The 56531-nt window shown below is 56.7% G+C and carries 59 protein-coding genes and 2 pseudogenes (1 of these 61 running past the window's edge); 29 read left to right on the top strand and 32 right to left on the bottom strand.

The window, feature by feature from the left end; all coding sequences use genetic code 11:
• Positions 1-879, bottom strand: an 879-nt coding sequence (locus tag AC2FLZ_RS08130; protein ID WP_496882051.1) for an aldehyde dehydrogenase family protein, incomplete at its 3' end; no start/stop codon positions are given.
• Positions 880-882: 3 nt separating this feature from the next.
• Positions 883-1281, bottom strand: a complete 399-nt coding sequence (locus AC2FLZ_RS08135; RefSeq protein ID WP_267365252.1) for a 5-carboxymethyl-2-hydroxymuconate Delta-isomerase — start codon at positions 1279-1281, stop codon at positions 883-885.
• A 107-nt stretch (positions 1282-1388) separates the two neighbouring features.
• Here AC2FLZ_RS08135 and hpaR point away from each other — a divergent pair, with 107 nt between their 5' ends.
• The 14 genes from hpaR (at position 1389) to AC2FLZ_RS08205 (ending at position 16585) form a co-directional block, all read left to right on the top strand.
• Complete coding sequence (gene hpaR, locus AC2FLZ_RS08140; protein ID WP_480521553.1) at positions 1389-1829, top strand: homoprotocatechuate degradation operon regulator HpaR; 441 nt, start codon at positions 1389-1391, stop codon at positions 1827-1829.
• 384 nt (positions 1830-2213) lie between these two features.
• Complete coding sequence (locus AC2FLZ_RS08145; protein ID WP_480520573.1) at positions 2214-3014, top strand: transporter substrate-binding domain-containing protein; 801 nt, start codon at positions 2214-2216, stop codon at positions 3012-3014.
• 72 nt (positions 3015-3086) lie between these two features.
• Positions 3087-3749, top strand: a complete 663-nt coding sequence (locus AC2FLZ_RS08150; protein ID WP_496716254.1) for an amino acid ABC transporter permease — start codon at positions 3087-3089, stop codon at positions 3747-3749.
• Positions 3750-3760: 11 nt separating this feature from the next.
• The gene (locus AC2FLZ_RS08155; protein ID WP_480520577.1) at positions 3761-4423 is read left to right on the top strand and encodes an amino acid ABC transporter permease; all 663 of its coding nucleotides are present in this window, start codon (positions 3761-3763) and stop codon (positions 4421-4423) included.
• A complete protein-coding gene (locus tag AC2FLZ_RS08160) occupies positions 4420-5142 on the top strand; it encodes an amino acid ABC transporter ATP-binding protein (protein ID WP_496716253.1) in 723 nt (240 codons plus the stop codon). The genes AC2FLZ_RS08155 and AC2FLZ_RS08160 overlap by 4 nt, the downstream gene beginning before the upstream one ends.
• Before the next feature lie 37 nt (positions 5143-5179).
• Positions 5180-6139, top strand: a complete 960-nt coding sequence (locus AC2FLZ_RS08165) for a dihydrodipicolinate synthase family protein (RefSeq protein WP_480478142.1) — start codon at positions 5180-5182, stop codon at positions 6137-6139.
• Entirely contained in the window at positions 6130-7062 is a 933-nt protein-coding gene (locus tag AC2FLZ_RS08170; protein WP_480478140.1) for a 4-hydroxyproline epimerase, read from the top strand. The genes AC2FLZ_RS08165 and AC2FLZ_RS08170 overlap by 10 nt, the downstream gene beginning before the upstream one ends.
• Positions 7063-7128: 66 nt before the next feature.
• Entirely contained in the window at positions 7129-8379 is a 1251-nt protein-coding gene (locus AC2FLZ_RS08175; protein ID WP_496809289.1) for an NAD(P)/FAD-dependent oxidoreductase, read from the top strand.
• A 15-nt stretch (positions 8380-8394) separates the two neighbouring features.
• Positions 8395-9495, top strand: coding sequence for a cis-3-hydroxy-L-proline dehydratase (locus AC2FLZ_RS08180; protein WP_480520581.1), 1101 nt, complete (start codon positions 8395-8397; stop codon positions 9493-9495).
• Between the two features lie 8 nt (positions 9496-9503).
• Positions 9504-10529 carry a trans-3-hydroxy-L-proline dehydratase gene (locus AC2FLZ_RS08185; protein WP_480555189.1) on the top strand — a complete coding sequence of 342 codons (1026 nt, stop codon included), beginning with the start codon at positions 9504-9506 and terminating at the stop codon, positions 10527-10529.
• A 227-nt stretch (positions 10530-10756) separates the two neighbouring features.
• Positions 10757-11437 carry a GntR family transcriptional regulator gene (locus AC2FLZ_RS08190; protein ID WP_480478132.1) on the top strand — a complete coding sequence of 227 codons (681 nt, stop codon included), beginning with the start codon at positions 10757-10759 and terminating at the stop codon, positions 11435-11437.
• Between the two features lie 71 nt (positions 11438-11508).
• Positions 11509-13023: an aldehyde dehydrogenase (NADP(+)) gene (locus AC2FLZ_RS08195; RefSeq protein ID WP_496882052.1), complete on the top strand. Its 1515-nt coding sequence runs from the start codon at positions 11509-11511 to the stop codon at positions 13021-13023.
• Positions 13024-13420: 397 nt separating this feature from the next.
• Complete coding sequence (locus tag AC2FLZ_RS08200) at positions 13421-14320, top strand: FecR family protein (protein WP_496882053.1); 900 nt, start codon at positions 13421-13423, stop codon at positions 14318-14320.
• A gap of 45 nt (positions 14321-14365) precedes the next feature.
• Complete coding sequence (locus AC2FLZ_RS08205) at positions 14366-16585, top strand: CHASE2 domain-containing protein (RefSeq protein WP_480555192.1); 2220 nt, start codon at positions 14366-14368, stop codon at positions 16583-16585.
• An 83-nt stretch (positions 16586-16668) separates the two neighbouring features.
• Here AC2FLZ_RS08205 and AC2FLZ_RS08210 read toward each other — a convergent pair whose 3' ends face one another.
• The 6 genes from AC2FLZ_RS08210 to AC2FLZ_RS08235 form a co-directional block, all read right to left on the bottom strand.
• Positions 16669-17664 carry an ABC transporter ATP-binding protein gene (locus AC2FLZ_RS08210; RefSeq protein ID WP_480606977.1) on the bottom strand — a complete coding sequence of 332 codons (996 nt, stop codon included), beginning with the start codon at positions 17662-17664 and terminating at the stop codon, positions 16669-16671.
• On the bottom strand, positions 17661-18695 hold the full coding sequence (locus AC2FLZ_RS08215; protein ID WP_480520593.1) for a Gfo/Idh/MocA family protein: 1035 nt from the start codon (positions 18693-18695) through the stop codon (positions 17661-17663). The genes AC2FLZ_RS08210 and AC2FLZ_RS08215 overlap by 4 nt, the downstream gene beginning before the upstream one ends.
• A complete protein-coding gene (locus tag AC2FLZ_RS08220) occupies positions 18692-19531 on the bottom strand; it encodes a carbohydrate ABC transporter permease (protein ID WP_267366204.1) in 840 nt (279 codons plus the stop codon). Before AC2FLZ_RS08220 ends, AC2FLZ_RS08215 begins: the two co-directional genes overlap by 4 nt.
• 12 nt (positions 19532-19543) lie before the next feature.
• Positions 19544-20458: a carbohydrate ABC transporter permease gene (locus AC2FLZ_RS08225; RefSeq protein WP_496882054.1), complete on the bottom strand. Its 915-nt coding sequence runs from the start codon at positions 20456-20458 to the stop codon at positions 19544-19546.
• A 66-nt stretch (positions 20459-20524) separates the two neighbouring features.
• Entirely contained in the window at positions 20525-21778 is a 1254-nt protein-coding gene (locus AC2FLZ_RS08230; protein ID WP_480520597.1) for an ABC transporter substrate-binding protein, read from the bottom strand.
• A 24-nt stretch (positions 21779-21802) separates the two neighbouring features.
• Positions 21803-22690, bottom strand: coding sequence for an N-acetylmuramic acid 6-phosphate etherase (locus tag AC2FLZ_RS08235; RefSeq protein WP_480555194.1), 888 nt, complete (start codon positions 22688-22690; stop codon positions 21803-21805).
• Positions 22691-22856: 166 nt separating this feature from the next.
• Between AC2FLZ_RS08235 and AC2FLZ_RS08240 the strand changes: the two genes are divergently transcribed.
• From AC2FLZ_RS08240 to nagA, 4 genes are read left to right on the top strand one after another with little or no spacing between them, the layout of a single operon-like run.
• Complete coding sequence (locus tag AC2FLZ_RS08240) at positions 22857-23735, top strand: glucosamine kinase nucleotide-binding domain-containing protein (RefSeq protein ID WP_480520599.1); 879 nt, start codon at positions 22857-22859, stop codon at positions 23733-23735.
• Positions 23732-24487 carry a GntR family transcriptional regulator gene (locus tag AC2FLZ_RS08245; RefSeq protein ID WP_496882055.1) on the top strand — a complete coding sequence of 252 codons (756 nt, stop codon included), beginning with the start codon at positions 23732-23734 and terminating at the stop codon, positions 24485-24487. The genes AC2FLZ_RS08240 and AC2FLZ_RS08245 overlap by 4 nt, the downstream gene beginning before the upstream one ends.
• A 29-nt stretch (positions 24488-24516) precedes the next feature.
• Positions 24517-25545, top strand: a complete 1029-nt coding sequence (locus AC2FLZ_RS08250; RefSeq protein ID WP_496715937.1) for an SIS domain-containing protein — start codon at positions 24517-24519, stop codon at positions 25543-25545.
• Positions 25542-26675, top strand: coding sequence for an N-acetylglucosamine-6-phosphate deacetylase (nagA, locus tag AC2FLZ_RS08255; protein ID WP_496715936.1), 1134 nt, complete (start codon positions 25542-25544; stop codon positions 26673-26675). The genes AC2FLZ_RS08250 and nagA overlap by 4 nt, the downstream gene beginning before the upstream one ends.
• Positions 26676-26767: 92 nt before the next feature.
• Here the strand turns inward: nagA and AC2FLZ_RS08260 are convergent, their stop codons facing one another.
• Both AC2FLZ_RS08260 and AC2FLZ_RS08265 read right to left on the bottom strand, forming a co-directional pair.
• Entirely contained in the window at positions 26768-27655 is an 888-nt protein-coding gene (locus AC2FLZ_RS08260; protein WP_496882056.1) for a c-type cytochrome, read from the bottom strand.
• Positions 27656-27669: 14 nt separating this feature from the next.
• Complete coding sequence (locus tag AC2FLZ_RS08265) at positions 27670-28137, bottom strand: c-type cytochrome (protein ID WP_480478107.1); 468 nt, start codon at positions 28135-28137, stop codon at positions 27670-27672.
• A gap of 86 nt (positions 28138-28223) precedes the next feature.
• On the opposite strand from AC2FLZ_RS08265, the gene AC2FLZ_RS08270 reads away from it, so the two are divergent.
• The 3 genes from AC2FLZ_RS08270 to AC2FLZ_RS08280 all read left to right on the top strand — a co-directional run bounded on the left by AC2FLZ_RS08270 (position 28224) and on the right by AC2FLZ_RS08280 (position 31237).
• The gene (locus AC2FLZ_RS08270; RefSeq protein WP_496882057.1) at positions 28224-29069 is read left to right on the top strand and encodes a LysR family transcriptional regulator; all 846 of its coding nucleotides are present in this window, start codon (positions 28224-28226) and stop codon (positions 29067-29069) included.
• 300 nt (positions 29070-29369) lie between these two features.
• Complete coding sequence (locus AC2FLZ_RS08275; RefSeq protein WP_480495932.1) at positions 29370-30296, top strand: MBL fold metallo-hydrolase; 927 nt, start codon at positions 29370-29372, stop codon at positions 30294-30296.
• On the top strand, positions 30293-31237 hold the full coding sequence (locus AC2FLZ_RS08280; RefSeq protein WP_480555199.1) for an MBL fold metallo-hydrolase: 945 nt from the start codon (positions 30293-30295) through the stop codon (positions 31235-31237). Before AC2FLZ_RS08275 ends, AC2FLZ_RS08280 begins: the two co-directional genes overlap by 4 nt.
• A gap of 1 nt (position 31238) precedes the next feature.
• Here the strand turns inward: AC2FLZ_RS08280 and AC2FLZ_RS08285 are convergent, their stop codons facing one another.
• The 14 genes from AC2FLZ_RS08285 to AC2FLZ_RS08350 form a co-directional block, all read right to left on the bottom strand.
• The gene (locus AC2FLZ_RS08285) at positions 31239-32297 is read right to left on the bottom strand and encodes a YeeE/YedE family protein (protein ID WP_496715928.1); all 1059 of its coding nucleotides are present in this window, start codon (positions 32295-32297) and stop codon (positions 31239-31241) included.
• 51 nt (positions 32298-32348) lie between these two features.
• Positions 32349-33572, bottom strand: coding sequence for a 5-aminolevulinate synthase (hemA, locus tag AC2FLZ_RS08290; protein WP_480555201.1), 1224 nt, complete (start codon positions 33570-33572; stop codon positions 32349-32351).
• A gap of 1 nt (position 33573) precedes the next feature.
• Positions 33574-34008 (bottom strand): DUF302 domain-containing protein, encoded by a 435-nt coding sequence (locus AC2FLZ_RS08295; protein WP_480520613.1) that lies wholly within the window; start codon positions 34006-34008, stop codon positions 33574-33576.
• An 80-nt stretch (positions 34009-34088) separates the two neighbouring features.
• On the bottom strand, positions 34089-35351 hold the full coding sequence (locus tag AC2FLZ_RS08300; protein WP_480555202.1) for an FCSD flavin-binding domain-containing protein: 1263 nt from the start codon (positions 35349-35351) through the stop codon (positions 34089-34091).
• A gap of 24 nt (positions 35352-35375) precedes the next feature.
• A complete protein-coding gene (locus AC2FLZ_RS08305) occupies positions 35376-36056 on the bottom strand; it encodes a c-type cytochrome (protein ID WP_480478212.1) in 681 nt (226 codons plus the stop codon).
• A gap of 29 nt (positions 36057-36085) precedes the next feature.
• Positions 36086-37126, bottom strand: coding sequence for a c-type cytochrome (locus AC2FLZ_RS08310; protein ID WP_480555203.1), 1041 nt, complete (start codon positions 37124-37126; stop codon positions 36086-36088).
• The gene (soxC, locus tag AC2FLZ_RS08315) at positions 37110-38381 is read right to left on the bottom strand and encodes a sulfite dehydrogenase (RefSeq protein WP_496882058.1); all 1272 of its coding nucleotides are present in this window, start codon (positions 38379-38381) and stop codon (positions 37110-37112) included. Before soxC ends, AC2FLZ_RS08310 begins: the two co-directional genes overlap by 17 nt.
• A gap of 65 nt (positions 38382-38446) precedes the next feature.
• The gene (soxB, locus tag AC2FLZ_RS08320) at positions 38447-40144 is read right to left on the bottom strand and encodes a thiosulfohydrolase SoxB (RefSeq protein WP_496882059.1); all 1698 of its coding nucleotides are present in this window, start codon (positions 40142-40144) and stop codon (positions 38447-38449) included.
• An 87-nt stretch (positions 40145-40231) separates the two neighbouring features.
• The gene (soxA, locus tag AC2FLZ_RS08325; protein WP_480495916.1) at positions 40232-41077 is read right to left on the bottom strand and encodes a sulfur oxidation c-type cytochrome SoxA; all 846 of its coding nucleotides are present in this window, start codon (positions 41075-41077) and stop codon (positions 40232-40234) included.
• 69 nt (positions 41078-41146) lie between these two features.
• Entirely contained in the window at positions 41147-41476 is a 330-nt protein-coding gene (gene soxZ / locus AC2FLZ_RS08330) for a thiosulfate oxidation carrier complex protein SoxZ (RefSeq protein ID WP_480495914.1), read from the bottom strand.
• Positions 41477-41510: 34 nt separating this feature from the next.
• A complete protein-coding gene (soxY, locus tag AC2FLZ_RS08335) occupies positions 41511-41927 on the bottom strand; it encodes a thiosulfate oxidation carrier protein SoxY (protein WP_480520617.1) in 417 nt (138 codons plus the stop codon).
• A 46-nt stretch (positions 41928-41973) separates the two neighbouring features.
• A complete protein-coding gene (soxX, locus tag AC2FLZ_RS08340) occupies positions 41974-42450 on the bottom strand; it encodes a sulfur oxidation c-type cytochrome SoxX (protein WP_480555208.1) in 477 nt (158 codons plus the stop codon).
• Positions 42451-42581: 131 nt separating this feature from the next.
• On the bottom strand, positions 42582-43160 hold the full coding sequence (locus AC2FLZ_RS08345) for a thioredoxin family protein (protein WP_480520688.1): 579 nt from the start codon (positions 43158-43160) through the stop codon (positions 42582-42584).
• Positions 43161-43174: 14 nt separating this feature from the next.
• Entirely contained in the window at positions 43175-43915 is a 741-nt protein-coding gene (locus tag AC2FLZ_RS08350) for a cytochrome c biogenesis CcdA family protein (protein WP_496882074.1), read from the bottom strand.
• Between the two features lie 80 nt (positions 43916-43995).
• On the opposite strand from AC2FLZ_RS08350, the gene AC2FLZ_RS08355 reads away from it, so the two are divergent.
• The 3 genes from AC2FLZ_RS08355 (at position 43996) to AC2FLZ_RS08365 (ending at position 45883) form a co-directional block, all read left to right on the top strand.
• Complete coding sequence (locus AC2FLZ_RS08355; RefSeq protein ID WP_480520623.1) at positions 43996-44370, top strand: hypothetical protein; 375 nt, start codon at positions 43996-43998, stop codon at positions 44368-44370.
• A 100-nt stretch (positions 44371-44470) separates the two neighbouring features.
• Entirely contained in the window at positions 44471-44779 is a 309-nt protein-coding gene (locus AC2FLZ_RS08360) for a metalloregulator ArsR/SmtB family transcription factor (protein ID WP_480520690.1), read from the top strand.
• A 42-nt stretch (positions 44780-44821) separates the two neighbouring features.
• Positions 44822-45883: a YeeE/YedE family protein gene (locus tag AC2FLZ_RS08365; RefSeq protein WP_496882060.1), complete on the top strand. Its 1062-nt coding sequence runs from the start codon at positions 44822-44824 to the stop codon at positions 45881-45883.
• A 92-nt stretch (positions 45884-45975) separates the two neighbouring features.
• On the opposite strand, the gene AC2FLZ_RS08370 is transcribed toward AC2FLZ_RS08365, so the two are convergent.
• The 5 genes and pseudogenes from AC2FLZ_RS08370 to AC2FLZ_RS08390 form a co-directional block, all read right to left on the bottom strand.
• Positions 45976-47781 carry an ABC transporter ATP-binding protein gene (locus AC2FLZ_RS08370; RefSeq protein WP_480520627.1) on the bottom strand — a complete coding sequence of 602 codons (1806 nt, stop codon included), beginning with the start codon at positions 47779-47781 and terminating at the stop codon, positions 45976-45978.
• A gap of 1 nt (position 47782) precedes the next feature.
• Positions 47783-48712, bottom strand: a complete 930-nt coding sequence (locus AC2FLZ_RS08375; protein WP_480478073.1) for an ABC transporter permease subunit — start codon at positions 48710-48712, stop codon at positions 47783-47785.
• 10 nt (positions 48713-48722) lie between these two features.
• Positions 48723-49646 (bottom strand): oligopeptide ABC transporter permease OppB, encoded by a 924-nt coding sequence (oppB, locus tag AC2FLZ_RS08380; protein WP_209507493.1) that lies wholly within the window; start codon positions 49644-49646, stop codon positions 48723-48725.
• Positions 49647-49712: 66 nt separating this feature from the next.
• On the bottom strand, positions 49713-51341 hold the full coding sequence (locus AC2FLZ_RS08385) for a peptide ABC transporter substrate-binding protein (protein ID WP_496882061.1): 1629 nt from the start codon (positions 51339-51341) through the stop codon (positions 49713-49715).
• A 616-nt stretch (positions 51342-51957) separates the two neighbouring features.
• A pseudogene (locus AC2FLZ_RS08390) lies at positions 51958-52142 on the bottom strand (DDE-type integrase/transposase/recombinase); the annotation flags it as partial.
• 106 nt (positions 52143-52248) lie between these two features.
• Between AC2FLZ_RS08390 and AC2FLZ_RS08395 the strand changes: the two are divergent.
• From AC2FLZ_RS08395 to AC2FLZ_RS08415, 5 genes and pseudogenes are all read left to right on the top strand, one after another.
• Positions 52249-52431 (top strand): annotated as a pseudogene (locus AC2FLZ_RS08395) (DDE-type integrase/transposase/recombinase); the annotation flags it as partial.
• Positions 52432-52472: 41 nt separating this feature from the next.
• On the top strand, positions 52473-52754 hold the full coding sequence (locus tag AC2FLZ_RS08400; RefSeq protein WP_496882062.1) for a formylglycine-generating enzyme family protein: 282 nt from the start codon (positions 52473-52475) through the stop codon (positions 52752-52754).
• Positions 52754-53212, top strand: coding sequence for a formylglycine-generating enzyme family protein (locus tag AC2FLZ_RS08405; protein ID WP_496882063.1), 459 nt, complete (start codon positions 52754-52756; stop codon positions 53210-53212). The genes AC2FLZ_RS08400 and AC2FLZ_RS08405 overlap by 1 nt, the downstream gene beginning before the upstream one ends.
• Before the next feature lie 412 nt (positions 53213-53624).
• Complete coding sequence (locus tag AC2FLZ_RS08410) at positions 53625-54203, top strand: helix-turn-helix domain-containing protein (RefSeq protein ID WP_496882064.1); 579 nt, start codon at positions 53625-53627, stop codon at positions 54201-54203.
• Positions 54204-54322: 119 nt separating this feature from the next.
• A complete protein-coding gene (locus AC2FLZ_RS08415) occupies positions 54323-55213 on the top strand; it encodes a LysR substrate-binding domain-containing protein (protein ID WP_480520636.1) in 891 nt (296 codons plus the stop codon).
• Here the strand turns inward: AC2FLZ_RS08415 and AC2FLZ_RS08420 are convergent.
• The 3 genes in view from AC2FLZ_RS08420 to AC2FLZ_RS08430 are tightly spaced (each overlapping or abutting the next) and all read right to left on the bottom strand, a layout consistent with a single transcriptional unit that may run on beyond the window.
• A complete protein-coding gene (locus AC2FLZ_RS08420; protein ID WP_496882065.1) occupies positions 55200-55772 on the bottom strand; it encodes a thiamine pyrophosphate-dependent enzyme in 573 nt (190 codons plus the stop codon). The genes AC2FLZ_RS08415 and AC2FLZ_RS08420 overlap by 14 nt on opposite strands.
• Positions 55769-56317, bottom strand: a complete 549-nt coding sequence (locus AC2FLZ_RS08425) for a decarboxylase (protein ID WP_480477985.1) — start codon at positions 56315-56317, stop codon at positions 55769-55771. The genes AC2FLZ_RS08420 and AC2FLZ_RS08425 overlap by 4 nt, the downstream gene beginning before the upstream one ends.
• Positions 56317-56531 carry the final stretch of a pyridoxal phosphate-dependent aminotransferase gene (locus AC2FLZ_RS08430; protein WP_496715894.1) on the bottom strand. 880 nt of this gene lie beyond the right edge of the window, so the window shows 215 of its 1095 coding nt (coding positions 881-1095); the start codon falls outside the window, past its right edge; it ends in the stop codon at positions 56317-56319. The genes AC2FLZ_RS08425 and AC2FLZ_RS08430 overlap by 1 nt, the downstream gene beginning before the upstream one ends.

The following is a 56531-nucleotide window of genomic DNA, read 5'->3' on the forward strand; positions in this document are numbered from 1 at the left end:
CGAGTAGATCATGAAGATCACCGCATCCAGCGCCCGGTCGAGATCGGCGTCGTCGAACACGACAACCGGGTTCTTGCCGCCCAGCTCCAGATGCATCCGCTTGAGCGTATCGGCACCTTGTTTGGTGATGCTGCTGCCGGTGCGGCTTTCACCGACAAAGGCAATCGCCTTGATCAACGGATGTTCCGTCAACGCCTTACCCGCATCGGGGCCGAACCCGTTCACGGTGTTCAGCACCCCCTTGGGCAGCCCGGCCTCTTCGGCGATCTCCACCAGCAGGCGAGCGGACAGCGGAGAATCTTCGGCCGGTTTGTGAACCACGGTGCACCCGGCGGCCAAAGCAGGCGCGATCTTCCATGTCGACAGCATGAACGGCGTGTTCCACGGCGTGATCACCCCCACCGGACCAATCGGAACGCGCGTGGTGATGTTCATCAGGGTCTGCGACTTAAGATGCTGACCGTCCCGCGCCTGTATCACCTGATCCGCGAAATACCGGAAGTTCTCGGCCCCCCGCAGCGCGGCCTTGGACATAAAGCGCAGGGTCTGGCCTGTGTCCCAGCATTCACACAGCGCAATTTCCTCGGCACGGGCCTCGATCGCATCGGCAACGTTCAGCAAGATGCGGCGCCGCTCGGTGGCAGGCATGTCGCGCCAATCGGCAAATGCGACATGAGCGGCATTGGCGGCAGCGTCGATATCATCGGCAGTGCCATGGGCGACATCGCAGATCACCGACCTGTCAACCGGAGATGTGGATTGGAACACCCCTGCGGAACCGTCGCGATCTTCGCCCGCGATCCGGTTCTTGATGCCGGTCTCCTTAAACCGCGCCAGAAAGCCCGCCAGCTTCTCGATGTTCGTATCCAGTGCGCTCATGGATCAGGTCTCCTGGTTGGTCGCGCCCAAATGGTCCCGGATCGTGCCGGTCTTGGGCGAAAGGTCTGGGTCAATGTCACGCATCTCAAGCGAGAGCGCGATGGAATGTCCGGCGAAGGCGGGGGACAGATAGGCCTCAACCGCCTCGAAAATGCGCTGCGTGGCGTCCCGTTTGACATCCGCAGCCCGGCCAGCGCGCAGGCGGATCGAGATATCGATAAACCCATGCGCCGGATTGCCGTCCGCGATGGCATAGTGATCGACCCGCGTGGCCCGGACACGAATACCGGGCAGGGGGAATGTCTTGATCCCGGCAGCCGTGGCCCGGATGCATTCGCACAAGCCACTCATATCGATCCTGTCTTCCAGATTGCCGGAATATTCGACGTGAAAATGTGGCATGTGCTCCCCTCAAATGGTAAACATGTTTAGTAAATTGGAACCCCCACTGTCAAGAACTTGCTTTGTTAATCTTTGCATCTTTTGACTCCGCGAATTACAAGACTGCCATGAGTGAACAAAGCCACACCAAGAACACCTCGCGCGCCCTACCGATTGCCTTGCTGCGCGCACGCGAAACCGTCATGGCCCCCATCCGGGACATGCTGCAGGGGATACAACTGACCGAGCAGAAATGGCGCATCCTGCGCGTGCTGGACGAGCTGGGTGAAGTGGAGCAAAGCTCAATCGCCAAAGAGGCCTGCCTGTTGTTGCCAAGCCTCACCCGCATCCTGCGCACGATGGAAGCCGAAGGCCAAATATCACGCCGCCAGGACAGCCATGACAAACGACGCACAATGGTGAAGATCACAAACGAAGGACGAAACATCCTCGCCGAAAACCTCGGAACCTCTCTGCAGATCTACCAAAGTATCGAAAAACAAATGGGACAAGAAAAACTCAATCAACTCCTCGACCTGCTCGAAGAACTCCAAGCCGTCAAAGTCTGACCGAACGCACATTTGGTCGCGCGGGCCAGCATTGCCGGTTTTCTTTAAGAGACGCAGGTTGGAGTTGCCTAGGCGTCACACACTCCCATCACAAAACGTTTTCCGTCTCAAGCTGAAAGCACCCCGGCTTCTGAGCACAATGCACCTTCACGTTTGACGACGGACCACTTTCGGCCAAAACCTCCAACTCAGTAATACCTGGTGCCAATTCCATTTGGCCACCGTCGAATGACGGCCTTCCACGCGGGCCAAGTCAGTCATTTCAATCGCACCCAAGAGCCATGACACCCTTTGAAAGCAGGCTTTCCCTGCTCAACAAAATACTGGATGTTGGATACAATATCCTCTATAGCTGCGCGTATCGATTGATTCAGGGAGGATCACATGCTCAAGAAACTCGCCGCACTGGCGGCCCTCACCACCATCACCACGGTTCCTGCGATGGCGGACACGCTGGACGATGTCGTAGATCGCGGGACATTGCGCTGCGGTGTTGTGTTGGATTTTCCGCCAATTGGGTATCGCGACGCGAATAACGAACCGGCAGGCTTTGATGTCGAATACTGCAATGATCTGGCCGCCGCTCTTGAAGTTGAGGCCGAAATCCTGCCGCTGACCTGGGCGGAACGCCTGCCAGTGATCGTCACCGGACGCGCAGACGTTGTGTTCGGAGCAACCTCGGACAGCCTTGAACGGGCGCGGACGGTGGGCTTTACCATTCCTTACGCCATCTATTATGCGCAGGGTGTGGTGAATGCCGAAAGTGGCATTGAAACCTTCGAGGATATCCGTGGCAAGCGCGTGGCTGCCGCGATCGGCACCGTGCCCGAGCAGGAATGGCTGAAGATCGCCGCCGAATGGGGTGAAGAAGGCAATTATCAGGGCTATCAATCCGAGAATGAAGTGTTCCTGGCGGTGGCTCAGGGCAAGGCCGATATCGGCATTACCACAAACACTGCCGTGCTGCCGATTACCCAGCAATATGACACTGTTGTTGCCGGTCCTCGCATGCCATGGACCACCGACTACACTTCGGTTGTCGGCAAGCGCGAAGATGTCACCTGGCTGAACTTCCTGAACCTGTTCGTGACCCACCAGGTGCGTTCGGGCCGCTATCAGGAGCATTGGGGAAATTATGTCGGTGGCGAAGCCCCCGAACTTCGCATTCCCGGCGTAATGTACTGATCCTTTACCGTACCAACCTTTCGCCCGGTTCTCTTCGGGCGAAAGGACTGGTAAATTGCGCGAGGAACACCCGTGTTCGACTATAACTTCCATTGGCGGCCGGTGATGAAAAGCCTGCCAGACCTGCTTGAAGCATCGCTGCTGACGATACAGGTTGCCGTGCTGGCAATGGTCCTTGGCATCATCATCGGGCTTTGTCTGGCACTGACGCGGCTGCACCTGAAAGGACTGCCTTACTGGTTCGCCTCAGCCTGGGTCGAACTGGCGCGCAATACTCCGGCACTGTTCCAGCTGTTCTTTTTCGGCTTCGGGCTTGGTGCCTTTGGCCTGCATCTGTCGCCGTACTTCATCGTGCTGGCCGGACTGACATTCAATTGCGCCGGTTATCTGGCTGAAAACTTCCGTGGCGGCTTTCAGGCCGTCCCCGAGACACAGTTACGTGCGTCGCGATCGCTGGGCATGAACGCGTGGCAGGCTTACACACGCGTCGTGATCCCGCAGGTGTTTCGCATTGTCTATCATCCGATCACGAACCAGATGGTCTGGGCTGTTTTGATGTCGTCACTGGGTATGCTGGTCGGCTTCCGGGAACTGTCGGGCGAGACGCAGTTCTTTGCCTCGCGCACTTTCCGAATCTTTGAATATTTCGCCGTCACCGCGGTCATCTACTACGTGATCGTCAAAATCATCCTTTTTGCCTCGCGCCTGCTGGCGTCCCGGCTTTTCCGCTACTGAAGGAGGCACAGATGCAACCCACTGTCAGCTTTTTCAGCGGCTTCAACATCAACGATCTGTGGTTTCTGGGCGAAGCCGCGCTGCGAACGCTCTGGATCTCAATGCTTTCGATTTCCATTGGAACGGTTTTTGGCGTGGTGTGCGGTTGGCTTCTGTACGAGGGCAAACTGGCAGCGACCCTGACGTTGGCTCCGGTTTTGGATATCTTCCGTTCGGTCCCTCTGATCATCCAACTGGTGCTGTTTTACAACTTTGCACCTATTGTCGGACTCAATCTGGACCCGTTCGCCTCGGGCGTGGTGATCCTATCCATCTACACAGCAGCACTGGTTGCGAATGTGGCGCGCGGCGGGATTGAGGCCGTCGGCGATCCGATGCGCCGCGCGGCGCGCAGTCTGGGCATGACCTATTGGCAGGATCTGCGCTATGTCGTCTTCCCGATCGGTGGGCGCGCGGTGTTCCCGGCATGGGTCGGGGTCGCGTTGGGTGTGATGAAAGACAGCGCACTGGTCTCAGTTCTGGGCTATGTCGAGCTGCTCAAGGCCAGCCAGATCCTGATCACCCGCACGCAGGAACCGTTCCTGATCCTGACAATCGCTGGCGCGTTCTATTTCGCGCTCAGCTATCCGATTTCGCGGTATTCCGCGTCACTAGAAAAAAGGTGGGCCCAATGATCGAAATTCGCGACCTGCACAAATATTTCGGATCGCTGCATGTGCTGAAAGGCATCGATCTGGATGTGCAGAAAGGAGAAGTTCTGTCGGTGATCGGTGCGTCAGGCTCCGGTAAATCGACCCTTCTCTATTGCATCAACGGGCTGGAACCGATCCAGCAAGGATCGGTCAGGGTTGATGGCATTGATGTTCATGCTAAAGGCACCGACATCAACAAGCTGCGCACAAAGCTGGGGATGGTGTTCCAGCAATGGAACAGCTTTCCGCACCTGACAGCACTGGAAAACGTTGCGTTGGCCCCGAAGATTGTCAAAGGCAAGTCGAGGGACGAGGCGTGTGACATTGCCGCAAAGCAGTTGACCCATGTAGGGTTGGGCGAGAAGCTGAACGTCTTTCCCTCGGCCTTATCGGGCGGTCAGCAGCAGCGACTTGCCATTGCCCGCGCGCTGGCGATGGAGCCGGAATACATGCTGTTTGACGAAGCAACCTCGGCGCTGGATCCTGAACTGGTGGGCGAGGTTCTCGACACGATGCGGTTATTGGCCGAAGAAGGGATGACGATGATTTGTGTCACGCATGAGATGGGTTTCGCTCGTGATGTATCAGACCGGGTTGCTTTTTTTCATCAGGGCGTGATGGAAGAGATCGGTCCGCCCGCGCAGATTTTTAGCGAAGCCCAATCCGAACATACCCGCAAATTCCTGTCGAATGTGCGATAAAAGCCCCCGCCCCAATACAATTAGGAAGGTTACCTTCATGTCCCAGAATATCTTCACCGGCACCATGCCAGCCCTGATGACCCCCTGCAAGCCGGACCGGACACCGGATTTCGACGCGCTGGTGAAAAAGGGCAAGGAAATGATCGAAGCAGGCATGTCCGCCGTGGTCTATTGCGGCTCGATGGGCGATTGGCCTCTCTTGTCGGATGCCGAACGGATGGAAGGTGTCGAACGTCTGATCGCAGCCGGACTGCCCGTTGTCGTCGGCACCGGTGCGATAAATTCGAAATCCGCCGTAGCGCTTGCCGCACATGCGCAAAAAGTTGGTGCGGCAGGGCTTATGGTGATCCCGCGTGTATTGTCGCGTGGATCGTCCATCGCGGCGCAGCGCAACCATTTCAAAGCGATCCTGTCGGCTGCACCTGATATTCCGGCAATCATCTATAACAGCCCGGTTTACGGCTTTGCGACGCGCGCCGATCTGTTCCTGGAACTGCGCGCAGATCATCCCAACCTGGTTGGGTTCAAGGAATTCGGTGGCAAAAGCGATCTGCGCTATGCGGCGGAACACATTACCTCGAAAGATGATCAGGTCACACTGATGGTTGGTGTAGACACCGAAGTCTACCATGGCTTCGTCAATTGCGGCGCCACCGGCTCGATCACAGGGATTGGCACTGCCCTGCCAAAAGAGGCACTTCTGCTTGCGGCCCTGTGTCAGAAAGCGGCAGCCGGTCATGCCGAAGCCCGCCTTCGCGCGCGGGAACTGGAAGAAGCCTTTGGCGTGCTGGCCAGCTTTGACGAAGGCACCGATCTGGTACTGTATTACAAACACCTGCTGGTCCTGAACGGCGAAGAAGAGTACCGCTTGCACTTCAACGAAACCGACGAGTTGACGGATGCCCAGCGCAACTATTGCGAACAGCAATACGACCTGTTCCGCACTTGGTTTACTGATTGGTCCGACCAGGGCGGGGTCATTGCTGAATGCATGTGATTGACAGTCACACCGGGGGAATGCCTACGCGGGTAATCCTCGACGGTGGCCCCGATCTGGGGTCCGGCCCACTGGCCGAGCGTGCACGACGCTTGGCCACCGAGCATGAGGTGTTCTACAAATCCATCTTACTGGAACCGCGCGGACAGCCCGGAATGGTGGGCGCGCTTCTGGTCGCGCCCGAAGATTCAAGATGCGAGACCGGCGTGATCTATTTCGATGCGGATGCCGTTCTGGGCATGTGCGGGCATGGCACCATCGGTTTGGGTGTCACTCTGGCCCATATGGGTCGGATCCGGCCGGGCACGCACCGGGTGGAAACCCCGGTCGGGGTCATCTCGGTGGAGTTGCTGGACGCCAATACCGTGCGCGTCACAAATGTCGAGAGCCGCCGCGTGCGGGCAGCTGTGCAAATTGAGGTCGGCAGCCATGGGTCGATAACCGGCGATCTTGCCTATGGCGGAAATTGGTTCTTCATTGTTGATCCCAGCCCGATCCCGGTGAATCCGGGAAATTTTCGTGCGTTGACAGATCTGACCATCGCCATACGTGAAGCCTGCATCGCACAGGGCGTGCGTGGTGAAAACGGAGAACTGGTCGATCACGTGATCCTACAGGATCAATCCCCCAACAAGGATGTTCACAGCCGCAACTTTGTACTGTGCCCGGACAATCAATATGACCGATCGCCCTGCGGTACGGGCAGTTCGGCGCGCCTCGCCTGTCTGGCGGAAAACGGGGCGCTGGCCGCCGGGGAAGAGATTGTGCAGGAAAGCGTGATCGGCAGCCCCTATGTGCTGAGCTACCAACCCGGCCCAAACGGGGGTGTCATTCCCACCCTAACCGGGCAGGCGCATATCATGTCGGAAGGCAGGTTGGTTTTCGCGCCGAATGATCCGTTCCGTGATGGTATCGCGCTTTGAAATCAAGTCCGGGGACAGACACTGTCCGGTCCCCGACCCCGCACCACGATTTGAGAACCTGTAACCATGCAGCATGACACCAAAACGGACATAGTTGTGATCGGTGCTGGCATCATTGGCATCAGCGCTGCGCTGGAATTGCAAAAGCGTGGAAGGCAGGTGCTGGTGCTGGACCGTGAAGGCGTTGCAGCCGGAGCGTCAAAGGGCAATGCCGGGGCCTTTGCCTTTACAGATATCGTGCCGCTTGCAACCCCAGGGATCATGCGCAAAGCACCAAAATGGCTGCTTGATCCGCTGGGGCCTTTGTCGATTCCACCCGCTTATGCGCTGAGTATTGCACCGTGGATGCTCCGGTTCTGGCGGGCCAGTTGGCGGGATCGTTATGCTGCCTCACTGTCCGCACAAGCCGCGCTGATGAACCACAGCCGCGCCGCGCTGGAGCGCCAGATCGCGTATGTTGACGGCGAGGCGCTGATGCAGCGCGAAGGCCAGTTGCAGTTGTTCGAGAATGAGAGCGAATTCCGTGCCAGCCTGCCCACCTGGGACCTGCGCAAGGACCATGGCATTCCGTTTGATCTTTTGGACAGTCCGGATGCAATTGCCGAGATTCAACCCGGACTGAACCGGCGATTCACCCATGCGGGTTTTACCCCGACATGGATGAATACCGTCGATCCGGCCCGCTGGACCAAGCATCTGGCGGAACAGTTCATCGCGCGCGGTGGGCAGGTTAAGATCGCAGGGATCACGGCACTGATACCAACCGATGACGGCGTGCGTCTCGTCACCGTCAACGGTGACATTTCGGCAGGTCAGGTGATTGTCGCCGCCGGAGCCTGGTCACACCAACTGGCCAAATCCCTAGGGGATCATATCCCGCTAGAGACCGAGCGGGGTTATAACACGACCCTGCCCGAAGGCGCTTTTGACCTGCGCACGCATCTGACCTTTGGGGGGCAAGGGTTTGTGGTGACCCGGATCAACGGCGGTGTGCGCATCGGTGGCGCGGTCGAACTGGGTGGATTGAAGCTGGCCCCGAATTACCGGCGTGCTGACACGTTGCTGGCCAAGGCCGGGCGCTTCATGCCAGACCTTAACCTAGAGGGCGGCACGCAATGGATGGGCTTTCGCCCGTCACTGCCCGACAGCCTGCCAGTGATTGACCGATCTTCGCGCGCACCAAAGGTGATTTATGCCTTTGGCCATGGTCATCTGGGGCTGACCCAATCCGCAGGCACGGCCGAACTGGTGGCCGATCTGGTCACTGACGCCAAGCCGGTGCTCGATATGTCACCTTTCGCATCCACACGCTTCTAATCTGGAGAACACCTTATGAAAATCACCGGGCTGAACGTATATCAGGTGAATCTGCCGCTGAAAGAAGGCCGCTATAGCTGGTCCAACGGCAATTTTGTCGAAGTGTTTGACAGCACCGTTTTGGAAATCATCACGGATGAGGGGTTGAAAGGCTATGCCGAATGCTGCCCGCTTGGCTCGGCCTATCTGCCGTCTTTCGCGCTCGGCGTCCGGGCCGGGCTGGCAGAGCTGGCCCCGCATTTGATCGGGCAGGACCCACTGAATATCGGTCAGATCAACCGCACGATGGATGCGGCCTTGCGGGGTCATCCTTATGCCAAGGCCCCGGTGGATATTGCCTGCTGGGATCTGCTGGGCAAGGCCACGGAACAGCCGCTTTACACCTTGCTGGGGGGCGCGGCGCAGGACGATGTGGTGCTTTATCGCGCGATCAGTCAGGAAGCACCCGAGATCATGGCCAAAAAGATCGAAGGCTATGCCGCCGAAGGCTACACCAAGTTTCAGCTCAAGGTGGGTGGCGAGGCCAATGACGACATTGACCGTATCCACGCCACCCGCGCCGTTCTGAAAAAGACGGACCTGCTGGTAGCGGACGCCAATACCGGCTGGACCCGGCACGAGGCCGCCCGCGTGGTGGGAGCGATTTCGGGTCTGGATGTCTATGTGGAACAGCCTTGCCTGACGTATGAGGAATGCGTGTCGATCCGCCGCCGCACCGCGTTGCCTTTCGTGATGGACGAGGTGATCGACACCCCCAACACGCTGGTCCGCGGCATTGCCGAAGACGCGATGGATGTGATCAACCTCAAGATCTCGAAAGTCGGAGGGTTGACCAAAGCCCGCCTTATGCGTGACCTCTGCGTGGCGCACGGCATCCCCATGACGATCGAAGACACCTGGGGTGGCGACATTACCACTGCGGCGATTGCACATCTGGCCCGTTCGACGCCGTCCGAGTTCACATTCTCTGCCACGGATTTCAATTCCTACGGCACGGTGGACATTGCCGAGGGTGCGCCAAAGCGTGTCAACGGCCGGATGACCGCACCCGCCCGTCCGGGTCTGGGCGTTACACCGATTTTCGACGCTCTGGGCGAGCCTGTCGCACAATATTGAGAGATCCGATGCGGAGCAGCAAAACCGTTCATGTCATTTCAGCCCATGCAGAAGGCGAAGTAGGGGATGTTATCGTTGGGGGTGTCGCCCCGCCTCCGGGCGATACCTTGTGGGAACAGCGCAGCTTTGTCGCGGGCGACCAGACGCTGCGCAACTTCGTTCTGAACGAACCTCGGGGCGGTGTTTTCCGTCATGTCAATCTTCTGGTGCCCCCGAAACACCCCAAGGCCGACGCGGCCTTTATCATTATGGAACCCGAAGACACGCCACCCATGTCCGGTTCGAACTCGATCTGTGTTTCAACCGTATTGCTGGATGGCGGAATCATTCCGATGCAGGAACCCGAAACTCATATGGTGCTTGAGGCCCCAGGCGGGCTGGTTCGTGTACGGGCGGAATGCAGCGGTGGAAAAGCGCAACGCATTTTCGTGCAGAACCTGCCCAGCTTTGCCGACAAACTGTCCGTCCCGCTTGAGGTACCCGGATTGGATACGATCATGGTTGATACCGCCTATGGGGGTGACAGTTTTGTCGTGGTCGATGCACAGGCATTGGGATTCGAGATTGTCGAACACGAGGCCCGTGACATCGCCCGATTGGGGGTGAAGATCACCAATGCAGCCAATGAACAGCTTGGGTTTTCGCATCCTGAAAACCCGGATTGGGACCACATTTCATTCTGTGCTTTCTGCGGCCCGATCAGCCAGACCGAGACCGGATTAACTGGCAAATCTGCCGTCGCAATCCAACCGGGCAAAGTTGATAGATCGCCCACGGGTACAGCGGTTTCCGCACGCATGGCGCTGATGGCTGCAAAGGGGTTGATGTCGCCGGGTCAGACATTCGAGGCGGTCTCGATCATCGGATCACGGTTCACTGGCAGGATCGTCGATGCCACCGAGGTGGCGGGCCGTGCCGCGATTGTCCCCGAAATAAGTGGGCGCGGCTGGATCACCGGCATTCATCAACACATGCTTGACCCAGATGACCCCTGGCCTGGCGGGTATCGCTTGTCGGACACCTGGGGTGTCTGACTAAATAGTGCATTGACCGTGCCCGCTCTCAGGGAAAGGCGGTCACAGAAGGTTCCATTCGCACTTGGTCTTACCTCGCTGTCTCAGCAGGGTTGAAACAACATGGATATTGGATGCATTATTAAACGGAGTGTCCTTAATCAGCTTTCTAAGTGGTCGCGTCGCGGCTCAACTTGGAATAACCGCCGGTAACCGGTAGCTGTACCCAAACAAGTGGCAGGAAAAATATGGCAGGAAAGCGCGCAATAACCAAGCAAAGCCTACCAGATGTCATCGCGAACGATCTTCGTGAGCGGATACTGAATGGTGAACTTGCCGAAGGTGAAGCTATTCGCCAGGAAGCTCTGGCCGAGGAATACGACGTATCGCGGATGCCCATCCGCGAGGCCCTGAAGCGTCTGAACGCTGAAGGCCTGATTCAATGGGCCAATAATCGGGGCGGATCAGTCACCAAGCACTCCCTGAATGAAATCGGAGAGATATTCGACCTTCGAATGCTTATTGAAGTCGATCTTTTCCGCAGAGCCATTCCGCAGATGACATCTGCCGACTTTGCGCGATGCAACGACATATTGACACAGATGGAAGCGTCTTATGACGAGAATGACGTCGGGAAGTGGGGGATCCTGAACTATCAATACCACTCCGCCCTTTACGCGGCATCGCAGAGGAAACTGACAAATGAATTGCTGGATCGCGTCAATCTGCAATCAGACCGCTATGTCCGAATGCATCTGAGCGTGATGAAGCAGCGGGAACCGGCGAAAAAAGAACATCGAGAGCTGTTGAAACTAGCGCAAGCAGGGAACGTCGACGAAGCCTGTGACATGCTGATGCGGCACATCCGGCGAACAAAGGAACAACTGCTGGAGATGATCGTGGCAAAACGCGCCATGGAGGAGACCTAACAGGGCGCTTGATTGCCCTCCTTAATTGGATACATTATCCATAACATTAGAATCGTAGATATGGAACATTCATGACCTGCTCCCCCCATGGTAAGCACCTCATCGCTGGAAATTGGCTTTCAGGTGACACGGTTTTTCAGTCACAGCCCGCTTTTGGATCTTCACACAGTTTTTCGGTGGGGCGTCTTCAGGATGTTGATGCAGCTGCGGAAGCTGCCGAAGAAGCGTTCTGGAGCTATGGTTTTTCGACCCGGGAAGACCGCGCGGCATTTCTGAATACCATAGCAGATGAGATCGAAGCCCGCGCCGAGGCGATTACTGCAATAGGCACGCAGGAAACCGGCCTGCCCGAGGCCCGTCTGCAAGGGGAGCGGGGTCGCACATCGGGTCAACTTCGCTTGTTTGCCACACATATTCTGAGCGGTGAGTATCTGGATCGGCGCCACGACGGCCCGTTGCCAGACCGCTCGCCGCTGCCGCGCCCGGATCTGAAAATGATTCAGCGCCCTATTGGCCCTGTCGCTGTATTCGGTGCTTCGAATTTCCCTTTGGCCTTTTCAACCGCAGGCGGCGACACCGCAGCCGCTTTGGCTGCTGGGTGCCCCGTTGTCGTAAAAGGGCACAGCGCTCACCCGGGTACCGGTGAGATCATAGCCGAGGCCATACATGCTGCCATCGAACGCTGCAAAATTCATCCCGGTGTTTTCAGTCTGATTCAGGGGGGTGACCGGACCGTAGGTTCCGCTTTGGTACAACACCCGCTGATCAGGGCTGTCGGATTCACTGGCTCATTGGCTGGTGGTCGGGCACTGTTCGATCTGTGTGCCGCGCGTCCTGAGCCAATCCCGTTTTTCGGTGAACTTGGCTCGGTCAACCCGATGTTCATTCTCGATGCTGCGCTGACGAACCGGGGCGACAACATTGCTCAGAACTGGGCGGGGTCGCTGACCATGGGCGCAGGTCAGTTCTGTACCAACCCCGGGGTCGCCGTTATGCTGGCGGGTGCAGCAGCGGACCGCTTCGCTGAGACCGCGCGAACCGCCCTGTCAAAGACACCCGCGCAGACCATGCTAACCGACGGCATCGCCGACGCTTATCGAGCTGGTCAGGCAAGGATCGCCAATACAACAGGTGTGCAGGAGGTTCTGACCTCGATGTGTGGCCAACGCACCGCGTCCCCGCACCTGTATCGCACCAATGCTGTGAACTGGCTGGCAAACGAAACCCTTGGTGAAGAGGTTTTTGGCCCGCTAGGCGTTATTGTGACCGCCGAAACGCCTGACGAAATGCAGGCCGTCGCACACAGCCTGCAAGGTCAGCTGACCTGTACACTGCATATGGATGATGCGGACATGGACACCGCGCGGTCCCTGATGCCGATCCTCGAGCGCAAGGCCGGGCGTGCGCTGGCCAATGGCTTTCCCACGGGCGTCGAGGTCTGCGACAGCATGGTGCATGGCGGCCCCTACCCCGCTTCGACCAATTTCGGTGCTACCTCGGTTGGCACATTGTCAATCCGGCGGTTCCTGAGACCAGTGTGTTACCAAAACATGCCAGACGCTTTGTTACCCGAACAATTCCTCTGATCCTTCAACAACACGCTGCAAAAGCATCAAGGCTCATCGCGAGAAAAGCGATGAGCCAAGTGCCCTATGCGCGAGTTTGACGGATACTGCGCTTTGGCCTGTTCAGTTGCTTTGCTAAACACCTGCCAGTTAGCCCCACTTACGGCTCTCTTTTCCATTGGTGTTAGCATGTTGTTCATACCTACTGACCATGGCGGAGACCATCGCCCACATATCCGTAAGTGTTTAAGCTGGTAAACGCGGATTAAAAAACAACTTGCTACAAATACACACCATAATGCATAAATATTGCTAGCATTTTAGAGCATTTGAATAAGAATAACACGTTTCTGGGGGCAAAAATCGAGCTTGGCGCGCTTCGCGCTTACTTAGACCCGTCGGGGGAAGGGGCTCTGGTTTGACTTGGTTAAAGATTGTGTTGGTTGTATTTGTTGTCGCGCTCATGCCGGCGCAGGCCCTTGCCAACATCGGAACAGTTATCAGCGCCAAGCAAGGCGCTCAGATCATTCGCGCCGGAAACACTCAGCCTGTCATTTCAGGAATGGACGTTGAATCAGGCGATACGATATCTACAGATCACAGCGGTTTGGTACAGATCGTATTTGTGGATGAAACAAAAATTGCCGTTGGCCCCAATGCGCATATGGTGTTGGACGTGACTATGCTGCGCGGCAATCGAAAGGCCAAAAGCTTTGCCGTGCAGGCCTTGGGTGGCAGCTTTCGATTCATTTCCGGCAAAAGCCGAAAAGGTGCATATTCGATCAAGACACCGACTGCGACTATGGCAGTTCGTGGCACAACTTTCGACATGTGGGTCGTATCACAAACCCAGAGTGCAATGCTTGTCCTGCACGGAACGGTTCAAATGTGCAGTGCACAGGGGTCTTGCAGGTCCACAGGCCGCGTATGCAGCATGTATGCCACCAGTGGAGGCGGGACAGTCGGGCGGCCTGCTGATCAGGCGCAGTATGATCAGGCGCTGAAATCTGGTTTCCCATTTGTTCAGTCGCAGGAAGGCCTGCTGCCTCCATTGCAGGTGAGGGTTGAGGGGTGTTCTGGCGAAGGTGCACCCGTGCAGCAGGCCAAAGTCGACAGGGCCGACATTCGCAGAACTGCGCCGCAGCCGCGCGCAATCAGCGTCGCAGCACCGCCATCGCCCCCGTCACAACCAGAGCCGGAAGTAGAACCCGAACCGGAACCGGAAGAGCCTGAACCGGAAGAGCCTGAACCGGAACCAGAAGAGCCTGAACCGGAAGAACCGGAACAACAGGAGCCGGGAAACGAACTGGTCCAATAGCGCTTTTGACCAATTGGGCTTTGCCTCACTTTTTCGGAGAACGACGTGAGCAACGAGAAGCGCAAAACCAAGACAGGGAAATGGGCGTTCCGCCTTGTCGGATTGTGTCTGATCCTGGTGGGCTGTTTCATCCGGGTCATGGATCCCTATCCGGTGCGAATGGCCCGTCTGATCTATTTCGACGTTCTGCAAAGGTCATCTCCGCGAGAGTTCAATCCCGACCTTCCCATACGGGTTGTAGATATTGACGAAGCCTCTCTGGCCAATTGGGGGCAATGGCCCTGGCCCCGGACTCTGGTGGCGCAAATGGTTCAGAATCTGGGTGAATACGGTGCTGCGGCTATCGCATTTGATATGTTGTTCGCTGAGCCTGACCGGTTTTCCCCCTCACGGCTTCTGAACGATCCGTCTCTGGAAGGGGTTCTTACAGTTGAACGGCACGCTCAAAAGCTCGATAACGATGTCTTGCTTGGGATGGAAATCGCCTATTGGCCGGTCGTTCTTGGGACTGCCGCACGAATGTCGGCGGAAGGAAACCCCATCACTGCAAAAGCAGGTATCATTGAATTCGGTGAAAATCCCGCCGCAGGTCTAATTTCAGTTCCTCATTGGACGCCAATTGCGCCTCCGTTGGACCGGACCGCGGCAGGTATTGGTGGGGTCAACGTCTCGCCCATCGGGGGAACAGGTATCATGCGCCGCGTGCCGGTTCTTTGGCGCGGGCCGGATGGGTTGTTGCCGGGTCTGTCAATTGAAGCCCTGAGAGTTGCCTTGGGCGAGACCAATATTGTGGCCGAAGGTGCACAGGATGAAACAGGCATCATGTTGGCGGTTGAGGTCGGGGGATACCGGATACCAACAACAGAAAACGGCGAGATTTGGCTGAGATACAGGCGCGATGCGCCCGAGCTGTATATTTCGGCCAACGATATCCTCAAAGGCTCGGATGATGCGGACGTTCGGGCGGAAGTTGAGGGGCGGATCATACTGATCGGAACGTCGGCCGCCGGTTTATTCGATATGCACCAGACGGCGCTTGGCGAGAGCGTTCCCGGCGTTTCAATTCACGCCCAGGTGCTGGAACAGGTCCTGACCAACGAAATGCTAAGCCGCTCGGATGTGACCGCTGCGCAGGAAATGCTTGCCTTCGCCTTTCTCGGGCTTGTCGTGATTGCCGTCATGTCCAGTTTTGGTGCGGTTGCATCTTTCATTGCAGGCGGTGTCGCCGCTGCCGCCGTTCTGATATTGAGTTGGCTGGTCTTTCAAAACCAGTCGGTTTTGTTCGACGCCACATTTCCGCTTATCGGTGGCATGGCTAATTTCGGGCTGCTGGCAGGATATCTTTTCCTGTCTACCGAACGGGAAAAGCGCAAAATCCGAAAAGTCTTTTCTCATTACGTCGCCCCGGAGATCCTTGATGAGATGGAAGCCTCGGGACATCAGCTGCAATTGGGAGGTGAGACGCAGGATATCACAGTGATGTTCTCCGACATCCGGGGTTTTACACCTTTGTCTGAGTCCGCATCTGCCACCGAGCTGGTCTCGCTGCTGAATGCGCTTTTTTCCAGTATCGGCGACCAGATACTGGCTGAACGAGGAACCATCGACAAGTTTATCGGCGACGCTGTTATGGCGTTCTGGAACGCGCCTTTACCTGTCGCTGACCACCCGTGCCGGGCTGCATTAGCCGCGCTGAAGATGCGGCGCGCTTTGGCAGAGTTCAATGCATCCGACATCATGCGAAACCGCCCCCCTATCGCGCTGGCAACGGGGCTTGCGACCGGACAGGCCTGCGTCGGCAATATCGGCTCGCAGAAACGGTTCAACTATACGGTCATCGGTGACGTCGTGAATGTCTCAGCGCGGATCGAACAATGCTGTCGAACGGTCGACTACGACATCGTCGTTTCAAACGGCGTCCATGAAATCACGCATGGGAATCTGGCCATGTTAGAGGCCGGGCATGTTGATCTGAAAGGCAAAGCCAACCCGGAATCCGTCTTTGTTTTGGTGGGCGATCAGGCCCTGTTGCAAACAGCGGCGTTCCAGGAACTCAGGGTTGCACATGCAGAGCTGATTTTGGCGATCACAAATCGACACCCTAACAGCCTGGTCAATACCTTGTGCCAACAGTGCGAAAATCTGGCTGAAGACATCGAGCCCGGCTTGCGTCAGTTCTACAGGGCGCTGTCCGGTCGTGCCGCTGACTTCCGGTCGAACCTGCCATCCGGGCAATTCATGTTCACACGCCACAATCTTGGATAACCAGTCATGTTTTCCAGCGGTTGCACTCTTTGGGTCACGCTCACACCAGAACAAACTGGTGCAGAACGGGTCGAAAACTGCCGTTACTGTAATCTCTGTCCGTCATTCCCGAAGTAATATGCGCGGCTAGGATCAAACCCGAATTGTACATCGTCACCCGGGGCAATCGCGTACTGGCCAAACAACCGGACTGTGATTGGCACGTTGCTGGTTTGCAGAATGACATTGGTATCACCACCCAACTGTTCAACATGTGAAACGGTGCCGGCAATCGGTCCGCCGCTTTCCAAGCGGATGTCCTCCGGGCGCAGCCCAAGTTCACGCGCATCGCCCGGGGTCAGGCTGTCTGCGGGCAGAAAATTCATGGAAGGTGAACCAAGAAATCCGGCGACAAAGCGGTTTGCCGGGTTGTTGTACAGCTCCATCGGGGTGCCGACCTGTTCCACCCGTCCGTCGCGCAGCACCACAATCTTGTCGGCCAGTGTCATCGCTTCTGTCTGATCGTGCGTGACGTAGATCATCGAAGCCGAGAGTTGCCTGTGTAGATTTGCAATCTCAATCCGGGTGTTCATGCGCAAAGCGGCATCAAGATTGGACAGCGGCTCGTCGAACAGAAACAGCTTGGGTTGGCGCACGATGGCGCGACCGATGGCAACACGCTGGCGCTGCCCCCCCGACAGTTCGGATGGGTAGCGGTCAAGGTAGGGCTCCAACCCCAGCATCCGGCTCGCCTCGGCGACGCGCTCGTCGATCACGGTTTTCGGCTGGCGTTCCTGTTTCAGGGCAAGGGTCAGGTTGCCGCGTACATTCAGGTGTGGATAAAGCGCGTAGCTCTGGAACACCATGGCGATGCCGCGTTTCGAGGGCGGGGTCAGATTGACCTGCTCGCCCGCAATTCTGATCTCGCCCGATGTGGCGTCTTCAAGCCCTGCAATAACGCGCAGAAGAGTGGACTTTCCGCATCCGGAAGGGCCGACAAAAACCACAAACTCGCCGTCCTCAACCTCAAGACTGATGTCCTTCAGGACCTCTACATTGCCAAAAGATTTGTGAATGTTTTTCAGTGACAGGGCGGTCATTGGCTGGTCTCCTCAAGAGAAACGGGTTGGCCGGTGCGGATGCTTTGGTCAGCGGCCAGGCAGATTGCAAGGGATTGTACGGCGTCGGACATGTGGCGGGTCAGGTCGATATCCTCGGCGATGGCGCGCAGCATATAGGCTTGTTCAGCATCGCAGAGTTCCTGATGACCGGGCTCATCAGGCATGTCGATAGTCCGGTCGCCCTGCGGCGTGTGAACCAGAAGGCCACCAACCTTGGTATGACCATCGATGTCTGCTGACGCGCCCTTGTTTCCGTCGGTGATCGAAACAGACCCGTTGGGCGAAACGATGTCCTTCACGAAAAACGCAGTTTCGGACATCATCGGACCCCAGCCAGCCTCGTACCACCCGATCGAACCGTCATCGAACACCACCTGAAACTGGCCGTAATTGTACATGTCAGGCGCGATCTCATCCGACAGGCGCAGTCCCATGCCATGGACGCGAACAGGCTTTGCATCGGTGATCTGGCACATCACATCGACATAATGCACACCACAATCCACGATGGGTGACGTGGTCTGCATCAGGGCCTTGTGCGTCTCCCACTCAGGCCCTGAGGATTGTTGATTCAGGTTCAGACGGAACACATAGGGGCCACCCAGAGTGCGAGCCTCGGCGATCAGGCGCATCCAGGATGGGTGGTGGCGCAGGATATAGCCCACCACCAGCTTTCGGTTCAGCCGCGCCGCTGTTTCGACCACACGCCGCGCATCGACAACGTTGGTGGCGAGTGGTTTTTCGACAAACACATGGGCACCCGCCTCCATCGCAGCGCAGGCGTAATCCGCGTGACTGTCCGAATAAGTCGCGATAACAACCAGATCCGGTTTGGTTTCGGTCAGAGCGGCTTCAAAACTTGAATACACCGGATAGCGCGTCAGATCAGAGTGATCCACGCGGCCGGATCGGTTCACCAGCCCGACAATCTGCGCGTCCGGGTGATGGTGATGTGCCAGCGCATGGCTCAGCCCCATGTTCCCAAGGCCTGCGATCAGGACGCGAGTCATTTCACCGCTCCTGACGTGATGCCGCGGATAAGCTGTCGCGAGAAGATCACATAGAGGATCAGCACCGGCAGGATCGCCATTGAAAGGGCTGACAGGACCGCGTTCCAGTCTGTCACAAACTGACCGATGAAGACCTGGCTGCCCAGTGTCAGTGTCTTGGTCTCTTCCGCAGGAGCCAGGATCAGCGGGAACCATAGATCGTTCCAGATCGGGATCATGTTGAACACGGCAACCGTTGCCATTGCCGGACGCACCAGCGGCAACACAAGCCGAAAGAAGATTGTGTATTCGCTTAGCCCGTCGATACGGCCCGCATTCTTGAGGTCGTCACTCACCTGTTTCATGAACTCGCTTAGGATGAACACCGCCAAGGGCAGGCCCTGCGCCGTATAGACAAGGATAAGTGCCCACAGCGTGTTCACCAGCCCGGTCGCCACCATCATTTCCAAGATGGCCACGGTGCCGATGCGGATCGGGATCATGATTCCAAGCGCCAGGTAGAGACCCATAAGCATGTTGCCCTTGAACCGGTACTCACTCAGCGCATAAGCCGCCATTGCGCCAAACAGCAGGACCAATGTCAGGGATGCAACAGTCACAATCAGAGAGTTCTGGAAATAAAGGAAGAAATCCCCCTGCTTCATCACTGTCTGATATCCGATCATCGAAAAACTGTCGGCATCGGGCAGCGCCAGCGGTTCGCGAAAGATCGCCTTGCGGGTCTTGAAGCTGTTGATCAGGATCACGAAAACCGGAAACAGTGCGATCAGCGTATAAAAGATCAGTGCACCATGCATCGCGAAGGTGTTTAGCGGGTTGGAGCGGGCCTTGTTCATGTCATCTGCTCCTTACAGCTGGTACCGGCGCATCCGGGTCTGGATGCCGAATAGGTAGACACAGACACCCAGCAGGATAATTGCAAACATCGCACCAGCAATGGCCGAACCCATATGCGGATCACCTAATTGCAGCTGGAAGCCAAAGAATGTGCGATACATGAAGGTGCCAAGAATATCGGTCGAGAAATCAGGCCCCGCCAGAGCACCCTGTGCAGCATAGATAAGATCGAAAGCGTTGAAATTGCCGACAAATGTCAGGATTGAGATGATCCCGATCGAGGGCAGGATCAGCGGCAGCTTGATCTTCCAGAAGGCGCTTGTACCGGTGATGCCATCCACTTCCCCGGCTTCCAGGATTTCCCCGGGGATCGACAGCAAGGCCGCGTAGATCAGCATCATCGGGATACCGACAAACTGCCAGACCGAAATCAGCGCCAGAGTGGTCAGAGCGTATTCCTCCTTCCCCAACCACGGCGCAAAGAGGGATTTCAGCCCAACCGCGTCCAGCATCGAAGGCGCGATGCCCCAGATGGGCGACAAGATCAATTTCCATGCAAACCCGACAATCACAAAGCTGAGGATTGTCGGAATGAAGATCGCCGACCGATAGAGCACCGCAAATCGCAGGCGCGGATGGCTGAGCAGTGCGGCCAGCGCGACGCCGATAGGGTTCTGCACCAGCATGTGAACCAGAAAGAACCAGAAATTGTTGCCCAGCGCATTCCAGAACTGTTCCGACCAGATCGGATCGAAAAACAGCGTTTGAAAGTTCTGCAGTCCAACAAATACGCGGCTCTGGTCGACCTCAGAGTAAAGGGCCAGACGGAGCGTATTGAACAGGGGAAAGATCATCACCGCTGTGTAGACAAGTACGGCTGGTGCCAGAAACACGACGATATGCCAGCGGATGCGGGGGCGGGTCATGGGGAGCGCTTTCAATGGAATGCTGGGCGTACCCGGGCAACTCATGCTGCCCGGGTATGGTTCAGCTTACTGATGTGGTGCGTACCACGAGGCGAGGCCTGTCTGCAGTTCTGCACCCAGCTCTTCGGGCGACTTGGCACCTTTGATCGCGGCAACGGATGCACCCCAGGTCTCATTCTCGAGGTTTGGTGTTCCGCGCGACAGGATTTGGTAGGTCGAGCGGATGGTCGATTCACATTCTTCACGCCAGCCGACGATCTCCTTGGCCAGCGGGTCCTGCAACTCGACCGGAGTGCTCGACAGCGGGAAGAACCCGGGCAAAGCGTTGCCGAAGATCTCAGCAAACTCAGGGCTTGCGACCCAGGTCAGGAATGTTTCAGCGGCTTCAGGATTCTTCGTAGCCGCGTTCATGCCGATGCCGATATCCGTATGGTCCGAGATATAGCAGGTGTCGCCCGCGTTCTGAACCGGAGGCTTGAAAGCTCCCATCTCGAAATCGGCTTGTGCGTTGAAGCCGGAAATCTCCCATGATCCCGCAGGATAGATGGCTGCGCGGCCCAAAGTGAAGATGTTCTGGCTGTCGGGATAGGTCTGTGCTTCGTAGCCATCACCCAGATACGCACCCCAGCGGGCCAGCGTTGCGTACGGGGCTGTCCAGGCTTCGTCGGTCAGCTTCTGTTCGCCTGCGATCAACGCCTGACGACCTTCTTCACCCTTCCAGTAGTTCGGCCCGATGTTATTGTAACCCATCGTGGCAGCTTCCCATTGGTCGTTGGTACCCATCGCCATTGGGATGTAAGTGCCGTCTTCCTTGATTTTGTCCAAGGCGGCAAAGAACTCGTCTTCCGTGGTCGGCACTTCGAGCCCCAACTCGGCAAAAGCGTCCTTGTTGTAGATGAAGCCGTGAATTACCGACGCCATCGGCACGCAGAAGCTGGCCGAACCGTCATCCGTCTGCCAGGCAGACTTTGCAACGTCCGAGAAGTTGTTCATCGCCTCGACCGAGGACAGATCGGTCAGGTGACCAGCCTCATAAAGCGCCAACGAAGCATCGAAGGGGCGGCAGGTAATCAGGTCACCGGCAGACCCCGCATCAAGTTTCGAGTTCAAAACCGCGTTGTATTCTGCCGGAGCAGACGGCGTGAACTGGACTTTGATGCCAGGATGCTTTGCTTCAAAGGCCGGGATGATCTGGTCCTGCCACAGGGTCAGGTCATCGTTACGCCAGCTTTCGATGGTCAGCGTGACGTCTTCGGCATAGGCGGCAGAGGCTAACAGCGTCCCACCAAGCAAGGCCAGTTTCAGGCTATTACGTTTCATTGTGCTCTCCCATTTGGTTTGCAGTTATTTATCAGGTGTCAGTGCCGCGCTCAGAACTCCGCCCGTTTCTTTCAGGCGCGCATCGGCTGCCGCCAGTGAAACGCCGCGAGCAGCGATAAGGATGGCGGATTTGGCGTCTCCTTGCGCTTGTGCCAGGGCGTTTTGGGCGGTGCTTGCATCAACTCCGGCGATCCGGGCGACGATGCCGGTCGCACGCGCCCGCAGCTTTGCATTGTCTGCTCGCAAGTTGACCATCATCCCGTCATGAACATGACCCAACTTGATTGCCATAAGGCTGGAAAGCATGTTCAGCGCGATTTTCTGGGCTGTACCGGCGCCCATTCGGGTTGAGCCTGAAATCAGTTCAGGCGGGGTGGCAAGCAGAATCGCGTGATCGCATTGCGCCAAAAGTGGGCTGCCCGGGTTGTTGGCTATCCCGATCGTGCAGGCACCCGCAGCACGCGCAAGTCGCGCCGCCTCAAGTGTATAAGGAGTGCTGCCGCTGGCAGAGACAGCAATGACCGTGTCGTTGCACGTAAGTCCGGCCAGCCCTTCAACCAGCCCATCGGTGTCATCCTCGGTTCCACCGGGCATATGCGCGGATTGCGGCAGCCCTCCGGCCATCAGGATACGGATACAGTTTTCGTCGATACCGAAAGTGCCGCCCAGTTCCATTGCATCAGCCGCAGCCATCAGCCCCGAAGACCCCGCCGCCGCGTAATACAATGAACCACCTGATGCCAGACTGCGGGCCATGGCGTCGGCACCGTCGCAAATCGCACGCAGGGCGCCCTGCGGGGCACCGGCCGCTTCCTGTTGACCCCTGCACAAGGCCAGCGCCGCTTCTTCCAGCGGTCGGTTGCCCAAATCATATGCGTCCGGGTGGAGTTGTTCGGTAATGTGTGGCAGCACGTGTTTCTCCTCGTTGCCAGAAAGCATACCTATACAATACCATTTGTCCACTAATTTTTTTTCAGCCGCTATTGGCCTTATTAATCAATGTATTTTTGATCTTTCTGCCCTTATTGGATTTACTTTGGCATTTACATTACAGCATAGGCATTATATAGGTATCATCATGCTTAGGTCGAAAAACAATCCAATCATCGCAGCAGATGGCGGCGGAACGACCTGTCGGATCGCCTATGACGATGGGGAGCAGCGGCTGGTGGTCGAGGTTGGCCCCGCCAACGTAGCCAGCGATTATGACGGTGCGATTGCACGTCTGAAAGACGGCTTGAAAATGCTTGCGACCAAGCTCAGTGTTCAGCCAGACGTCCTGAGACCGGCACCGGCGTATTTTGGACTGGCAGGCGTTACCGGTGATCAGATCGCCCAGCGGGTGGCCTCGGATTTGCCGTTGGACAGTATACTGGTCGAGGATGATCGCCACCCTGCGCTGGCGGGTGCGCATCAGGCAACCGACGGTGCAATCGCCCATTGCGGGACGGGTTCTTTTCTGGCCCTTCAATCGCAAAACGGCCGACGCTTTGCCGGTGGCTGGGGCTCCGTGCTGGGGGATGAGGCTTCTGCTCAGTGGATTGGGCGCAGAGCGCTTTCGGTGACGCTGGATGCATGGGATGGGCTGGTGCCAAAATCCAACCTGACTGAGGCCTTGCTGAACGAATTTGGCAGTACAAGCGGCATTGTCGCTTTCGCGGCTGCGGCCCGACCTCATGAATTCGGCCAAATTGCGCGACAGGTGACAGCGGCAGCTAGGTCAGGGGATGAACGGGCGGTTTCGCTTATGCGCGAAGGCGCCGTGCATCTTTTGCAGGCACTGGAAGCAATGGGCTGGACGCCGGCCATGCCATTATGCCTGACCGGGGGTATTGGCCCTCATTACGAGGCGTATCTGCCGGATCGTGCGCGTGGCGCAGTAACAGAACCAAAAGGTACGCCTATCGACGGGGCCATCGCGTTGGCCCGGGCTTTTCAAGTGGAGCATTCGGCATGAACGCAGCTTCTTTTCTGGCTTCTGACGACTGGCTCGAAAACAGCGGCGGGCCGCGCTATGTCCGGCTGCGCCAGCGGCTGGAAGAAGGCATCGACGCCGGTGTCCTTCCCCCGAATTCCTCATTACCGCCCGAGCGCGAAATCGCCGAGATCACCGGCCTGTCCAGGGTCACCGTGCGCAAGGCCATTCAGGAATTGGTGAAACAGGGCGCAATCGTACAGCGGCAGGGTTCCGGATCTTTCGTGCGGAACGCCGCGCCGAAATTGGAACAATCGCTTTCGCATCTGACTTCGTTCAGTGAGGACATGCGCCTGCGCGGCATGGAGTCAACCTCCAAGTGGTTGGAACGGGGCGTTTTTCTGCCATCACCCGAGGAAACGGCGGTGCTCGGGCTGCCCACTGACGGACAGGTGGCCCGCATTTGCCGACTGCGAGAAGCTGGTGGGCGTCCCATGGCAGTCGAACGTGCCTCGTTGCCATTGGACATTCTGCCAAATCCACTAGCCGTGCGCGACTCACTCTACGATCTTCTGGAAGTAAACGGCTGCCGACCAGTTCGCGCTATCCAGAAGATTTCCGCCGTTAACCTTGAGGCTGAAGATGCCGCTCTGCTTGGCGTCGCCGAAGGCGCGGCAGGGCTGAGCATCCAGCGGATTTCCCATCTGGAAGGCGGGCGCGTCGCGGAGTTCACAAAATCCAACTATCGCGGCGATGCCTATGACTTCGTGGCTGAGCTGCGACTCACTCCATGATCTGTGATTCCGATGGAAAGGCTGCCCCGATGACCCCGAAAACGACCCTGATGCGTCAGGAAATCGAAGAGATTCCTGTTGCTGTCGAGCGATTACTCAGCAATGGTGGAGATGCCCTGAGCACAGCGGCGGACGTCGCCCGGAACGGCGGGCTGAAGTTCATGATTTCGGCGGCGCGTGGCTCTTCGGACCACGCCTGCACCTTTCTGAAATACGCAAGCGAACTGCTTCTTGGTTTGCCCATGGCATCCGTCGGCCCATCGGTCGCGTCCGTGTATGGCGCTGACCTGCATGTGGCCGGGGCGCTTTGCCTTTCTGTTTCACAATCAGGAAAAAGCCCGGATATCGTGCAGCTTACGAAAAGTGCCCGAAAGGCCGGGGCCAGCACCGTGGCAATCACTAATGATCCGTCGTCCCCCCTTGCACTGGCGGCTGAGGCGGCTTTGCCGCTGCACGCGGGTCCTGAGCTTAGTGTAGCGGCGACAAAGACATTCGTGACCTCGCTGGTTGCCGGGCTTTGGCTGCTGGCGGAACTGAAAGGCGACAAAGATCTTCTGGCTGCGCTGCGTGAACTGCCCAAGCACCTTGATGCCGCAACTCGGTGTGACTGGAGCAAAGCGGCGGCTGCCGTCACCCAAAGCTCGCTGTATACGCTTGGTCGCGGACCAAGCGTAGCGATCTCGAACGAGGCTGCGCTGAAATTCAAAGAAACCTGCCAGATCCATGCCGAAAGCTATTCCTCGGCCGAGGTGCTGCACGGCCCGGTCTCGATCGTGGAAGGCGGATTCCCGGTTATTGCCTTTGCCGCCAATGACCCGGCAGAGCCGCTGTTGGCCGAGGTTGCCGACACTCTCGCAGCCAAAGGGGCACAGGTATTTGCTACCAGCCCAAAGGTAACAAAGGCCGAGGTGCTGCCTCATGTCCGCACGGATCACTGGTTGACGGACCCGGTAGCCGCCATCGTGTCCTTTTATTCAATGGTCGAGCAGGTCGCCGTACAACGCGGGATCAACCCGGATGCGCCACGTCACCTGCGAAAAGTGACGGAAACGGTATGAGCGGCCAGGCGATCATCTACCACGGCGGGCTTGTTTACGACGGCACCAGATTGCACGACGGTGCCGCGCTGCGGCTGGAGGCGGGCCGCATCACTGACATAGGCGTTGACGTGAAGACAGACGCTGGCAAGCTTGTCGACCTGCATGGCGATATACTGGCGCCCGGTTATGTTGACCTGCAAGTGAATGGCGGCGGCGGAATGATGTTCAACGCCGCCCCATCTGTCGAAACACTTGCACGCATTGCCAAGGCGCACCGGGCGCTTGGGGCAACCTCGATCCTTCCCACCCTGATCACAGATACCGCAGCCAAGACCCGCGCCGCCATCGAAGCGGCCAAGGCCGCGATTTCTGCGGGTGTTCCGGGGATCGCTGGCCTGCATCTGGAGGGACCTCATCTTTCGGTGGCTCGGAAAGGTGCCCATGATGCAGCCCTGATCCGCCCCATGGATGACGAGGACCTGACGACGCTTGTCGCGGCTGCGCATGCCCTGCCCGCATTGATGCTGACGGTTGCGCCCGAAAACGTGTCAATTGCGCAGGTGAAAGCGCTGGTCTCGGCCGGTGCCGTTGTATCGCTGGGCCACAGTGATGCGGATTTTGATACCTGCCTGTCTTATGCCGAGGCCGGTGCGTCCTGCGTGACGCATCTGTTCAATGCCATGAGTCAACTGGGCAATCGATCTCCCGGGCTTGTCGGGGCGGTTCTGACCTCGGGTCGATTAAACGCCGGACTGATCGCAGACGGTATTCATGTTCACCCTGAAGCCATGCGCACAGCCTGGGCCGCCAAGCGGGGGCCAGGCCGGATATTTCTGGTCAGCGATGCGATGGCACCGGCTGGCACAGACCAGCGCATGTTCGAACTGGAAGGCCGCCGCATTTCCCGCAAAGACGGCCGTTTGACACTGTCTGATGGCACTTTAGCGGGGGCTGATTTGGACTTGACCACAGCACTGCGTGTCCTGACCACGCAGGCAGAAGTGCCGTTGGAAGACGCATTGGCTGCCGCAACTCGCATACCCGCCGAAGTGACAGGATTATCCGACGCGGGGCGGTTAACCATAGGAGAGCAATGCCCGCTGATCCGCATTGCCAGAGATCTGAGCAATGTAGCCGTGCTGGTTTGACCCAGCAATCCAAACGTTTTTTGCGTTGCTCAGAACCAGTGTCATAAGACCTGCGCTGACAAATGCCCGAGTTTCTGCAACCAGTAGCCAATTCACTGAACGGGAACGGATTTCAGATAAGCAGCAATGGCCAATCGGTCTTCATCGCTTAGTTTCGAGGTGTTCTCGATGACTTCGACCATTTCGCCTCCGGCGCTGTCATAATCCGGTGTGAAACCGGATTTCAGATATTCAGCGATGTCAGCCTCGGACCAGTCAAGCTGGGCGGTGGTCAGACCGGGGATGCGCCCCTTGCCATTCGGATTTGGCGCTCCGGTCAGCCAGAGATCCCGCTTCAACCCTCCCAGTCCGTTTCGCGGTGTATGGCATTCCGCGCAGTGCCCCAAAGCTTCCACCAGATACCGCCCCCGGATTTGCTGGTCGGTCAAATCACCTTCAACCACCCAGCCCGAGCCTGAAAACAGAAATTTCCACAACCCCAGCCCGCGCCGGATATTGAAAGGGAAACCAACGTCATGCGGGATACTTGCCGCATCAGATGCAGGCAGGGTGTTCAAAAACGCATGAAGCGCCGCGACGTCCTCGACCGTCATCTTGGCATAAGAGGTATAGGGAAAGGCCGGGTAATAATGTTGTCCCTTTGGTCCTGTTCCGTGTTTCAGGGCATTGGCCAGATCCAGCACGGACCATGATCCAACTCCGGTGTCTGGATCACTGGAGATGTTTGGAGCTACAAACGTACCGAAATCCGTTTCAAACCGGCGCCCGCCTGCTAGAACAAGCTTTCCTTCCTCGCTGGCATCCGGGGCCGAGTGGCACGAGACGCATCCTGCTGAATAGAAGACAGACGCCCCTCTGGTCACGTCGGGGGTCAGACCGGCCAACCGGGCTGGATCAACCCTTTGCGGCCGGGTTAGCAGCAAACCGGCCAACCCGACCAAAAGCATGACTAGAACGGCGAAAAGTAGAATGCGCCGCACTGATCAATACTCCTTTAATTTTCTGGTGCTCTGTATGCTTTGTGACAGGCCGAACAGGCTCCGCCAAGTTGGCCCATCGCCCCTTTCAGAGCTTCAACATCCTGACCTGCCGCAGCCTGCATCGCAACAGCGGCATCGGCCAGTGCCTGCCCTTTGGCCCCGACATCTGCGAAGTTTTCCCAAATAGCGGGCAAGGCGCGGGTTGACGGGTCTGACACATTATCCGATCCGGCTGGCCACATCGCGGACTGGTCGATCTGCGACACAACGACAATATTATTTGCGGCTCGCGTAGCTGCTTCGGCATCATATTCTGCCTCTCCCTTGGCCATGGCGCCCAACGTGCCAAGGTTGAAAGCGTAAAGCTGCATAATCGAAGTCCGCGCTTTTACAGCCGGGTTTTCGCTATCCTGAGCAATTGCAGTTCCAACTACGGCCAAGGACAAAAGACCTGCCGCAAAGATCGAAGACTTCTTTATCATGGTGTGGCTCCCTGTTTAATGTGCCATATGATAGCTTGAACGATTTTTCTTGTAATTGTTTGTTATTCGGCCTCTCCTGTTCATTTATGAACAACGACAATTGGGACGATATTCGGTATGCCCTCGCCGTCAGCAAACACGGCTCGTTGAATGCGGCGGCGACAGCCCTGGGCGTTGCACATGCAACCGTCCTGCGCAGAGTTGCCGCCTTCGAACACCGATATGGCTGTGTTGTTTTTCGGAAAGACCCGTCAGGGTATTCAGTACTTCCCGAAGCCAGAACAATTCTGTCCGCCATGGAAAGCGTTGAAGACGCCGTGCTTTCGGTAGAACGCGCCGTTGTGGGCGCAAATCGTTCGCCTGCGGGTCATGTGCGTATCGCGTCCACGGACAGCCTTTGCCAGTTTGTCCTGCCACAGATACTAAACTCAATTTCCGCCCTCTATCCGAGCCTCGAACTGACGATCCTCAGCGGTAACAGTCACCATGATCTGACCAGGTTAACTGCGGATATAGTTGTCCGCCCTTCAGTTCAACTTGGTGAAGGGTTGACCGGAGAGCGCGCAGGAACGTTGTTCTTTGGGGTTTACAGTGACGGTACCCGTGACCAAAAATGGATGCGGCTTGATGGGGCTCTCAGCCGTTCACTCCCGGCCAAATGGTTGGCTGAACATGTTCGCGCCGATGACATGACAAACGGAGCAGACAGTTTTCTGGTGCTTCAGCAGATGGTTGCATCGGGTGCGGGGCGAGCTTTTTTACCTGCTTTTATTGGCGACGCTGATCCCCGGCTTCACAGGTTGAACGACATTGATCCCAGAATCGAGGTTCCACTTTGGGTCGCGACGCTAGAGGAAATCGCACACACGCCAAGATTTGCGGTCGTGCAACGGGCTCTGGTTGAACACCTGCCGCATGCGCTGGCTGGGTGACGTCACAATTGTAGTGTCCTGGTAGGTCGCTTTGCGTTGAAATCTCCTGCAAGCCGTGGCGGGTGCCCTGCACCTGCAACAGGACATCCTGCGCCGCGATGCACAGGTTTTCACCGCCGCTCCAGGTAGTCCATTCCGTATCTGCTTCGCAAAGACGTGTCAAAGGTACTTTGGGATGGGCCAGATGTGCGACACCTTGCTGCGAACATTCCAACGCAAGTGGTGGAAAGCCCCAGAGATAATGTGCCGTCCGCGTCATTCATCATTTACAAATAAAAACATTCATCTTAATGATTGTGTATGAGCAGAGACCCACATTTCTCCCGGCGCACCTTCCTGTCTCAGGGCGCATGTCTGGCGCTCTGCCTGCGACCCAGTTTTGCGATTGCGGAGATGACACTTGGCCAATCGGCAAGGATTTCGACTTTGTCAGATGGGTATCTGTCGTTGCCGCCCGAAATGGTCTTTGGCGCAATGCCCGAGGCAGAGCTAACAGAACTTCTGAACCGCTATCAGGCAGATCTGACCAGTTACCAGCCCGAGTGCAACATTGTGCTCTACCGCGATGACCAGAATACCATACTGTTCGACGTTGGAGCCGGGCCCGACTTCATGCAAACCGCTGGCAAACTTCCGGAAACTCTGGACGCCGTCGGGTTGTCTCCGGATGAGGTCACGCAGGTGATCTTCACCCATGCACATCCAGATCACATCTGGGGTGTGCTGGACGACTTCGGAGATCCACTCTTTCCCAATGCCAGATTTCATCTTGGCCGCACGGAATGGGACTATTGGTGGAACCCCGCAACCGTGGAAACGATAGGGGCCGACCGCACGGCCTTCGCGGTGGGCGCAAAGCGGCGCATGGAAGCCATCGAAGGCATGGTTGCGTTTTTTGATGATGGGCAGGAAATCCTTCCCGGTATCGCAGCACGCGCTAGTTTCGGGCACACGCCCGGACATATGGCCTTCGAGATTCGCAAAGGCAGTGACGCGGTGATGGTCGTGGGCGATGCGCTCGGCAATCCGCACGTCGCGTTCGAGCGTCCGGACTGGCGCAGCGGTACGGATCAGGACCCCGACGCCGCGGCAAGTGCACGGAAATCGCTGCTGGATCAGATTTCTCATGCCCAAATGAATATTATTGGATTCCATCTGCCAAATGGCGGATTTGGCCGTGTCGAAAAGGCCGGTTCGACCTATCGATTTATTGGAGAGCCTGCATGATGCGCGCTTTGTTGATTGCCTGTACCCTGGCCACACAAACCTGGGCCAGTGAGGATATTGCTGACCAGTACCCGCAGAGCGTTCTTTACTCGAAACCTGTCGAGTTTATTCCCGGCGTCTTTTCTGCCATAGGCGCAACCGCACCCCCAACCTATGAGAATTCGGGCCACAACAACAACCTCAGCTTCATCGTGACCGGAGAGGGCGTTGTCGTCATCAACGGTGGCGCGGCTTATGCGCTTGCCGAAGCGCTTCACAAGGAGATCCAAGCGATCACGGATCAGCCCGTGAAGCTTGTCTTTAACGAAAACGGTCAGGGGCACGCCATGCTGGGGAACGCCTACTGGTCGGAACTTGGAGTGCCCATCGTTGCTCATTCAGATGCGGCGGCTGAATTCGAAGAATATGGGCCGCAAATCCTTGAAGGGATGCAGGCATATAACAAGGACAAGGCAAAAGGAACTTTTCTGGCCGGTCCGACAGAAACGTTTGACGATGAATACATCGTCGAACTCGGCGATTTTCGCATCGAGGCCAAACATCTTGGACCTGCGCACAGCCCCGGCGACATTTCGATCTGGTTGCCCAATCAAAGCCTTGTCATCGCGGGTGACATGGCATTTCACGAACGTATGCTGCCGATCTTTCAGGACACCTACACCGCAGATTGGCTTGAGACCTGGGACAATGAGTTCGAGGCACTGGAAGCCACATATGTGATCCCCGGGCACGGTCATCCTACGAACATGGATCAGGTGCGCCGGTATACACATGATTATCTGGTCTACCTGCGCGCAAAGATACGCGAACATATGGATGCAGGCGGGGATCTGGCCGAGGCCTATTACGTCGACCAAACCCTTTATGCCCATTTGGACACGTTCGAGGAACTGGCCACAAAAAACGCCGGTCGTGTCTACGAACAGATGGAATTCGAATAAGTCAGGACCGCCGAAGAACGAGCATTCGCATCATCATCCGATGGGTGGCGACGGCCCCGACCCACATCGAGAAGACGGCAAGCCACGCAGTTATCGACAAGGACGATCCCCCGGACAATCCGGCACCAACGGCGCAGCCACCTGCCAACATTGCACCAAATCCCATCAAGACGGCCCCCACAAGGTAGCGCTCCATCGGAGTATCCGGGCCAAATTGTTCGATCTTCCACTCGCCGGAAAGAATGGCAGAAACAGCGGCGCCAATTGCAACGCCCGGAACCAGACCAATGCCAAAGGACAGGGCAATTTTCCGCTCAGCCACCAGCGCCATCAATGTGTCCGTTGCCGGGCCGGTGAACGTGACCGAAGACACCGGCACGACGTCGAAGGAGGCTTGTGCAATCGCAAATGTCATCAACCAGCCAAGCGCCACAGCGACACCAACTCCGGCTGCCATGACAATCTTTGTCATTGTAACCTGCTGGCGCGCTGCAAACGCAACGGCCAGAACAAATGTCCCCGCGGCAAAGGCTGAGTATGCGATCGGCGAAAATCCAAGTAGTGCCGAAAGGTCGCGCGCGTTGCCACCTGCGATCGTCCAAAGACCGGACAGCGCCTCGCGCGCGGGGCTGAGCACACCTGTGTAAGCCGCTTGCGCGACCAACGTCAGAACCAGCCCCGTCACCATTGCCCTAAGGTTGCCGCATGAGGCCAACACCAACAGGCGCGACGCGCATCCGCGCGCCAAAATCATTCCGACGCCAAACATCAAACCGCCGATCACCGCGCCACTCAGGCTGCCTGTCGACGCAATTGACCGCGCCTCGGACAAATCCAGCCATTCAATCGAGACGAACCCCTGTACCAGCGTCAGCGCCGACGTGAACGCGACCAGCCAGACGGCCAGACGGGGGCCAAGCTCGCCCTCGGCGACTTCAACAGTGGATGCCCGCAAACAGAATTGAGATTTCTGAGCGGTGACTCCGAACAGGATGCCAACAAGCAAACCGGCGGCAGCCAATGTGCCCGAATCTCCCAGCAGATCGATGAGGCGTTCCATAGACAAAACTCTCACCTCTTTACGTGTCCGTCTTTGCCTTCCGTCAAGTTCTCACTGTGCGGCCATCGGTTTGCGCGCAAGCTGGCACTGTGTCCACAATGCACCCAACGCCTCGACCAACAGGGTTACATCTTCTGACGAATGTACAGGTGACGGCGTAATCCGAAGGCGTTCGGTGCCTTTCGGGACAGTAGGATAGTTTATCGGCTGGATATAAATCCCGTAGTCGCGCATCAAAACATCCGAGATGAAGCGGCACTTGACCGGATCACCGACCATGACCGGGATAATATGGCTTGGGTTGGGCGTGTGCGGGATGCCCAAAGCGTCCAGCCTGCTCCGAACCTCGCTTACGCGTTGCTGATGCAGGCACCGCTCCTCATTGCTATGCTTGAGGTGCCGGACGGATGCTGCGGCGCCGGCGGCGACGGCCGGGGGCAATGCTGTGGTAAAGATAAATCCGCTGGCAAAGGAACGGACAAAGTCGACAAGTTCCTTTGACGCCGCGATGTATCCACCAACCACGCCGAACGCTTTGCCCAACGTGCCTTCGATAACCGTCAGGCGATCCATCAGCTCTTCGCGTTCAGCGATGCCGCCACCGCGCGGCCCATACAGCCCGACGGCATGAACCTCGTCCAGATAGGTCATCGCGCCGTACCGATCCGCCAGATCGCAGATTTCGGCAATCGGCGCGATATCGCCATCCATCGAATACACACTTTCAAACGCGATCAGTTTTGGTGCGTTGGATGGCAGGTCCATGAGATGTCGTTCAAGGTCCTTCAAATCGTTATGCTTCCAGACCCGCTTTGCGCAACGACTGTGACGGATACCCTCGATCATCGACGCGTGGTTCAATTCGTCGGACAGAACCGTGATACCGGGAATTCGCGAAGCCAGAGTTCCCAAAGCAGCCCAATTTGAAACATACCCGGACGTGAATAGCAGCGCTGCTTCCTTGCCATGCAGATCCGCAAGCTCCTGCTCAAGCAGAACATGTTCATGCGTGGTCCCCGAAATATTCCGAGTCCCGCCAGCCCCTGCGCCACAGGTGTCGATCGCGCGGTGCATGGCCGCCAGAACCTTTGGATGCTGACCCATTCCCAAATAATCGTTCGAGCACCAGACTGTGACTTTCTCAGGTCCGTTTTCTGCATGGTTGTGTGCAGTTGGAAATGCTCCGCAATGACGCTCAAGCTCGGCGAAGACCCGGTAATTTCCTTCGGCCTGCAATTGCCCTAGCTGATCAAGAAAAAACTGTTGGTAGTTCATGTCAGTTTCCAACGGCTTCTTCTACGATACCGGCCAACAGGGCTTCGACTTTCTCCATCGGTCCGTCAGGATAGCTTCGGTAGCCCACTTTGACACCGCCTTCGTCCTCGGCCACGAAGATCCCGTAGGGGCAATAGCCGATATTCATCGGGTCGGCCTCCATCATTTCGCGCGAGAGCTTTGCGGAACAAAAGATAAATATTTCAGCGGCTGTGAAGATCTGCTTGTCGCTGCCGACATCCGCCCCCGTCCGGTTCAGCATGTCACCAACATGGCTCACATAATCGATAACCAGCCCCTGCCCAACAATTGCTGATTCAACGGCAAAGGTGGCGTCATCAAAGCTGCCGTCAAAGGGGACGGCAATGACCTCCCCTGCAAAAACCGGGTTTGCTAATGCAACCGAAAAGGCGGCTGATGCGATAAAGTGTTTCATGATGATGTTCCTCCTCCTGAACCACATTTCTTCAGATTTCACCGCCAAGGCTTTGACACCGGTCAAAGCCTTGGCGTTTCTTAACCGAACATGTCCGATGTGATACCGGCATACCAACCCAGCGACTCTTGGTAGGTTGCTTTTCTCAGGTCGGAGTCTTCGCCGGTCTGGCTGATAAAGCCGTCCACCTTGGCAATCTTTTCTGGCGTTGCTTCATAAGTCGCACCAACCTTGATCCCGTCATCCGTATCAATGAGCGACCAGCACGTGTTCGAAAACTTGGCCGGGAATATCTTTGATCCGGTCAATGCACCGCGAACGGCATTGGCGCAGACTTTCGCCTGGCTGTTGGCCGAAAAACCGGATTTCGGCATGTCGCCTTGCTGGCTGGCATCACCAAGAACATAGATGTCAGGGTCAGCTTTCGATGACATGTCCGCCGCGTTCACCGGTGCCCAGTTGCCATCGGTCACACCGGCCATTTCCGAAATACGCCCGGCTTTCATGGCCGGGATCACGTTGCAGACATCGACCTTGGTTTCTTCACCATCGATGGTCACCGTCATGGCATCCGGATTGACCGAGACATTGCCGCCGCCAAAATCCTCTCCGATCCAGTCGATCATGCCTTCGTAGTGGTCGGCCCAACCTTCCTGGAACAAAGACATCTTGGAGAATTTGTCTTTCGGATCAGCAATGATGATTTTCGCTGTCGGATTGTTCGCCTTCAGCACATGCGCAACCATCGAAACCCGCTCATAAGGTCCGGGGGGGCAACGGTACGGGTTCGGCGGCGCGACCATCGCAAAGGTTCCACCCTCGGGCATCGCCAGAACCTGCGCCTTCAACAGCTCGGTTTGAGAGCCCGCCTTATACGCATGCGGCATCTTGTTCTGTGCAGTCACATCCCACCCCTTGACCGCGCCATCGACAAAGTCGATACCCGGACTCAGGATCAGTTTGTTATATGGAATAGATCCGCCACCCGCTAACGAGACGGTTTTGGCGTCGCGGTCGACACCCACGGCCCAATCGTGAACCACGTTGATACCGTATTTTGCGGCAAGCGTGCCATAGCTGTGCGCAATGTCCGAAAGCTCCTGAAACCCGCCCAGATACAGGTTCGAGAAAAAACAGGTGTAATATGTTTTGGACGGCTCGATCAGGGTGACGTCAATCTCGCCCTTGCTGTCTTTGGCAATATAGCGCGCCGCGGTTGCGCCGCCTGCCCCGCCCCCGACCACCACGACACGGGGCTTTCCCTGCGCCAGCACCATCGGGGCCGACAGCCCGGCGGCAAGTACCCCTGCGGTTCCCAGAAATGTCCGTCTGTTGAGTGTCATCGCGTTTCCTCCCCTTGGGCATTGTCACTGTGGGTTGTTGAAGTAAGCGGCCAATGCCGCGATCTCATCGCTGCTCAGGCGGCCCGCGATCATCTGCATGACGGGATGGGGCCGCTGCTTGTCCTTGTAGGCGTGCATGGCGACAACGAAATCCTGGTCGGGCCAGTAAACGATCGAGGGAATCCCATCATCGCCTCCCTCTATCTGGTGGCATGTCGTGCATTCGCTGCTCAGATATTCGCCGTATTCTGGATCACCCTGTATCGCGAGGATTTCGGGGTTGACGGAATGGTCCGTTCTCTTTGCCGTTGGGTCGGCTTCGGGGATGTCCTGCGGGTTGTCGGAAAACACACGCAAATAGGCAATTACATTGGCCCGATCTTCCGGGTTCTCGAGCCCACGAAAGCTCATTCTGGTGCCGGATGCGAATGCGCGGGGGTTTTCAATGTAAGCCGACAATGTGTCGGCGTGCCATTCCAGCCCCGAAGTACCTGCACGGATCAGGCTTTTGGAATAGGTGAACTCCTCTAGCCCGGCAGCCCGGCGGCCAAATACACCATTCAGGTGCGGACCGATCCTGTTTTCAGCACCGGCGCCGACCTGATGACATTCTTTGCATTGGGCAAACACAAGTTTGCCGGCTACAGCATCGCCCAAGTCTTCGGTCGCGGTGGCGGCAGTTGTCAGGATACTCGCAGCAAACATGACACCTGTTGCCCACCGCCGCCACATGATCAGCTTCCGAACGACTTCAGGTAAACGATGACCGCGTCGATTTCATCCTGTTTCTTCAGCCCGGCAAAGGACATACGTGTCCCCTTCATGTAGGCTTTAGGCTTGGCCAGAAACGCGGCCATCTCTTCATCCGTCCAGATCAAGCCATCCTCGGCGGCAGCTTTCATGGCCTTGGAGTACTTAAAGCCTTCGACGGCGGCCGCATTGGCACCGGCAACGCCGTTCAATGCCGGACCCGTGCGATGCTTGGCCCCCTCGCCGACCTGATGGCATGACTTGCACTTCTTGAAAACTTTTTCGCCATTTTCGATCATTTCGGGATCAAGTGCCGCTGTGTCGTCAGCGGTTTCTTCGACCTCGACGGGTGCTTCCTCGGAAACAGATGCCGGGTCCGCGCTTTCAGCCCCGGCTTCGTCAGGCGTTACATCCAGAACGGCGGCGCGCATGGTGATTTCCACGCCTTCTTTGCAACCCACCATGCATGGCTCATCCGTCCAGAAATGCGCCTCGGCCGTTTCGCGGTCATCCACGATGAAACCCCCGGCATTCGGCATTTCCACTTCAAGGAAATTTTCGTGCGACAGCGTGAACTCATCATCAACGATGTCGTTGGAATACAGGATATAGGCGACAATCGCGTAAACATCGTCAGGCTCCAGCGATTGTGCGTCTCCAAACGGCATCGAACGGTTCACATAGTCCCATACCGTCGAAAGGTGCGGCCAGAAGGAGCCCACTGTTTTCAGCGGGTCCTTATCCGCAAGCGTGCCCTCGCCGCCCGCCAGTTTCGGCCAATTGCCCACACCTTCTGCAAAATCGCCATGACAGATCGCGCACCGTTCGGCAAAGACCTCTTCACCGGTGAACACGTCGCCGGACCCTTCGGGCAATCCGGTTCCGTCAGGTGCAACGTCGTGGTCCCATGCTGCGATTTCTTCGGGCAACGCAGGGCGCCCAAGTCCAAGCTTGTCTGCATGGGCTGGAACCGCCACGCACAACCCAAGGGCCGAGGCGGCCAATAGCTTACGATACTTCGACATTTTCCGCCTCTCCGCTTTCCTTGATCCACCAGGTCTGGATACAATTGTTGTGGTAGATCGAGTTCTCACCACGCACGTCGCGCAGCTGAGCTTTGCTGGGTTGGACGTAACCGGTCGAATCCTTGGCGCGGGCCTGCAACAGCATCTCTGTACCGTCCCAGTTATGGTCCAAATAAAACCGGGTCAGCGCCTTGTCTGTTCCGGGGGCCGCCAGACGCGCAGGAAACCAGTTTTTGCCACCATCCACCGACAAATCGACGCCGGTAATCGAGCCCCGCCCGGACCAGGCCAACCCGGTGATCACCAACGGCCCCGGCCCATGCGTGATCGGCGCTTGCGGGCTGGGCGAGGTGACGACCGATTTGGCGTCCATTACCCATGTCCATTTGCGTGATGTTCCGTCTTCGAGTGTATCCGTATACTTGGATGTCTCTTCGCGACTTTCGATAGCAATCTCGGTGACCTCGACCCGGCGCAGCCACTTAACCCACATGTTGCCTTCCCAGCCGGGAACGACCAGCCTGACCGGATAGCCGTGTTCTTTGCGCAAAGCCTCTCCATTGGCTTTGAACGCAACAAGTACGTCGTCCATTGCCTTTTCCAGTGGGATTGAGCGGCCGTTCGAGGAAGCATCCGCGCCTTCGACGTAAACCCATTTGCCTTCGGTCTTTACCCCCGCTTCTTCCAGCAGGGTGCGCAGCGGCACACCGGAGTATTCCATGTTGTGGATCATTCCGTGCGTGAACTGCGCGCCGTTGAGCTGCGCACCGGCCCATTCCATACCGGTATTGGCAGCGCATTCGCAGAAATAGATACGGTTTTCACGCGGGAAACGTTCCAGATCTTCATATGTGAAGATCAGCGGAGTTTCGACCAGACCGTTGACCATCAGACGGTAGTCCGCCTTGCTCAGCTCGATCGCACCCGAATGGTGCCGCTCGAACGCGCATCCCTGCGGGGTGATCGTACCGTCCAGCGCGTGGATCGGCGTGAAATTGATCGAACTGATCGTGTCTGCGGTCAACCACTCGACATTGCGCCGTACAACATCACTCTCGAATTGGATTGGCAGGCCGTAGGGGGTTGCATCCACGCCTTCGCCCGTTGACTGTGCCCATTCCTGAACCTGCGTGATCAGCGGGTCAGGGCCTGCGGCGCGCGCCGCTGAGGCTCCGACCGCACCTACGCCAACCGCGGCGGCACCGCTTAGAAACTGGCGACGCGATGGGGCTTTTCCCCTTGGGTTCTCGCTCATCTTGTTTGCCTCCGTCATTCGATCAGCAAATCTTGTATTCAATGTTTGAAGTTCGGTTCGCGCTGTCAGGCTCCGATCACCTCGACCGATGTATTCGGTTCGACAGTTACGGTACCCTGGCTGCGAATGTGGTTTTCGACGACATCCCAGATGGGCGGGCCTTCGGTGCCTTCGTTGACGCTGGCCCAACCGGCCACAACATAGGATTTCGCCGGATCAATCGCCTCACCAGTCTTGAGCAGGGTCATGTCGCTGATCCGCTGCCCTTGCGGTTTGGTCACATCGATACGGTATCCAAGTCCGCCGACACGCACCATGTCGCCACCCTGCTGGTAATAGGGATCGGGGTTGAACAGGTTGTCGCCAACATCCTCGAGGATCACGTGAATGAACTCACCCGTCATTTCCGTGCGATACGCATTCGGATAAGACATCGAGGTGACGTTCCAGATATCCTCGCGCGTGATCTCGTGACCGGGCAGGATCGACGGTCCCCAGCGCACACCCGGCGACATGGCAATATCCGCCTCGCGCTCGCTGATCAGTGCGTCACAGATCAGATCGTCCCACGTGCCATTGAAGTTTCCGCGGCGATACAGCAGCGAGTCCGTCTTGCCAATCACTTCGCTTAGCGCCGCATCATATGGTGAACGCTGTTCGTTGATCAGGGCCGTGATTGCCGGATCAGGCGCGATGACGTCTGAAAAGACCGGGATCAGCTTGTGCTTCAACCCCATCATCTGGCCATCCCGCACGTCCAGATCAACGCGGCTGACGAACTTGCCGTTCGAGCCGGACGCGATGATATGCGTCTTTTCGACCAGAACCGGTTCAGGCAATGCGTCATGGGTGTGACCGCTCAGGATTACGTCAATCCCCTGAACACGGCTCGCCATCTTCTTATCCACGTCAAAGCCGTTATGGCTGAGGACAACGACCACATCGGAACCGGCGTCGCGCACCTCGTCCACCATGGCCTGCATGTTCTCATCCCGGATCCCGAACGAGTATTCCGGGAACATCCAACTGGGGTTGGCAATTGGCATATACGGGAAAGCCTGTCCGATAACGGCAACTTTGGCCCCGCCGCGCTCGAAGAACTTGTAGGGCCTGAAAAGTTCCGCAGGTTCATCCCATTCCGCGTCAAAGATATTCTGACCTAGCGCCGCAAAGGGCAAACCTTCGACGATCTCGTTGACCCGCTCGCTGCCCAACGTGAACTCCCAATGGAATGTCATCGCATCGGGCTTGAGTGCATTCATCACGTTGACCATGTCCTGACCCGCCGTCTGATAGCAGGTATACGAGCCATGCCAGGTGTCGCCCCCATCCAGCAACAGCGCATCTGGCCGGTCGGCACGGATGGCGTTGATAACAGTCGAGACCCGGTCAAGCCCTCCGACGCGGCCATACGTTTTTGCCAATGCAGCAAAGTCATTGTAGGTAAGCGCATAGGCGGACGGGCTGCCATCTTCGATCCCATAAGCCTTGCGAAACGCGGCCCCCGTCACATGCGGCATTTGCCCGCGCGCGTCTCCGATGCCCAGATTGACCTCGGGCTCGCGGAAGTAGATCGGTTTAAGCTGCGCGTGGATATCGGTGATATGAATCAGGCTGATATTTCCGAAGGTCTCAAATTCCAGCAACTGGTCCTGGCTCAGGCTTTGCTGGGCCGCCAGCCTTGCCCAGTTCCCTAAACCGGATGCCCCATATAGCGCTGAGGCCGCCATGGAGACCTGTAGAAAATCACGTCGCGATATCATCTGTCGGCTTTCCTGTTTCACATATAAATGTGTGAATGTAGTAGAAATGAAAAACCCGCGCCCGACAATCCCGGCGCGGGTTCTTTGTTACTGGCGTACCGACGGCGTTTCGACCGAAAGCCCATTGCCGCGCGATGCTACATAAAGCTCCAGTGCGCGGAATTCGTCCGAGCCTTCTGCAAAGGTTTCAGCGCGTGTATCGCGAATACAGCCGCGGAAGCGATTGTGGCGCGAGATCAGCTTGGCCTGTTTCAGACGATAGGTCGGGAAACCGTTGACCATCCCCTGGCTCAGATGGTCGGCCCGGATCATGTTGCCCCAGTTGTCTTCGTGACAGTTGGCGCAGCTCAACTCCAGCTGACCATATCGTGTGTAGTACATTTCCTTGCCCTGCTCCCAATACGGGGCCGCATCACCATCAATGGCGACATTCATGGGCAATCCACGCGATTGCAGAGCGATCAATGCCACCACACCCTGCATATCCGCACCCGACCACTTCCACGCGTCCGCTTCCATGCGTTCCGTGCGGCACTTGTTGATCAGGTCTTCCATTACCACCAGCTTGCCGGTTTCCGCATCGACCTTGGGCATAGATGCCTGCAACCCCTCAAAGCTTTCCACGTCACTGTGGCAGGACGCGCAGCTTTTGCCAGCCGCCCCATCGACAGTCTGGTACAGGTCCGAGGCCTGATCGACAAATACCATCGCCGGGTTGTCGAAATCGTCGATCTGCAAAGCCTGGGTTTCATCGGTCCTGAAATGCCACCCCGAGTAAATCGTATCGAAGTTCTCGACATGGGCCGGGGCTTCGGTCACCGAAACCATTTCCAATTCTTCGTTGATCACCAACTTGTCTTCGTCAGGTCCGGCGGCCACTGATACTGGGAATGCCAGAACTGCCGCGATCGCCGTGAGTGCTTTTTTATTCATTGCGTTCCTCCCTTGGGTGATCAGCGCAGGTTTCGCCACCGGCGCTGATCTGCCAGTGCGGTCGAGCCGTCAGGCGATCTCGATCGAGTTTTTTGTGTCGTAAACAGAACCGTCATCGTCATACCACGTGAAGACGAATTCCCCGGCTTCGGGCACGGTTGCATCGAATTGAAAGTACGGGTTTGTCGAAATCGCTGGTTCCATGGCCACGTCTATCACGAGTTGGCCGTTAAACTCGCAGGTGAATCGGTTGATGATCGACCGCGGGATAACGTTGCCTTCCTTGTCCTTTCGCTGACCGCTTTCCATATTGTGGCTAATCAGCGTTTTGATCGTGACTGCTTCGCCAGCAGCGGCTGTTTTTGGAACCTTGACGCGGGGTTTTACACCGGATGCCATTGGTTGTTCTCCTGTTCTTCAGGGCGCGCGGCGATCAGCCGCCGCAGCCGCCAATTGTCACTTTTACGGTTGCCGAGGCCTTGGCAAAGCTGCCATCAGCCATTTTGGCCACAGCAATGACATCCTGCGTTCCGGCAAGTCGAATACGGGTCGAAGCCGCCTGTGCAGCAGCCAGCGGGCCAAAGTTGAACGTGGCAACGCCGGGCTCGGGGTTTCCGGCTGCTACGATCAGGATTGCAGCCGCACCCGGCGCGCTGACTTCGATCGGAACGGTGTTTCCGTTCTCGGCAATTTCCGGCGCCGTCAGTGTCACACCGCCGTCGGCCATGTCTGCACCGCCAGTAAACGCAGCTATCGCGTCTTCCGCAGCCGCATTTGCGCGGAACGGCATCAGGGTCAGGACCGCAGCGCCCAGACCGAGAGCCAGAGTCTCGCGACGAGAAAGTTCCATTTTCAATCTCCTTTGGATCCTCACGAATTCACGCCTGAAAGCGTGATTATTGTTCTTTAAGGGTTGCGAGGAACGCGACGACGTCCTCGATTTCCTGTGCAGTCAGGATTGACGTCAAAGGCCCTGACGGGGCTTTGCCCGTATAGGCGTCGCCTGGACGGATATATCCGTCATCCTTGTAGAAGGCGGGCATGACCGTTCCGTCAAACGTCATCTTGGCATTTGCAACCAATCCTCGAAGCTCCGCTTCGGACCACCGATCCCCGGCCCCATCCAGCAGCGGACCGACTTCGCCATGGAACGGAATATCCGCCAAGGCCGTGACCTGATGACAGGCCACACAGTTGCCCTTGGATTTCTCGCCCACGATGACCGCACCGTTTGCCGCATCGCCAGCGACGCCGGTCAATGAAGCCTCCACCGCGCCATAATCGTCAAACTGTACGTCTTTTGGTCCTGTTTCTGCCGCGATGGCGGCACTGCCTGTTATGATACAAGCCAAAGTCAAGTGTCTCAGCTTCATGATCCCTCCCATTTGCTACCGCGCCGATGGCGCTTTGCGACCCAAAGCCTCTGTGTACCGTAGTCGACGGGCAGGGTTCATCGCAACATTAAATTCATCTTAATGAATTTTTTTATTTATATTGCGCCGCATCAATCTTGCGAAACATTGTTTCGCTCTTGAATGCGGCGCGCATGATACCGTTGAAAATCTTCCCCATTATCAAGCTCGTACCGTTTTTCATTGACCCAGGTAAAAAGATCGAGGGTCGTTCCCTTCGAGAACGCCCCGGGCATGACCGCAACGGCCGCTTCGATTGCTGTGGCATCCTCTGATACGTCCTCCGGTAAGAAAACCAATGTAGGGGTGAACAGAATCCCCCATTTGCGCATCAGTGATCTTTGCTCGGCTTCTTCTCCGTCAAAATCGGTGGCCAAGGTGCTTCCGTGTAAGTCCAGCTGAACGACAAAGAAGTTTTCTTCGATATACGAAGACAGGTCGGGTTGGGGGAAAACCTCTTCATGCATTTTTTTGCAGTAGATGCAGCCCTGTTGTTCAATGAACAGAACCAGCCGCTTACCTTCCCCCCTCGCCTCTTCAAGGTCTTCACGAAGGTCTTTGAACGTGTCTCGCATCCACGGCGTTTTATGCAGACCGTCATCCCCCAGTTCAGCTGCGGAAACCGCCCCTGCAAACAGCCCTGTAATCAAGAACAGTATTACCCGTGTCATGGTGTCCTCCCGAATTAGCCGATGGCCGCCAGCCAAGGCATGTGATCCAGCATCCATTGTGCGATTAGATTTATGGTATTGGTCGCGATCAGGATGCCAAAAAGAATCAGCAAGACACCCATCGCCTTTTCAATGATTCCCAGATGTTTCCGGAAGCGCGCCATCCATTGCATGAAGGGTCGAACCAAAAAGGCTGCCAGAACAAACGGCGCCGTCATGCCAACCCCATAGACAAACAAAAGCGCGGCACCGCGCCAAGCGGTTTCGGTTCCGGCCGCCGTGAACAGGATCGCCGCCAGAACCGGCCCGACGCAAGGCGTCCAGCCAAAGGCAAAAGACAGCCCCAGAACATATGCCCCGATCACGCTTACATTTGTCGTCTTGCCGATATCTGCACGGAACTGTCGATACAGGAACCCGATACGGAAAAGACCCAGAAAATGCAGGCCCATCGCGATGATGATGAGCGCAGCGATCCATCGCAGAATGTCGAAATACGCGCGTACTATCTGACCAAAGATCGACGCCGTGGCCCCAAGCGCCATGAAGACCGTGATGATCCCGGCGGCAAAAGCTATCGCTGACAGGGTCGCCCGGCGGCGAACATCCGGGGTGATCGTCGAACCAGCCGAAATCTGCTCCATCCCGACACCCGCCAGATAACTTAGGTAGAACGGGACTATGGGCAGAATGCAGGGGGACAGGAAAGACAAAAGCCCCGCGATCAGAGCCCCTGCAAACGTGATGTCGAGCATGGTCAAATCAGTCCTGACAGGCTATTATTCATACATTCAAAATAATAAAGATATACCACCTCGGTCAATCGGAGCTTTTGATGCGTCACGCAATTCAAACATTGTTCGTCATCACATTGTTGATCTGGCCTGCTGCGTCGCGGGCCGAAATGGTGTTGCTGATGGCGGAAGAAGACGGGTGCATGTGGTGCGCCCGCTGGGACGCCGAGATTTCCGAAATCTACCCGCTGACAGCGGAAGGAAAAGTTGCCCCATTGCAACGAACGGACATCCACGCAACCACGCCCGAATGGATTATCCTGGATCGGCCCCTTTTCTATACGCCGACCTTTGTATTGCTGGAGGACGGTCATGAAATCGGCCGGATCGAGGGTTATCCTGGCGAAGACTTTTTCTGGGGGCTATTGGGTGTTTTACTACGTGACGCCGGAGTAATGATCGAGAGCTCTGGTTAAATCCCCAGGATTTACATATACTGTTTTGAATACGTGAAGCCACGAAAGCGAGAGGATCTTGTTGGACAAACAGTCGAAACTGCCCGTGTTCACCAAGGACATGTACAACGAGGACTTGGACAGGATGATGGATAACGCCCAGACGGCGTCCAATTTCCTCAAGGCGATCAGCCATGAGGGGCGGCTGATGATTCTGTGTTATTTGTCATCTGGTGAGAAATCCGTCACGCAGATGGAGGAAATGCTGTCGGCCAGACAGGCTGCCGTTTCCCAACAGTTGTCCCGCCTGCGCTTTGAAGGGCTGGTCAAGACACGACGCGAAGGCAAAACGATCTACTACAGATTGGCGGACGACCGGTCGACTCAGATTCTGGAAGTCGTCTACAATCTTTTCTGTCGGGACAAGTAGAAGCCCGAGAGAAACACCGCCAGCTTTGGGAGGAGACTGGCCATGTTCGAACTTCTGGGAGACGCCAATACAGTTGCGCTGGTCGGTCTGGTCGGCGGCATTGTACTTGGGCTTGCCGCGCGCATTGGGCGGTTCTGCACCTTGGGTGCGATTGAAGATTATCTTTATGCAAATGACGACCGGCGCCTGCGTATGTGGGCCGTCGCGATTGGTGTTGCGATCGTCGGCAGCCATTTGGGCATGGCGTTAGGGTGGATTGATCCACTCAGCACGACCCATATTGCGCAGACGTGGAATCCGATCGGATCGGTCATTGGCGGATTGATGTTCGGATATGGCATGGCCATCAGCGGAAACTGTGGCTATGGCGCGCTCGCGCGCCTTGGCGGCGGTGACCTTCGGTCATTCGTCATTGTCCTGATCGTGGGCCTTTCCGCATATGTGGTCATGTCCGGCCCTCTGGCCTATGTCAGGATCTGGCTTTTTCCCGAAGCCATGGATCTCGGTAATCCACAAAGCGTCAGCTTCCTTGCCGAACGGCTGACGTCGATACCTGCATGGGTTACAGGAACGCTTGTCGGCTCTGCCATAGTAGTGTTTGCCCTGACAAATGATCGTTTTCGTAAATCACCTGCGCAGGTTTTTTGGGGTGCGGCGGTCGGATTGGCAGTCGTTTCAGGCTGGCTTGGCACCAATTGGGTAGCCACACACGGGTTTGACGGTGAGACCTTGCAGACACACACGTTTGCCGCGCCTTTGGGTGATACCGTGTTCTATCTCATGACCGCCTCAGGCAACACGCTCTCGTTTGCGGTCGGTTCGGTTTCAGGGGTTCTGATTGGTGCTTTCCTGGGGTCATGGTCAAAAGGTCATTTCCGATGGGAAGCCTGCGAAGATCCACGTGAGCTTAAGCGGCAGATGTTGGGGGCGGCGATAATGGGGCCCGGGGCAATAATTGCGGTTGGATGCAGTGTCGGGCAAGGCATCTCCGCTTTTTCTCTGCTGGCCTATAGCGCGCCCATAACCTTTGCGGCGATCTTTGCCGGAGCAGCTCTTGGCCTGCGACAGCTTGTGTCAGGATTGTCTTTCATTCCCGAACGTTAAGCCCCACCACACGCTGCGGTTTCTTCGAACAGTCCCTGCGCAGGTTTTCGGTGCACGCACCAAGCATCGAAAACCTGCAACAGACCTTTCGATCAGCCATTGGCCATGATGGAATCCAGCGTGTCGTGTTCCGCTACAAAATGGTCTGGTGCGACTTCTTGCAGCTTTGGAACATAATCACTGTGACCGTTGACCAGTCGGCTGGGCAAAAACCGCAACGCGGCTTTGGGATCCAGCGGCGATGGCAGCTCACCCGGCAGTTTAAGGCGCTGCCGCGTCCGCTCTACATCCGGGTCCGGTATCGGCACGGCCGAGATCAGTGATTGAGTATAAGGATGGATCGGCTCCGAGCAGATCACCTCTCCATCACCCATTTCCACAATCCGACCAAGATACAGAACCATGATCCGGTTCGATACCGCACGCACAACCGACAAGTCATGGCTGATGAATATCATCGACAGGCCAAATTCCTGCTGAAGTTCCTTTAGCAGCTCGACAATCTGTGCCTGAATGGAAACGTCGAGCGCTGAAACCGCTTCGTCACAGATAATCAGCCTGGGCTTGTTGATCATCGCCCGTGCAATGCCGACGCGCTGGTTCTGCCCTCCGGACAGCTCGTGCGGGTAACGGTTGATCATGTTGGCCTGTAGACCAACCCGCTCCATCATCTCGGCGACCATCTGTTTGCGTTCCCGGTCCGTCAGATCGGGGCGGTAGGTTTTCAGCGGCTCAGCAATCGACGCTGAAATGGTCATGCGTGGATCAAGACTGGCCAACGGGTCTTGGAACACGATCTGCAGGTCCTTGCGGTATTTGTTCAGCTCGGATCGCTTCAAGCCGACGATCGGATGGCCCAACCAGCTGACGCCGCCCGCGCTGGGTTCGATCAGTTGCAAGACCGCGCGCGCCAGTGTCGATTTTCCGCAACCGGATTCGCCCACGACACCCAGAGTTTCGCCCTTGCGAATATCAAAGCTGACACCGTCGACAGCTTTCAGCGGAACCTTGCGCCCGAACAACCCGCCAGAGACATGAATAGGGAAATGAACCTTGACATCATCGACCTTGAGAAGGGGTTCTTCGGCCTTTTCCAAAGCGCGCGGTGCGTCGCCGGAATCAATCCGGGGCATCGCCTCCAGCAGGGCCCGCGTGTATTCATGTTGCGGATTTCGGAACAGCGCGCGTGTTTCACCGGCTTCGACGAATTCACCCATCCGCATGACCTGAACCCGGTCGCACATGCGCGCAACGACGCCCATGTCATGCGTGATCAGTGCAATTGCGGTGCCCTCATCTTTTTGCAGGTGAACCATCAGGTCAAGGATGTCTGCCTGAACAGTAACATCCAGCGCTGTCGTCGGCTCGTCCGCAATAAGCAGTTTGGGGCTGCACAGCATCGACATCGCAATCATCACACGCTGCCGCATTCCGCCGGATAATTCGTGCGGGAACTGGTCCAGACGACGGCCCGCTTCGGGAATTCGCACCCTGTCCAACCACTCCAGACAGCGCGCGCGCGCCGCGGACCCCTTCAGGCCCTCGTGGACCTGCAGCACTTCGCGCATCTGCTGCCCAATCTTCAGATGTGGTGTCAAAGCGGTCAGAGGATCCTGAAAGATCATGCCAACATCATCGCCGCGGATCTGGTTCAGCTTGTTCACTGGCAGGTTCAATATCTCCTGACCGTTCAGCTTGGCTGACCCGCTGGCGTGTCCGGCAGAGGGCAACAAACCCATAGCGGCCATGAAAGTCTGGCTTTTGCCGGATCCACTTTCACCAACGATACCAAGGCATTCGCCCGGATTGATATCAAAACTGATATCCTTGACCGCCTCGACGACACCATCGGGGGTGTCAAACCGGACGCTCAGGTTCTTTACGGAAAACAGACTCATATCAGCGGTCCTTCGGGTCCAAAGCGTCACGCAGACCATCGCCGATGAAGAACATCGTGATGATAATGGCGACATAGAATGTCAGCGGGAACATCAATTGCCACAGCGTTCCATAGCCCATGGTTCCCGCCCCTTCTGCGATCAGTCTTCCCAGCGACGTGTAAGGTTCGGAAATTCCCAGACCCAGGAATGAGATGAAGCTTTCGGTCAGGATCATTTCGGGCACCAGAAGCGACGCATAGACGATCACGACACCCAGCAGATTAGGCAATATATGGCGATACATGATCGTGAATTCACTGACGCCCGCGGCGCGAGCAGCCTCGATGAATTCGCGGTTCTTCAGGGCAAGCGTCTGCCCGCGAACGATACGTGACATGGTCAGCCATCCAACCGCGCCCAGTGCGATGAAAAGCGTGAAGAAGGATCGCCCGGCAACAACCAGCAGAAGGATGATGATCAGAGTTGTCGGGATAGCCAGAAGGATGTCGACAAAACGCATCATGGCGCCATCCGTCCGACCCCCAAAGTAACCGGCAGTAATGCCATAACACGTACCAACGATCAGAGCGGTCGCCGCCCCGATCAACCCCACAAGCAGGGACGTCGTGGTAGCCTGAATGACGCGGCTGTACAGATCGCGCCCCAGATCATCGACACCGAAATAGTGACCCGTTTCCATCGACGGCATTCCCATGCCCCGGACATCGCCCATGACATTCCAGTCGATCTCTTCATTGCTCCAGACCGCAAAATACGGGCCAAGGATTGTGAACAACACGATAAGCAGCAAAATGAACACACTGGCCATTGCCGCTTTGTTTCTTACAAAGCGCATGCGCGCGTCCTGCCAGAGCGAACGCCCCTGAACGGCTGTATAATCGGTGATTTCTTCGGCCAGATGCGCGGCTTTTTGTGATTTTCCTAGCATATCCAGCCCCTCAGTAGCGGATCTTCGGATCGAACCAGGCATAGGCCAGATCGGTCAGCAGGTTTACCAGAACGGTCAGAACGCCATAGAGGATCGTAACCCCAAGCAGCACAGCATAGTCGCGTGACAAGGCCGAGCCGACATAAGCCTGCCCCAGACCACCGGTCGAGAAGTAGATGTCAACAAAGACGGATCCGGTCAGCACATAAACAAACACCGGCCCCAGATAAGATACGACCGGCAGCAAGGTCGGCTTCATCGCATGGCGCCAGATCACGGTTCTTGTCGGCAGGCCCTTGGCACGGGCGGTTCTGATAAAGTTCGAATTCAGAACCTCCAGCATTGAAGACCGGGTGATCCGTGCAATCGATCCCATGTAAGATGTCGCAAGGGCGATAACCGGCATGATCAGATAGGGCCATTGACCACCATTCCACCCACCGCCGGGCAACCATCCCAGCCACAGGGTGAAGGTCAGGATCAGGATCGGACCCATGATGAAGTTGGGCAGCGCCTGCGCTGCAATCCCCAGCCCAACCGCAAAGTAGTCGATCCAGCTGTTGTGCCGGATCGCGGCGGCAATCCCCAGCCCGATGCCAACCACAGTAGCGACCAGAAAGGACAGCGACCCATAGGTCAGCGAGATCGGAAAGCCCTGCGCGATGATGTCGTTCACATCGCGGTCCTTGAACTTGAAGGACGGTCCAAAATCGAAATGCACAACGATATTGTACAGATAGTCCCAGAGTTGCTTCCACAACGGCTGGTCCAGACCATACCGCGCCTCGATATTGGCCAGAACCTGCGGCGGCAATGTCCGTTCCGAGGTAAAGGGCCCACCGGGCGCATAGTGCATCAAAAAGAAACAGGCGACGATCAGCAGCAGGATCGTCGGTATGGCGGTCAGCACCCGCCGAATGACATAGGCAAGCATTCAATGCCCCCAATAGATGGCGCTGCCCCGAAGAAAACTTCGGGGCAGGTCATGGTCAGAAGATGATTACTCGGCGATTTTGTAGAGGTTCTTGGAATACCAGTTTTGCTCTACGTTTTTGACCGGCCAGTTTCCGACATCGCTGTCCATCATGTAGACACCAGCATAGTGATAGATCGGGATAACGGGGGTTTCCTGAGCGATAATACGCTCGACCTCGGTGTACAGCGGTGCCGGATCGTCCGAAGTTTTGGCTTCGGCCAACAACTCGTCCACACGGGCATTGTTATACTTGCCGTCGTTGTAGCCCGAATCCGACTGCAACAGGTCAAGGAAGGTTGAGGCTTCGTTATAGTCGCCACACCACGCGCCGCGGGCCAGATCAAAGTTCTGGTTGCCCCGCTCTTCCAGGAAGACTTTCCATTCCATGTTGGCCAGTTCAACATTGGCGCCCAGTTTTTGCTTCCACATCTGACTCAGCGCGACAGCAACTTTCTTGTGGGCTTCCGAAGTGTTGTAGACCATCGAGAAGGTCAAAGGGTTATCCGCACCAAAGCCGGCCTCGGCCAACAGTTCCTTGGCCAGCTCATCGCGCTCGGTCTGGCTCATTGACGCCATTTCAACGACCGGAACCGTAAAGCCTGCGGTTGCTTCTGGCACAAATGTATACGCGGGCGGCTCGCCACCGGCCTTGATGTTCTTGGTGATGATGTCCCGGTCAACGGCTAGCGACAGAGCCTGACGAACTTTGGGGTTCTTGAATACTTCAGGGCCGCTGTCAGACACGTTAAACGTGTAGTAATAGTTGCACAGGCGCGGGAAGCTGATGGCCTCGCCCGGATGCTCTTCTTGCAGACGCGGGAATTGACCGGCAGGAACTTCGGTCCGGTCCAGTTCACCGGCCAGATAGCGGGTCAGGGCTACGTTTTCATCATTGATGACCAGTGCCACAACCTTGTCGATGATGGTGTTGTCATTGTCCCAGTACATCTCGTTGCGCTCACGGACCGAACGTTCCTGCGGCAAGTGCTCGGTCAGAACATACGCGCCATTCGACACGATGTTTCCCGGTTTGGTCCATTCGTCACCAAATTCCGCTATCACCTTCTGAGGTGCCGGGAAGGTTGTCGAATGCGTCGTCATCTGCGGGAAATACGGCAGCGGCGCGCTCAACGTGACTTCCAGGGTTGTGTCATCGATGGCTTTGACGCCCAGATCATCAATCGGCTTTTCGCCTGCGATGATTGCCGAAGCGTTTTCGATCGACATCAGCTCCATGAACCACGCGTAAGGAGAGGACAGTGCCGGATCAACTGCGCGTTTCCATGCAAAAACGAAATCTCCGGCGGTTACCGGGTCGCCATTCGACCATTTCGCATTGTCGCGCAGTGTGAAGGTGTAAACCTTCTTGCTGTCATCGACGGTGTAACCTGTTGCAACGCCCGGAACCAGATTGCCATCCTCATCCTGGTTCATCAGCCCTTCAAACAGGTCACGTACAATTTCAGCACCGGAAACGTCTTCGACAACCTGCGGATCGACCGAGCTGTGCTCGTCCAGAATGCGGTAGGTAAAGGTCTGATCGTCCGCCAGCGCTTCGCCGGTTTCAGGATGCGTGCCAGCGGCAAACGCGGCACCTGTGATCATGGTCGACGACAAAAGCCCCGCCACTGAGTTCCGAATGTATCTGTTCATGATTTCTCTCCCATAAGTTCGTCGCTGCGCGGCCCCACTTGATCGGGGTCGCACGCAGCAGCCGGATTAGACCGACGCCCGCTGAGACTTCGTTCATTTCGATTTTGATTTTGCCAATTCGCAAGGAACACTGCGTCGCAGCTTTCTTGGTTTCTGTCGGTAAAGAAGTTGCGAAAGTTGTCTTTCGCTGCCGCAAACCGTGACATCTTTTGGCTCTGGGATAAAGCCTTGATGAAATTTCAAGCAACCATAAGCAGAAATATCCCCAACGACCTGTCGCTGGCAATTTTCTGAGGATCGGCCCGGTTTTCGTGACATTTTCGTGAAGCCACGCGGGTTCCGAACGATCCCTCGTGCCCGAATGGCAACCGCATCCCGGTCTCCGACAAACCAAAACGGCGCGAATCAGTGGCGACGTTTTAACAATCCTGCAATCCGTTACCCGTCACGCGTGGTTTAGAATATCACCGGTCAGAACGTTGAGCTTTGCAAGCCCCTCTCGCAAGTGGTCTTCCGGCAGGGCAGAGCTGAACCGAAAGTGGCTTTCGACCCCGAACCGTGTGGGATGTGTCGCAAATTTTTGGGACGGCCAGAGTAAGCGACTTACTGGATATACTTATCCTGCTATCTTGGCGAATAGCTGAAAGCCGGAAGTCGTATCGCCTGAGAATGCCGCTTCCGGATCATGTTGGCGACCTCGATACCGTCCAAAGTCGCCGATGCGGATCTGAATGATTTGAACCTGCACATGTGTCGTACGCGACGCTTAATAAGCCGATGATCCTGTTCGATCAGGTTATTATCCGGCATGAATGATCGCGACGCTTCAATCGGAGGTTCCGAAGACTTCAATGTGGTTTATTATTGAACCACCGGGATTGGGGCGTTGGGAGCACGAATGGCGGATAACAATATCGTGGAACAGGACCACCGTTTCATCAAGAGACGCACGCGGCCAATGATGGGGTTCAAGGCCTTCGCTTCAGCGGCGGCAACGCTCGACGGAATCGAAGCGTCGCATATGATCCACAAGGACCAATTCACACCCAGACTCTGTCCATTTCAGCAGTTCGCTGAGCTCGCCACCTGACTCATAAGCGATTGCTGAAACAACTCAGCGGGCTCAAATCTTTGCAACAGAACCATGATGATGCGCGCGTTTTCAAGGATTGCGTCCAATGTCCGGGCATGGTGCCTCTGCCTGGCGGAGAATACCATATGGGATCTCCAGACGGCGAAGCCGGTCGCGGCGTGGACGAAGGGCCGGTACATCTTGTCACAGTTCCGGATGGACTCTCGGTCAGCCAGTTCGAGATCACCTTTGATGACTGGCAATTCTGCCAGGATGCACGCGCCTGCACGCTTGACCCGGCGGATGTCGACTGGGGTCGAGGCGCAAGGCCCGTCATCTAGTGAGCTGGTATGACACTGCGCAATACCTAAGCTGGCTGACGGGGGTTTCCGGACATCTCTACCGGCTGCCGACCGAAGCCGAATGGGAGTATTTCGCCCGCGCTGGCACAACCACCCCCTATCATACAGGCACAGAATTAATGGCAACTGACGCAAACTGGGATATCAGAACAACCGCTGACCGGATCGCCAATACAACCGTGGCCAAGACCGTCCCGGTTGGGGAATATGCGCCAAACGCGTTCGGACTGCACGACATCCACGGCAATGTTTCCGAATGGGTGCAGGATTGCTATGACGAATCTGCCTATGCCGAATTCAGTGACTACCCAAAGCCTCGAACAGGAGAACCGGGTTGCCGCCGTGTTGCGAGAGGAGGAACCTCTCACTACTCAATGACCTACGCCAGATCCGCCAACCGATCTGCCTTTGATCCAACCTCAGATCGTTCGATGTAGGCTTTCGCGTAGTGCGCGATGACCCAGGATGATTCAGAACGCCGATCGAGCCGCATGATGAGTTCGCCCGTTTTTTCACCCGATCTGAAAATCGGGATCAGGACATGCGAACAGCGATAGAAAATGAGTACCCTTTCCGGTAGGGTTTGCGGTCATACACGGAGATTCCTAAGCAACCTACCAACAGATTCTTTCGATGACCGGACTGGACGCACACATCAACAACGCTGCATTCTGCGACGCTGTTCTTGCACAGTTCGACGCCTGGGTTGAGGATGGTACGATTAAAACCTAAGCCAGAACGACCTTACAACTGACCCACAATTCCCCGCAGAACCGGGTCGGGAAAAGTTTGCGGCCATTCCTGCCAACCGCTATCAACATCCAGACAAGGATGAATGGCGATCGCTTGATGGTAAATAAAACGGATACTGAAAAAGAAGTCGGACAGACTCTGCAAAGGTTGCGGCAGGAGCGTAATCTGACGCTGGCGGATCTGGCCACCCGGGCGCAGATTTCAACCGCGATGATCAGCCGGATCGAAAACGGGCATGTATCCCCTTCACTTGGCACGTTGCAATCATTGGCGGATGCTCTGGACGTCGCGCTGATGGCGCTGTTTGCACATTCCGAAGTGGCAGCTGATGTGCATCATGTCAAAGCGGGCGACGGGTTGCCATCGCGGCGCATCACGCAGGGCCACGCACATGATTACATGTTGCTGGGCAAACATAGCGGGCCCGGTGGCACGTTTCAGTCTGCCCATATCACCATCTCACGTGACCAGTCAGAAAGCCTGCCAAGCTATCAGCATGAAGGGTACGTCTTTCTCTATATGATCAGGGGCACGGCGGTCTATCGATGCGGGACCGAGGATTTTACGATGGCCGCCGGAGATACGCTGAGCTTTGACGCCAAGCTGCCTCATGGCTTTCATCAAATCCTGTCAAATGCGATTGAATTCATCACCGTTTCAACACGTCCGCAGTAAGCAGGCATCACATTCCGACGGCATCGGGCCGTATAACCCACCGGAACCATTTCATATTCCTATATTATGTGAAACTATGAATAATCCGACCGTAAATCTCAATCAGGCCTAGTCCCCGCATGAAGATCACTTTCAAACAGGTTGACGCTTTTCGAACCGTGGTTTCGACCGGAACCGTGACCGAGGCGGCGGCGATGCTGGGTATCTCGCAGCCCGCGGTCAGTCGCCTGATTTCGGACTTTGAGGCCGAAGTTGGATTTCGGTTGTTTCAACGCTCGGGCCGGGTGCTGGTGCCCACGGATGAGGCCCGTCTGCTGGTGGAAGAAGTTCGGCAGGCCGTCAGCGGCATGGAACACATCAAGGAATCTGCGACTGCCATCGGGAAATTCGGCCACGCGCGGCTTAGCCTTGTGATCACCCCGGGGGTGTCGTCCCAACTGGCCCCCGATCTGATTCAAGAATTCGCCGCCACCTGGCCGCAGGCCATGGCCCGGATGGAAATCGCGCCCAGCGACGATGCGGTCGAATGGATGGTCTCGCAGAATTACGATTTCGGGGTCACGACGACCGAACCCGCCAACCCGTCCTTTGATAGTCTGGTTATCCGGAACAGCGATGTGTGCTGCGTCGTTCCAACTGGTCACCCTCTGGCCGGGAAAACCCTTGTACAGGCGCAGGATCTGGCTGGTGAGAATTTTATCTCATACATGCCTTCCTCGCGGTTCCGGTTCGAGATGGATCAGTTTTTCGAGGCAAAAGGCATTCAACGGCAGATGCAGTATGAGACGCGCACTACCGACGCAGTATGCCGTCTTGTTGCGCGTGGGTTGGGCGTCTCGGTTGTCGGGGCCAGCCTGGATTACCTCAGAACAATTCCTGACTGTGTCGCCCTGCCCTTTGCGGCACCTCTGACCTTTCGGGCAGTTCTGTTCTGGTCCAAAAACAAGCCCCTGTCTGCCGTCGGGCAATCCTTTCTAAAGATCGTGCAATCTCAGATCAACGGCGATTAAGCGCCTCGCGGAAACTGGCACGCGCCTGTGCGCTGTGAATATACGTGTAGTCCCGCGGATAGGGGGCACCTGCCGTTAGTTCCATAGAAACAAACTGTGGACCGTTGGATGACAGCACCTGCGGCAGCGCCGCAGAAAACTGATCCAGCGTGGTAAATCGCTGCACTCCGGCATAACCGGCGGCCCATGCCATAGCAGTAAAATCCACTCTGTCCGCGCCGGGCAAAGGGTGCGAGCCGTTCACCTCATAGACGCGGTTGGCCGAAAGGAAATGGTAAAGGTTTGTCACTCCCGCATTGGCAATCGTCACCAAAGTTCCCAGATTCATCAGCAGGCTGCCGTCGCCATCCAGCACGATCACACGCCGATCAGGATTGGCCAGTGCCAGACCCAAACCATGAGAGGATGCCTGTCCCATTGCGCCGACAGCCACATAGTTCAGATCGCGCGGGTTTAGGGCAAGCCAGTCGAAACAGTTTTGATACACGGCGACAACGATGTCCTCCTCGCGGACATGAGGGATCAGGGCTTTCAACGCGGCATCGCGGTGCATTGTCATGGCGCCTCCGGTGCGCGGCCAATCAGGAAAATATGAGGTCTTGAGGCCGCATAGGCCGCTTCGATCGCCTGCGGGATATGGTCTTCATCTCCCGGTTCCTCGATCAGGGAATGTGACAGCTCCATAGCGTCCAGCACCGGCCGGACGATCCGCACCCCGTAAGAGGCTGACTGATCCGGGTGCATATGTGGCTCCTTGCCTTGCAGTCCAACCATCATGACCACCGGCAGTTCATAGTCGACGCCAATGGCCCGGATCGCATTCAGGGAATCCATCAACCCGGTTTGCTGCATCATCAAGACCGCCCGCGTACCGTTGTATGACATCGCCCCGCAAATACTGACGCCCTCATCTTCTTTACAGATACGGGTCAGGCGAAATACGGGATCGCGTGAGATCGGCCAGAGAAGTCCATCACTGGTAACAATATCCGGCAGCGCAACTATTTCACGAACACCCGCCACCTTGATTGCGGCTATGATTGCGGCGCCGGATGGATGCGCGACCTGCGGAGCATCTTCTGCTGGTTGAGGGGACGCGACCATCAGGCACCTCCGGCCAGAAACGCAGCGATCCCGTCCCGTGCCGCCTGCAATTCATGGCGGTGGCCAATGGTAATGCGGATATAGTCGCGATAGGCGGGCGAGGCGAACCGGCGGACGGCAACGCCGCGCTGCCGCAAGAACCGATCCACCGCTTCGGCAGATTTCCTGGGATCTGGAAACTGAACCAGCACAAAGTTGGTCTGGCTTGGAACCA

It is taken from the genome of Ruegeria sp. YKSF131 (genome assembly GCF_059612645.1).

Coding starts and splice junctions, on each gene's coding strand:
- AC2FLZ_RS08135 (WP_267365252.1), bottom strand. CDS start 1,281: ATGCCACATTTTCACGTCGAATATTCCGGCAATCTGGAAGACAGGATC.
- AC2FLZ_RS08180 (WP_480520581.1), top strand. CDS start 8,395: ATGAAAATCACCGGGCTGAACGTATATCAGGTGAATCTGCCGCTGAAA.
- AC2FLZ_RS08345 (WP_480520688.1), bottom strand. CDS start 43,160: ATGACACGGGTAATACTGTTCTTGATTACAGGGCTGTTTGCAGGGGCG.
- AC2FLZ_RS08305 (WP_480478212.1), bottom strand. CDS start 36,056: ATGTTTGCTGCGAGTATCCTGACAACTGCCGCCACCGCGACCGAAGAC.
- AC2FLZ_RS08175 (WP_496809289.1), top strand. CDS start 7,129: ATGCAGCATGACACCAAAACGGACATAGTTGTGATCGGTGCTGGCATC.
- soxZ (WP_480495914.1), bottom strand. CDS start 41,476: ATGGCATCCGGTGTAAAACCCCGCGTCAAGGTTCCAAAAACAGCCGCT.
- AC2FLZ_RS08375 (WP_480478073.1), bottom strand. CDS start 48,712: ATGCTAGGAAAATCACAAAAAGCCGCGCATCTGGCCGAAGAAATCACC.
- AC2FLZ_RS08155 (WP_480520577.1), top strand. CDS start 3,761: ATGCAACCCACTGTCAGCTTTTTCAGCGGCTTCAACATCAACGATCTG.
- hpaR (WP_480521553.1), top strand. CDS start 1,389: ATGAGTGAACAAAGCCACACCAAGAACACCTCGCGCGCCCTACCGATT.
- AC2FLZ_RS08190 (WP_480478132.1), top strand. CDS start 10,757: ATGGCAGGAAAGCGCGCAATAACCAAGCAAAGCCTACCAGATGTCATC.
- hemA (WP_480555201.1), bottom strand. CDS start 33,572: ATGAACTACCAACAGTTTTTTCTTGATCAGCTAGGGCAATTGCAGGCC.
- AC2FLZ_RS08365 (WP_496882060.1), top strand. CDS start 44,822: ATGTTCGAACTTCTGGGAGACGCCAATACAGTTGCGCTGGTCGGTCTG.
- AC2FLZ_RS08275 (WP_480495932.1), top strand. CDS start 29,370: ATGAGCAGAGACCCACATTTCTCCCGGCGCACCTTCCTGTCTCAGGGC.
- AC2FLZ_RS08240 (WP_480520599.1), top strand. CDS start 22,857: ATGCTTAGGTCGAAAAACAATCCAATCATCGCAGCAGATGGCGGCGGA.
- AC2FLZ_RS08425 (WP_480477985.1), bottom strand. CDS start 56,317: ATGGTCGCGTCCCCTCAACCAGCAGAAGATGCTCCGCAGGTCGCGCAT.
- AC2FLZ_RS08210 (WP_480606977.1), bottom strand. CDS start 17,664: ATGACCGCCCTGTCACTGAAAAACATTCACAAATCTTTTGGCAATGTA.
- AC2FLZ_RS08245 (WP_496882055.1), top strand. CDS start 23,732: ATGAACGCAGCTTCTTTTCTGGCTTCTGACGACTGGCTCGAAAACAGC.
- AC2FLZ_RS08410 (WP_496882064.1), top strand. CDS start 53,625: ATGGTAAATAAAACGGATACTGAAAAAGAAGTCGGACAGACTCTGCAA.
- AC2FLZ_RS08220 (WP_267366204.1), bottom strand. CDS start 19,531: ATGAACAAGGCCCGCTCCAACCCGCTAAACACCTTCGCGATGCATGGT.
- AC2FLZ_RS08280 (WP_480555199.1), top strand. CDS start 30,293: ATGATGCGCGCTTTGTTGATTGCCTGTACCCTGGCCACACAAACCTGG.
- AC2FLZ_RS08230 (WP_480520597.1), bottom strand. CDS start 21,778: ATGAAACGTAATAGCCTGAAACTGGCCTTGCTTGGTGGGACGCTGTTA.
- AC2FLZ_RS08415 (WP_480520636.1), top strand. CDS start 54,323: ATGAAGATCACTTTCAAACAGGTTGACGCTTTTCGAACCGTGGTTTCG.
- AC2FLZ_RS08215 (WP_480520593.1), bottom strand. CDS start 18,695: ATGACTCGCGTCCTGATCGCAGGCCTTGGGAACATGGGGCTGAGCCAT.
- AC2FLZ_RS08360 (WP_480520690.1), top strand. CDS start 44,471: ATGTACAACGAGGACTTGGACAGGATGATGGATAACGCCCAGACGGCG.
- soxX (WP_480555208.1), bottom strand. CDS start 42,450: ATGAAGCTGAGACACTTGACTTTGGCTTGTATCATAACAGGCAGTGCC.
- soxA (WP_480495916.1), bottom strand. CDS start 41,077: ATGAATAAAAAAGCACTCACGGCGATCGCGGCAGTTCTGGCATTCCCA.
- soxY (WP_480520617.1), bottom strand. CDS start 41,927: ATGGAACTTTCTCGTCGCGAGACTCTGGCTCTCGGTCTGGGCGCTGCG.
- AC2FLZ_RS08165 (WP_480478142.1), top strand. CDS start 5,180: ATGTCCCAGAATATCTTCACCGGCACCATGCCAGCCCTGATGACCCCC.
- nagA (WP_496715936.1), top strand. CDS start 25,542: ATGAGCGGCCAGGCGATCATCTACCACGGCGGGCTTGTTTACGACGGC.
- AC2FLZ_RS08295 (WP_480520613.1), bottom strand. CDS start 34,008: ATGAAACACTTTATCGCATCAGCCGCCTTTTCGGTTGCATTAGCAAAC.
- AC2FLZ_RS08225 (WP_496882054.1), bottom strand. CDS start 20,458: ATGACCCGCCCCCGCATCCGCTGGCATATCGTCGTGTTTCTGGCACCA.
- AC2FLZ_RS08285 (WP_496715928.1), bottom strand. CDS start 32,297: ATGGAACGCCTCATCGATCTGCTGGGAGATTCGGGCACATTGGCTGCC.
- AC2FLZ_RS08270 (WP_496882057.1), top strand. CDS start 28,224: ATGAACAACGACAATTGGGACGATATTCGGTATGCCCTCGCCGTCAGC.
- AC2FLZ_RS08160 (WP_496716253.1), top strand. CDS start 4,420: ATGATCGAAATTCGCGACCTGCACAAATATTTCGGATCGCTGCATGTG.
- soxC (WP_496882058.1), bottom strand. CDS start 38,381: ATGAGCGAGAACCCAAGGGGAAAAGCCCCATCGCGTCGCCAGTTTCTA.
- AC2FLZ_RS08250 (WP_496715937.1), top strand. CDS start 24,517: ATGACCCCGAAAACGACCCTGATGCGTCAGGAAATCGAAGAGATTCCT.
- AC2FLZ_RS08195 (WP_496882052.1), top strand. CDS start 11,509: ATGACCTGCTCCCCCCATGGTAAGCACCTCATCGCTGGAAATTGGCTT.
- oppB (WP_209507493.1), bottom strand. CDS start 49,646: ATGCTTGCCTATGTCATTCGGCGGGTGCTGACCGCCATACCGACGATC.
- AC2FLZ_RS08420 (WP_496882065.1), bottom strand. CDS start 55,772: ATGACAATGCACCGCGATGCCGCGTTGAAAGCCCTGATCCCTCATGTC.
- AC2FLZ_RS08310 (WP_480555203.1), bottom strand. CDS start 37,126: ATGTCGAAGTATCGTAAGCTATTGGCCGCCTCGGCCCTTGGGTTGTGC.
- AC2FLZ_RS08170 (WP_480478140.1), top strand. CDS start 6,130: ATGCATGTGATTGACAGTCACACCGGGGGAATGCCTACGCGGGTAATC.
- AC2FLZ_RS08185 (WP_480555189.1), top strand. CDS start 9,504: ATGCGGAGCAGCAAAACCGTTCATGTCATTTCAGCCCATGCAGAAGGC.
- AC2FLZ_RS08350 (WP_496882074.1), bottom strand. CDS start 43,915: ATGCTCGACATCACGTTTGCAGGGGCTCTGATCGCGGGGCTTTTGTCT.
- AC2FLZ_RS08145 (WP_480520573.1), top strand. CDS start 2,214: ATGCTCAAGAAACTCGCCGCACTGGCGGCCCTCACCACCATCACCACG.
- soxB (WP_496882059.1), bottom strand. CDS start 40,144: ATGATATCGCGACGTGATTTTCTACAGGTCTCCATGGCGGCCTCAGCG.
- AC2FLZ_RS08355 (WP_480520623.1), top strand. CDS start 43,996: ATGCGTCACGCAATTCAAACATTGTTCGTCATCACATTGTTGATCTGG.
- AC2FLZ_RS08385 (WP_496882061.1), bottom strand. CDS start 51,341: ATGAACAGATACATTCGGAACTCAGTGGCGGGGCTTTTGTCGTCGACC.
- AC2FLZ_RS08300 (WP_480555202.1), bottom strand. CDS start 35,351: ATGACACTCAACAGACGGACATTTCTGGGAACCGCAGGGGTACTTGCC.
- AC2FLZ_RS08370 (WP_480520627.1), bottom strand. CDS start 47,781: ATGAGTCTGTTTTCCGTAAAGAACCTGAGCGTCCGGTTTGACACCCCC.
- AC2FLZ_RS08265 (WP_480478107.1), bottom strand. CDS start 28,137: ATGATAAAGAAGTCTTCGATCTTTGCGGCAGGTCTTTTGTCCTTGGCC.